Annotated in this window: 49 protein-coding genes (2 of these 49 only partly in view); 25 read left to right on the top strand and 24 right to left on the bottom strand. The window is 70.4% G+C overall.

The window, feature by feature from the left end; genetic code table 11:
• The 5 genes from A4V12_RS14490 to A4V12_RS14510 all read right to left on the bottom strand — a co-directional run.
• A protein-coding gene (locus A4V12_RS14490) for an anti-sigma factor family protein (protein WP_064069744.1) crosses the window boundary here: on the bottom strand, positions 1-19 show its 5' portion. The gene continues 872 nt to the left of window position 1, outside the view; 19 of the gene's 891 nt are visible here — the first part of the coding sequence; it begins with the start codon at positions 17-19; the stop codon falls past the left edge of the window.
• Entirely contained in the window at positions 16-720 is a 705-nt protein-coding gene (gene sigM, locus A4V12_RS14495; protein ID WP_064069745.1) for an RNA polymerase sigma factor SigM, read from the bottom strand. The genes A4V12_RS14490 and sigM overlap by 4 nt, the downstream gene beginning before the upstream one ends.
• A gap of 56 nt (positions 721-776) precedes the next feature.
• The gene (locus tag A4V12_RS14500) at positions 777-2498 is read right to left on the bottom strand and encodes a protein kinase family protein (RefSeq protein ID WP_064069746.1); all 1722 of its coding nucleotides are present in this window, start codon (positions 2496-2498) and stop codon (positions 777-779) included.
• Positions 2499-2615: 117 nt separating this feature from the next.
• The gene (murJ, locus tag A4V12_RS14505) at positions 2616-4790 is read right to left on the bottom strand and encodes a murein biosynthesis integral membrane protein MurJ (protein ID WP_064069747.1); all 2175 of its coding nucleotides are present in this window, start codon (positions 4788-4790) and stop codon (positions 2616-2618) included.
• Between the two features lie 46 nt (positions 4791-4836).
• Positions 4837-7227: a DUF6049 family protein gene (locus tag A4V12_RS14510; protein ID WP_064069748.1), complete on the bottom strand. Its 2391-nt coding sequence runs from the start codon at positions 7225-7227 to the stop codon at positions 4837-4839.
• A 206-nt stretch (positions 7228-7433) separates the two neighbouring features.
• On the opposite strand from A4V12_RS14510, the gene A4V12_RS14515 reads away from it, so the two are divergent.
• Positions 7434-8900 (top strand): CCA tRNA nucleotidyltransferase, encoded by a 1467-nt coding sequence (locus tag A4V12_RS14515; RefSeq protein WP_199831290.1) that lies wholly within the window; start codon positions 7434-7436, stop codon positions 8898-8900.
• A gap of 96 nt (positions 8901-8996) precedes the next feature.
• On the opposite strand, the gene A4V12_RS14520 is transcribed toward A4V12_RS14515, so the two are convergent.
• From A4V12_RS14520 to A4V12_RS14530, 3 genes are all read right to left on the bottom strand, one after another.
• Positions 8997-10265 (bottom strand): MFS transporter, encoded by a 1269-nt coding sequence (locus tag A4V12_RS14520; protein WP_064069750.1) that lies wholly within the window; start codon positions 10263-10265, stop codon positions 8997-8999.
• Positions 10266-10337: 72 nt separating this feature from the next.
• The gene (locus A4V12_RS14525) at positions 10338-11420 is read right to left on the bottom strand and encodes an inositol-3-phosphate synthase (protein WP_064069751.1); all 1083 of its coding nucleotides are present in this window, start codon (positions 11418-11420) and stop codon (positions 10338-10340) included.
• A 49-nt stretch (positions 11421-11469) separates the two neighbouring features.
• Positions 11470-12186 carry a PadR family transcriptional regulator gene (locus tag A4V12_RS14530; RefSeq protein WP_064069752.1) on the bottom strand — a complete coding sequence of 239 codons (717 nt, stop codon included), beginning with the start codon at positions 12184-12186 and terminating at the stop codon, positions 11470-11472.
• A gap of 370 nt (positions 12187-12556) precedes the next feature.
• Between A4V12_RS14530 and A4V12_RS14535 the strand changes: the two genes are divergently transcribed.
• Positions 12557-15283, top strand: a complete 2727-nt coding sequence (locus A4V12_RS14535; protein WP_064069753.1) for a transglycosylase domain-containing protein — start codon at positions 12557-12559, stop codon at positions 15281-15283.
• 179 nt (positions 15284-15462) lie between these two features.
• Complete coding sequence (locus A4V12_RS14540) at positions 15463-16950, top strand: glycosyltransferase family 87 protein (protein ID WP_064069754.1); 1488 nt, start codon at positions 15463-15465, stop codon at positions 16948-16950.
• A 240-nt stretch (positions 16951-17190) separates the two neighbouring features.
• On the opposite strand, the gene A4V12_RS14545 is transcribed toward A4V12_RS14540, so the two are convergent.
• The 3 genes from A4V12_RS14545 to A4V12_RS14555 all read right to left on the bottom strand — a co-directional run bounded on the left by A4V12_RS14545 (position 17191) and on the right by A4V12_RS14555 (position 19828).
• Complete coding sequence (locus A4V12_RS14545) at positions 17191-18222, bottom strand: alanine racemase (protein ID WP_064069755.1); 1032 nt, start codon at positions 18220-18222, stop codon at positions 17191-17193.
• A gap of 62 nt (positions 18223-18284) precedes the next feature.
• On the bottom strand, positions 18285-19403 hold the full coding sequence (locus tag A4V12_RS14550; RefSeq protein ID WP_064069756.1) for a lipid II:glycine glycyltransferase FemX: 1119 nt from the start codon (positions 19401-19403) through the stop codon (positions 18285-18287).
• Between the two features lie 110 nt (positions 19404-19513).
• Complete coding sequence (locus A4V12_RS14555; RefSeq protein ID WP_064069757.1) at positions 19514-19828, bottom strand: hypothetical protein; 315 nt, start codon at positions 19826-19828, stop codon at positions 19514-19516.
• A 271-nt stretch (positions 19829-20099) separates the two neighbouring features.
• On the opposite strand from A4V12_RS14555, the gene rpsF reads away from it, so the two are divergent.
• The 4 genes from rpsF to rplI all read left to right on the top strand — a co-directional run bounded on the left by rpsF (position 20100) and on the right by rplI (position 21808).
• Positions 20100-20390 (top strand): 30S ribosomal protein S6, encoded by a 291-nt coding sequence (rpsF, locus tag A4V12_RS14560; protein WP_004950685.1) that lies wholly within the window; start codon positions 20100-20102, stop codon positions 20388-20390.
• Positions 20391-20465: 75 nt separating this feature from the next.
• Positions 20466-21044 carry a single-stranded DNA-binding protein gene (locus A4V12_RS14565; RefSeq protein WP_064069758.1) on the top strand — a complete coding sequence of 193 codons (579 nt, stop codon included), beginning with the start codon at positions 20466-20468 and terminating at the stop codon, positions 21042-21044.
• Between the two features lie 63 nt (positions 21045-21107).
• Entirely contained in the window at positions 21108-21344 is a 237-nt protein-coding gene (rpsR, locus tag A4V12_RS14570; protein ID WP_005315025.1) for a 30S ribosomal protein S18, read from the top strand.
• Positions 21345-21361: 17 nt separating this feature from the next.
• Complete coding sequence (gene rplI, locus A4V12_RS14575; RefSeq protein WP_064069759.1) at positions 21362-21808, top strand: 50S ribosomal protein L9; 447 nt, start codon at positions 21362-21364, stop codon at positions 21806-21808.
• Positions 21809-21964: 156 nt separating this feature from the next.
• Here the strand turns inward: rplI and A4V12_RS14580 are convergent, their stop codons facing one another.
• Entirely contained in the window at positions 21965-23302 is a 1338-nt protein-coding gene (locus tag A4V12_RS14580) for an MATE family efflux transporter (RefSeq protein ID WP_064069760.1), read from the bottom strand.
• Positions 23303-23726: 424 nt separating this feature from the next.
• On the opposite strand from A4V12_RS14580, the gene dnaB reads away from it, so the two are divergent.
• From dnaB to A4V12_RS14595, 3 genes are all read left to right on the top strand, one after another.
• Positions 23727-25217 carry a replicative DNA helicase gene (gene dnaB, locus A4V12_RS14585; RefSeq protein ID WP_064069761.1) on the top strand — a complete coding sequence of 497 codons (1491 nt, stop codon included), beginning with the start codon at positions 23727-23729 and terminating at the stop codon, positions 25215-25217.
• Positions 25218-25392: 175 nt separating this feature from the next.
• Positions 25393-25983: a TetR/AcrR family transcriptional regulator gene (locus A4V12_RS14590; RefSeq protein ID WP_064069860.1), complete on the top strand. Its 591-nt coding sequence runs from the start codon at positions 25393-25395 to the stop codon at positions 25981-25983.
• Positions 25983-26858: an alpha/beta fold hydrolase gene (locus A4V12_RS14595; RefSeq protein WP_064069762.1), complete on the top strand. Its 876-nt coding sequence runs from the start codon at positions 25983-25985 to the stop codon at positions 26856-26858. The genes A4V12_RS14590 and A4V12_RS14595 overlap by 1 nt, the downstream gene beginning before the upstream one ends.
• Before the next feature lie 65 nt (positions 26859-26923).
• Here A4V12_RS14595 and A4V12_RS14600 read toward each other — a convergent pair whose 3' ends face one another.
• A complete protein-coding gene (locus A4V12_RS14600; protein ID WP_064069763.1) occupies positions 26924-27487 on the bottom strand; it encodes a dihydrofolate reductase family protein in 564 nt (187 codons plus the stop codon).
• Positions 27488-27681: 194 nt separating this feature from the next.
• Here A4V12_RS14600 and A4V12_RS14605 point away from each other — a divergent pair, with 194 nt between their 5' ends.
• Positions 27682-28773 carry a MerR family transcriptional regulator gene (locus A4V12_RS14605; RefSeq protein WP_064069764.1) on the top strand — a complete coding sequence of 364 codons (1092 nt, stop codon included), beginning with the start codon at positions 27682-27684 and terminating at the stop codon, positions 28771-28773.
• Between the two features lie 74 nt (positions 28774-28847).
• Positions 28848-30224, top strand: a complete 1377-nt coding sequence (locus tag A4V12_RS14610; protein WP_064069861.1) for a serine hydrolase domain-containing protein — start codon at positions 28848-28850, stop codon at positions 30222-30224.
• 55 nt (positions 30225-30279) lie between these two features.
• Here A4V12_RS14610 and A4V12_RS14615 read toward each other — a convergent pair whose 3' ends face one another.
• Both A4V12_RS14615 and A4V12_RS14620 read right to left on the bottom strand, forming a co-directional pair.
• Positions 30280-30735, bottom strand: coding sequence for a GNAT family N-acetyltransferase (locus A4V12_RS14615; protein ID WP_064069765.1), 456 nt, complete (start codon positions 30733-30735; stop codon positions 30280-30282).
• A 38-nt stretch (positions 30736-30773) separates the two neighbouring features.
• Positions 30774-31235, bottom strand: a complete 462-nt coding sequence (locus A4V12_RS14620; protein WP_064069766.1) for a MarR family winged helix-turn-helix transcriptional regulator — start codon at positions 31233-31235, stop codon at positions 30774-30776.
• 139 nt (positions 31236-31374) lie between these two features.
• Between A4V12_RS14620 and A4V12_RS14625 the strand changes: the two genes are divergently transcribed.
• The 4 genes from A4V12_RS14625 to A4V12_RS14635 all read left to right on the top strand — a co-directional run bounded on the left by A4V12_RS14625 (position 31375) and on the right by A4V12_RS14635 (position 35368).
• Positions 31375-32589 carry an MFS transporter gene (locus A4V12_RS14625; RefSeq protein WP_064069767.1) on the top strand — a complete coding sequence of 405 codons (1215 nt, stop codon included), beginning with the start codon at positions 31375-31377 and terminating at the stop codon, positions 32587-32589.
• A gap of 69 nt (positions 32590-32658) precedes the next feature.
• Positions 32659-33084, top strand: a complete 426-nt coding sequence (locus tag A4V12_RS14630) for a GlcG/HbpS family heme-binding protein (protein ID WP_064069768.1) — start codon at positions 32659-32661, stop codon at positions 33082-33084.
• A 271-nt stretch (positions 33085-33355) separates the two neighbouring features.
• Complete coding sequence (locus A4V12_RS39755; protein ID WP_344426647.1) at positions 33356-33484, top strand: hypothetical protein; 129 nt, start codon at positions 33356-33358, stop codon at positions 33482-33484.
• Positions 33485-33778: 294 nt separating this feature from the next.
• Entirely contained in the window at positions 33779-35368 is a 1590-nt protein-coding gene (locus tag A4V12_RS14635) for a globin domain-containing protein (protein WP_064069769.1), read from the top strand.
• A gap of 18 nt (positions 35369-35386) precedes the next feature.
• Here A4V12_RS14635 and A4V12_RS14640 read toward each other — a convergent pair whose 3' ends face one another.
• The 4 genes from A4V12_RS14640 to A4V12_RS14655 all read right to left on the bottom strand — a co-directional run bounded on the left by A4V12_RS14640 (position 35387) and on the right by A4V12_RS14655 (position 38754).
• Positions 35387-35866 carry an NUDIX domain-containing protein gene (locus A4V12_RS14640; RefSeq protein ID WP_064069770.1) on the bottom strand — a complete coding sequence of 160 codons (480 nt, stop codon included), beginning with the start codon at positions 35864-35866 and terminating at the stop codon, positions 35387-35389.
• Positions 35867-35927: 61 nt separating this feature from the next.
• Positions 35928-36824: a LysR family transcriptional regulator gene (locus A4V12_RS14645; protein WP_064069771.1), complete on the bottom strand. Its 897-nt coding sequence runs from the start codon at positions 36822-36824 to the stop codon at positions 35928-35930.
• Between the two features lie 217 nt (positions 36825-37041).
• A complete protein-coding gene (locus tag A4V12_RS14650) occupies positions 37042-38163 on the bottom strand; it encodes a cystathionine gamma-lyase (RefSeq protein ID WP_064069772.1) in 1122 nt (373 codons plus the stop codon).
• A 210-nt stretch (positions 38164-38373) separates the two neighbouring features.
• Entirely contained in the window at positions 38374-38754 is a 381-nt protein-coding gene (locus tag A4V12_RS14655; protein WP_064069773.1) for a phage holin family protein, read from the bottom strand.
• A 50-nt stretch (positions 38755-38804) separates the two neighbouring features.
• On the opposite strand from A4V12_RS14655, the gene A4V12_RS14660 reads away from it, so the two are divergent.
• From A4V12_RS14660 to A4V12_RS14675, 4 genes are all read left to right on the top strand, one after another.
• Positions 38805-39122 (top strand): cupin domain-containing protein, encoded by a 318-nt coding sequence (locus A4V12_RS14660; RefSeq protein ID WP_064069774.1) that lies wholly within the window; start codon positions 38805-38807, stop codon positions 39120-39122.
• Between the two features lie 144 nt (positions 39123-39266).
• The gene (locus A4V12_RS14665) at positions 39267-39488 is read left to right on the top strand and encodes a DUF5326 family protein (protein WP_064069775.1); all 222 of its coding nucleotides are present in this window, start codon (positions 39267-39269) and stop codon (positions 39486-39488) included.
• Positions 39489-39801: 313 nt separating this feature from the next.
• Entirely contained in the window at positions 39802-40512 is a 711-nt protein-coding gene (locus tag A4V12_RS14670) for an IclR family transcriptional regulator (protein WP_199831294.1), read from the top strand.
• 150 nt (positions 40513-40662) lie between these two features.
• Positions 40663-41097, top strand: coding sequence for an SsgA family sporulation/cell division regulator (locus A4V12_RS14675; protein ID WP_064069862.1), 435 nt, complete (start codon positions 40663-40665; stop codon positions 41095-41097).
• A gap of 94 nt (positions 41098-41191) precedes the next feature.
• Here A4V12_RS14675 and A4V12_RS14680 read toward each other — a convergent pair whose 3' ends face one another.
• The gene (locus A4V12_RS14680) at positions 41192-42526 is read right to left on the bottom strand and encodes a YibE/F family protein (RefSeq protein WP_064069777.1); all 1335 of its coding nucleotides are present in this window, start codon (positions 42524-42526) and stop codon (positions 41192-41194) included.
• A 199-nt stretch (positions 42527-42725) separates the two neighbouring features.
• On the opposite strand from A4V12_RS14680, the gene thiC reads away from it, so the two are divergent.
• On the top strand, positions 42726-44507 hold the full coding sequence (thiC, locus tag A4V12_RS14685) for a phosphomethylpyrimidine synthase ThiC (RefSeq protein ID WP_064069778.1): 1782 nt from the start codon (positions 42726-42728) through the stop codon (positions 44505-44507).
• A 180-nt stretch (positions 44508-44687) separates the two neighbouring features.
• Here thiC and A4V12_RS14690 read toward each other — a convergent pair whose 3' ends face one another.
• From A4V12_RS14690 to A4V12_RS14700, 3 genes are all read right to left on the bottom strand, one after another.
• Positions 44688-45512: a hypothetical protein gene (locus A4V12_RS14690; RefSeq protein ID WP_064069779.1), complete on the bottom strand. Its 825-nt coding sequence runs from the start codon at positions 45510-45512 to the stop codon at positions 44688-44690.
• 160 nt (positions 45513-45672) lie between these two features.
• Positions 45673-46773, bottom strand: coding sequence for a metallophosphoesterase (locus A4V12_RS14695; RefSeq protein ID WP_267893193.1), 1101 nt, complete (start codon positions 46771-46773; stop codon positions 45673-45675).
• Between the two features lie 217 nt (positions 46774-46990).
• Positions 46991-48097: a LacI family DNA-binding transcriptional regulator gene (locus A4V12_RS14700; RefSeq protein ID WP_064069781.1), complete on the bottom strand. Its 1107-nt coding sequence runs from the start codon at positions 48095-48097 to the stop codon at positions 46991-46993.
• 495 nt (positions 48098-48592) lie between these two features.
• Here A4V12_RS14700 and hisC point away from each other — a divergent pair, with 495 nt between their 5' ends.
• A complete protein-coding gene (gene hisC, locus A4V12_RS14705) occupies positions 48593-49675 on the top strand; it encodes a histidinol-phosphate transaminase (RefSeq protein ID WP_064069782.1) in 1083 nt (360 codons plus the stop codon).
• A 407-nt stretch (positions 49676-50082) separates the two neighbouring features.
• Here hisC and A4V12_RS14710 read toward each other — a convergent pair whose 3' ends face one another.
• Entirely contained in the window at positions 50083-50454 is a 372-nt protein-coding gene (locus A4V12_RS14710) for a cyclophilin-like fold protein (protein WP_064069783.1), read from the bottom strand.
• Between the two features lie 198 nt (positions 50455-50652).
• On the opposite strand from A4V12_RS14710, the gene A4V12_RS14715 reads away from it, so the two are divergent.
• The 3 genes in view from A4V12_RS14715 to cydD are tightly spaced (at most 22 nt apart) and all read left to right on the top strand, a layout consistent with a single transcriptional unit that may run on beyond the window.
• The gene (locus A4V12_RS14715) at positions 50653-52179 is read left to right on the top strand and encodes a cytochrome ubiquinol oxidase subunit I (RefSeq protein ID WP_064069784.1); all 1527 of its coding nucleotides are present in this window, start codon (positions 50653-50655) and stop codon (positions 52177-52179) included.
• A 16-nt stretch (positions 52180-52195) separates the two neighbouring features.
• Complete coding sequence (gene cydB / locus A4V12_RS14720) at positions 52196-53197, top strand: cytochrome d ubiquinol oxidase subunit II (RefSeq protein ID WP_064069785.1); 1002 nt, start codon at positions 52196-52198, stop codon at positions 53195-53197.
• Positions 53198-53219: 22 nt separating this feature from the next.
• A protein-coding gene (cydD, locus tag A4V12_RS14725; protein WP_064069786.1) for a thiol reductant ABC exporter subunit CydD crosses the window boundary here: on the top strand, positions 53220-56236 show its 5' portion. 610 nt of this gene lie beyond the right edge of the window; only the first 3017 of its 3627 coding nucleotides appear in the window; it begins with the start codon at positions 53220-53222; its stop codon lies off the right edge, out of view.

Consider the following 56236-nt stretch of genomic DNA (forward strand, 5'->3'; position numbering starts at 1 on the left):
TCGTGTCGGTCGTGGTCACGCGCGCCCACCTCCGCCCTTCACAGCAGCAGGATCACTCGGTCCTGCATCCCTTGGTCCCGACGCCGGTGGGACGGATGTCCCCGGCGTCCGGTTCCTTCCCCTGTCCAGGCCATCGTTATCCCCGGTGTCACCGCGCAGATGAGTGAGGAGCGGAAGGAGCCTGGCCCTCCCTCGCGCACAACGGCTCTTCACGGTCCCCGTCGGCACATCGAGGACCCGTGCGGCCTCGGCGACCGGGTAGCCCTGCATGTCCACGAGCACCAGGGCGGCGCGCTGGTCCGGGGGAAGTTTGGCGAGCGCGGCGAACAGCTCGCGGTGGAGGTCCTGGCGCTCGGCCGGGGCCTCGGCCGATTCGTGCGGCTCCAGGAGCTGTTCCAGGCGCTCCGTGTCGTCGACGGGCGACGTCCGGCGTGAGGCGGCCTTGCGGGCCCGGTCGAGACACGCGTTCACGGTGATCCGGTGCAGCCACGTCGTGACGGCCGACTGGCCGCGGAAGGTGTGGGCGGCCCGGAACGCGGACACCAGCGCGTCCTGGACGGCGTCGGCGGCCTCCTCGCGGTCCCCCAGCGTGCGCAGGGCGACGGCCCAGAGCCGGTCCCGGTGGCGGCGTACGAGTTCACCGAAGGCGTCCGGGTCACCGGCGACATGGCGCGCCAGGAGCTCCTGGTCGCCGATCTCCTCGGATGTCCCGCTCGTCATGCCGCCACCTCCCCTCCCCAGTCGCTGCTTCCCGGCGGGCGCCGGGCCGGCAGCCGTCAGCCGAGAACCTTGATCTCGGAGATACCACCGCGGAACGTGCGCGCGGACACATCGGTCGGAAGCTCGGTGATGTGCACGAGGACGTAACGCGTGCGTACGGGCTTCTGCATCGTCGCCTCCAGCTTGTCCCCCACTGTCTCCAGTTTCGTCAGGGACTGCGGGAAGTCGCCGGGCCCACTGGGGCCGGAGGACTCTTCCCCGGCCGCCAGCACCTCGACCTTCTGTCCCGCGCGGTACATGGTCACGTCGATGGCCCGGACGCTCTGGACGCTGCCGAGGTCGACGATGATGCCGCTGCCCTGCCGGCGCAGATTGCCGAACCGGGCGTAGTCGCGGTACTGCGGAGTGATCCAGGCCGTGTCGGCGCTTTCGTCGACCGCGTTCGGGACGTCCTGCTCCTTTATGGCGTCGCCGTGCGGCATGTACTCCTGGGCGCCGGCGATCCGCAGCGGCTGCGGAGGCCGCTGCGGCTTCTTCTGGTTCTGGCCACCTGGAGTGGTCTGCGTTCCGGTCTCGCCGGTCTTCTCGTTGCTCCCCTGGTCCAGCAGCTTGTCGGCCACCTGCCAGCTGCCGAGGCCCAGGGCGGCGATGAGGAGCGCCGACACGGCCCACTTGAGGGCCTTTCCGGTACGGCTCTGCAGCGGGGGAGGCGGCATCGGGACACTCATGGTGGCCGCCGCGCCGCTGCGCGCCTGGGGACGGCCGTAGTTGCCCTGCTGGTAGGTCGTGCGCTGGTACTCGAGCGGAGTAGGGAAGGTGGGCTCCGGCGGGCGGATGCGCGGCATGGAGGCGACGGCCTTGGCGAGCTCGTCGGGCGTGGTGCAGGGGGGTTCCTGCCGGGAGGCGGTCGCTCCGTCGTTGACCAGGGCGCGCATGGCGATCTCGGAGAGGCCGCGGTGCACACCGGCCCGCACCTGGTCCGGCGGGATCAGCCCGACGCCCTTGGGGAGTCCGGAGAGCCCGTAGGCGTCGTCCTCGTACGGCCAGCGCTTGGTCAGCGCGGCGTACAGCAGGGCGCCGATCGCCTCGGTGTCGGTGCGCTGGGGACGGTCGGAGCTGATGCCGCGCAGGGCGGCGTTCACCGCGAGTCCGCGGATCCGGTACTGGCCGGTGGAGCTGCGCAGTACGGCGCTCGGCGTGAGCCGCAGGTGGGCGAGACCTTCACGGTGGGCGGCGGCCATGGCCTGGGAGACCTGGCTGACGAGTTGGTAGGCGTCATGGGCCTCGAACGGACCGGCCGCGAGCAGGGCGGTGAGTTCGGTGGCGTCCGGCAGCCACTCGTGGACGACGTAGACGACGTCGTTCTCCTCGACCGCGTCCAGGACCTGGACGAAACGGGGGTCGCCGAGGAGCGCCGAGGAGCGCGCCGCTGCCAGCACCGAACGGGCCCTCGGGTGGTCGGCGGGGAGGATGTGGACCCCGACGGCCCGGCGCAGTTTCTCGTCGACGGCACGCCAACTGCTGAAGCCGTCCAGACGGGTGACGCACTCCTCGAGCCGGTAGCGTCTGGCGAGTTTGTGGCCGCTGTGGAGTTCGGGCGCCGTGATGCCTGACTGCTCGCTGTCCCGCCGTTCGTCGTCGCTGTCCCGGGCGGACCGCTCCGCCGTGTCCTGCGCTTCCGCCACCCCGTCGCTCGCGGCCTTGTCCGCCTTGGCGGTCAGCGGGTCGTTTCCGCTGTTGTCGGCCACGTCGACGGCAGCCGTGCTACGTTCCGCCACCGTCGTTCCTGCCTCCCCATCCGTTGCGCCACATCCAACAGCCATGCCAATTGTGCCCACAGTCCGGCGCTATGCACGACACGCGGTCGCCGACGATGGTTGTGCTGGTCCTCGTTTCTAGCGTCCGAGACGGCCGCGCACCATGCCGACCATCGCGTTGAGCTCCGCGATCCGCATCTTTCGGGCCCCGACGTAGAACACGCCCAACAGGACGATCCCACCGCCCACGAGGGCCGCGAGCGACCCCAGGGCACCGTCGCCCAGGGCCTTGAGGATGGCGAAGGCCGCCGCGCCACCGAGGACGGCGCCGGGGACGGACGCCATGCTCAGCCGGGCGTAGGTGCGCACGACGTGGGCGCCGTCCAGGTCGCCGCCCAGCCGGTTGCGCAGCCGGCGCCACGCCACACCGACGCCGACGGCGTACGCGAGGCCGTAGGAGGCGGCCATGCCGACGACCGCCCACTGGGCGGGCAGGAGGACGTAGCAGGCGGCCGACGCCGCCGCGTTCACGGCGGCCACGATCACGGTGTTGTAGAAGGGCGTCCGGGTGTCCTCGTAGGCGTAGAAGCCGCGCAGGACGACGTACTGGACGGAGTACGGGATGAGGCCGAGGCCGAAGGCCATCAGGATGAAGCCCATGCTCCGGGCGGCCTCGGTGCCGCTGGAGGCGTACAGCAGCGTGCACATCGGGACGCCGAGGGCCAGGAACGTGAAGGCGACGGGCACGATCGCGACGGCGGAGTTCCGCAGCCCCTGCGAGATGTCGTCACGGACGGCGCCCGGGTCGTTGTCGTGGGCGGCACGCGAGATGCGCGGCAGCAGCGCGGCCATGACCGAGACGGTGATGATGGCCTGCGGCATGCCCCAGATGAGCTGGGCGTTGGAGTAGGCGAGGAAGCCCGCGCCGTCCTTGCCGGAGGCCTTGCCGGCCGCCGTGGCCAGCTGGGTCACCACGACCACACCGGCCTGGTTGGCGAGGACGAACAGGACGGTCCACTTGGCGAGTTTGACCGTCTTGCCGAGTCCGTGGCCCTTCCAGTCGAAGCGGGGGCGGAAGCGGAAGCCGGCCTCGCGCAGGTACGGGATCATCGCCAGCGACTGGACGACCAGGCCGAGCAGCGTGCCGATGCCCAGCAGGCGGATGCCCTCGTCGGGGATGGTCGTGACGCCCATCTGGGTCTCGGCGGAGGAGCCGTAGACCCAGATGAACATGGAGAAGGTGAAGATGACGACGATGTTGTTGAGGACGGGGGTCCACATCATCGCGCCGAACCGGCCCCGGGCGTTGAGGATCTGACCCATCACCACGTGCACGCCCATGAAGAAGATGGTGGGCAAGCAGAAGCGGGCGAAGGTGACGGCCACACCGTTGGCGGCCGCGTCGCTCGCGATGGTGTCCGACATCGCCCGGATCAGCAGCGGAGCGCCGAACACCGCGAGGGTGACGATCACGCCCAGCGCCACCATCACCAGCGTCAGCAGCCGGTTGGCGTACGCCTCGCCGCCGTCCTCGTCGTCCTTCATCGAGCGGACGAGCTGGGGGACGAAGACCGAGTTGAGGCCGCCGCCGACGGTCAGGATGTAGATCATCGTGGGCAGGGTGGCGGCGATGGTGTACGCGTCACCGAGCAGCGCGGCGCCCAGGGCACCGGTGATCACCAGGCTGCGTACGAAGCCGGTCAGGCGGGAGACCAGCGTGCCGGCCGCCATCACGGCGCTCGACTTCAGCAGGCCGGACGCGCGGCCGCCCGACTTCTTCGGGGCGGGCGCGGCCGCCGGCGCCGGTTCGGGCTCCTGCGGGGCGGGCGGCTGCCCGTGGGCCTGCTGGTCGCGGTAGAGGTGCGCGAAGGCGTCCGGCTCGGGCTGCTCCTCGGCCGCGTGCGTGACGAGGTCGTCGACCCCGGTGAACTGAACGGTCCGGGCGTCGTCGCCGTAAGGAAGGAGGCGGGACGGTCCGTCGGGCTCGGGCGGCGGGGTCTGGGCCCAGACGCGGGGGTCGGGGGCGTACTGCGGCGCGGCGGGCTGCTGGTAGAGCGGCGCGGGTTCCTCGTAGGTGCCCGGGGGCGGCGGGGGGTGCGCCGCCCGGTCGTAGAGCGCCTCGCCGACCGGGTCCTGCGCGGCGAGGTCGTGGCTGCCGTACGGGTCCTGCTCGTAGGCGTGCTGGACGTACGGATCCGGGGCGGGCGGCTGTGCCGGGGGCGGGACGTGGCCCGCCGCGGGGAACGCCTCGCCGGAGGGCGCGCTGCCGCCGCCCGCGCCCTGACCGCGGTCACCGTCGTACGGCGCGTTCATGGTTTACCCCACCTCATCGTCCCCGGCCGACCGGCCACGACATCGCTCAACGGTCCACTTTCTCACCCTGGCCCGACGGGTCGGTGCTTTGCGCTCCGGTGTCCGGCGTCGGGTCACTCGGCTGCTCGGGTTCGTCACTCCGCGCAGCCGGACCGTCGGCGTCCGGGTCCGTCTCCGCGTCGTCCTCCGGGTCCGCTTCCGCGTCCGCTTCCGCGCCGTCCCCGGCTTGCGGTTCCGCCTCCGGTGCGTCGCCCGCGTCCGCGTCGCGCGCGGCGGCGCGCTTGCGGTGGGTGTACATCCGGATGCCCGCGAGAGCGAGCAGCAGGAAGCCGCCGGCGATCACCAGCATCACCGTCGGCGTGATCTCGGAGACCTTCACGGTGAAGGTCATCGGCTTGCCGTACGGCTTGCCGTCCTCCGTGTACAGCTGGGCCGTCATCGGGACCGGACCGTTGGCGTTGGCGGACGCCGTGAACTTCACCGACTGGCTGTGCCCGCCGGCGATCGTCACCGGCAGCTCGGCCACGGCATCGCCGCCGTTCAGCTTCAGCCGGGTCGGCTTGGTCGACGTCAGGCGCAGCACGAGGTGCTCGACGTCCTGGAGCAGCTGGTTCTGGACCGTGACCGGGATGGTGGCGCTGCGCCCCGAGAGGGTGAGGTCGGACTTCTCGATCAGCTGGACCTCGGAGGTCAGGTCCAGCAGGTGGACCTGGACGCTCTGCCGGTACGCCGCCGCCGGCTCGGCGCGGCCGCGCCAGGACGTCGACATCTCCCGGTTGATCGCGTTGCCGAAGGGCGTCACGACCCGGGACGCCATGGTCAGGATGACCTTGAAGTTGTCCAGGGTGTCCTGGGTGACCTTCATGGCCTGGAAGGCCTGCACGGGCAGCTCCCGCTTGCGGAGCTTGGCCGGGTACTTCCGGGCGCCCGGGACCTTCGTCGTGGCCCGGTCGTCGGGCTTGGCCGCGGCCGCCGTGAGCAGGTCGCTGGGCTGGGACCAGCGCTGGGCGGACAGGGCGCGCAGTGCGGTGGCCATCGACTGGGCCTGCGCGGCGGTCGGCATCCGCTGCGGGGCGACCACGATGCTGCGCAGCTTGCCCGGCTGCTGCTGGGTCACCGCGAGGGTGTGGGCGAGGAACTGCTGGACGGCCAGCGTCGAGTCGCCCGCCCGCGTCATGTCGCCCTCGAAGGCCGTGGACAGTGACGCGTCGGCCACGACGGCGGTGGTGCCGCCGCCGATGGGACGAGCGGCGTTGGGCGTGTACGGCAGCTCGTCGCGGATGCTGTCGTTACGGGCGATCACCTTGTCGGCACCCGCGGAGGTGGCGATATCGATGATCGACGGGTCGACCGCCCCGTCGACCGGCCAGGCGAAGTCGACCGACGGCTTCACATGGAGGATCGTCTCCACCGTGCTCTCGGCCACCTCGGTGGCCGGCTGGAGGTGGCTCAGCGAGCCGGAGACGTCCTTGCCCCGGTGGGCCAGGGACGCCAGGTCGGGGTCGGCGTAGGGCAGCGCCACCACCTTGTCGTCCTGCACGGCCTTGTCCAGGCTGTTCAGCCACTGCTTGGCGATGGCCTGGTTCCTGCCGGGGACCCGTTCGTCGCCCTCCTTGACCTGGTAGTTCCGGGTCATCGCGTCGACGGTGGCGAGCAGGTCGGGGTCGACGACCCAGGTGACGGGAAGCTCGGCGCCGAGCGCGACCAGCCGCTCCAGCCGTCCGCCCGGCGCGAGCTCCGCGGCCAGTTCGTCGTCCTCGAACACCGGCGTCTGCTGGTCGTCCGAGCCGGTCTCCGCCGACAGGTGCGTCGAGGAGATCAACGGCCAGAGGTACGTGACCTGCGTCTTCTTCTCGGTTGCTTCGGGCTGCCAGGGCAGCAGCGTCCGCTCGATGCCCAGCACCCGGTCGTAGCGGGCGCTCGCCGTCCGGCCCGTGAGGGAGACCCCGAGCTGGTAGACCCCTTCGTCGTCGAGGCCCAGCTTCTCGACCGGCACCGCGAGGGTGAAGTCCTTGCTGATGCCGGCCGCGAGCTTGGGGATCTTGACGCTGTAGGGCCCACCGAGTGCCGCCCCGTCGTCACCCGGCGTGAAACCGGTGCGCTTGGCCACCGCGTCGATCTCGCCCCGGTTGCCCATCCGGGAGCCGAGGCGAAGGTCGATCTGTGCCGCGCTGACCGTCTCCTTGCCCCGGTTGGTCACGGTGCCGCTGATCGTGAGGGTGTCCCCCTCGACCGGCGTGGTGGGGGCCAACGTGTCCAGGGACACATCGACGGTCCGGGACGGGGAGGCCTTCTCGGCGGCCGACGCGGGGGGCGCGGCGGGGACGTACAACAGGCCTGCCAGAAGCGGCGCACCCATCAGGGCGGAGGCCGCACGCCGTAGCCACCGCCGGGCAGGAGAGCGACTCGTGCTCTGGAAGTCTGCCGCCTCGGCCACGCGCTCGCCCGTCCTCGTCGTCTGTTGCCGGTGGTGGTTCGTCGGATCCTGCGTCCACGCATGGTAACGAGGAGCGCCGGGGCTAAGTGCCGCGGACTGCTCCACATGATCGGGCACGGAGCGGGCCGGCGGAGCCCGGAGGCGGACGCCGGGGCCGCTGGAAACCGGGACGCCGCCGCGGGTCGCGGCACGTACCCTTTTCTGTTGTGCCGAACGCCAACGAAGACAACCCGACTGCACTGAGCCAGGTGCAACGCCGCGCGGTCAGTGAACTACTGCGCGTGTCCCCTGTAGCCGATGATCTCGCCCGCCGCTTCCAGGAGGCCGGGTTCGCGCTCGCCCTGGTCGGCGGATCGGTACGGGACGCCCTGCTCGGCCGGCTCGGCAACGACCTGGACTTCACCACCGACGCCCGGCCCGAGGACGTTCTGAAGATCGTCCGGCCATGGGCCGACGCGGTGTGGGAGGTCGGGATCGCCTTCGGCACGGTGGGCGCACAGAAGGCCGCCCGCGGCGGGGACGGCGAGCAGGTCTTCCAGATCGAGATCACGACGTACCGCTCCGAGGCGTACGACCGGACCTCCCGCAAGCCAGAGGTCTCCTACGGTGACTCCATCGAGGAGGACCTGGTCCGTCGGGACTTCACCGTGAACGCGATGGCCGTCGCTCTGCCGGAGAAGGAGTTCATCGACCCGCACGGTGGCCTGGAGGACCTGGCGGAGCGTGTCCTGAGGACTCCGGGAACGCCCGAGGAGTCCTTCTCCGACGATCCGCTGCGGATGATGCGGGCCGCTCGCTTCGCCGCGCAGCTGGACTTCGAGGTCGCCCCCGACGTCGTGGACGCGATGAAGCGGATGGCCGAGCGCATCGAGATCGTCTCCGCCGAACGGGTCCGGGAGGAGTTCAACAAGCTGCTCCTCTCCGCGAACCCGCGCAAGGGCCTGGGTCTGCTGGTCGACAGTGGACTCGCCCAGCGGGTCCTGCCGGAGCTGCCCGCGCTGCGGCTCGAGAGCGACGAGCATCACCGGCACAAGGACGTCTACGAGCACTCGCTCACCGTGCTGGAGCAGGCGATCGACCTGGAGGAGGACGGTCCCGACCTGGTACTCCGGCTGGCAGCCCTCCTGCACGACATCGGCAAGCCGCGGACACGCCGCTTCGAGTCCGACGGGCGGGTCTCCTTCCACCACCACGAGGTGGTGGGCGCGAAGATGACCAAGAAGCGCATGGTGGCGCTGAAGTACTCCAACGACATGGTCAAGGACGTCTCGCGCCTGGTGGAGCTGCACCTGCGGTTCCACGGCTACGGCACCGGCGAGTGGACCGACTCCGCCGTGCGTCGCTATGTGCGCGACGCCGGGCCGCTGCTGAGCCGTCTGCACAAGCTGACCCGTTCGGACTGCACCACCCGCAACAAGCGCAAGGCGGCTGCTCTCTCCCGCGCCTACGACGGCTTGGAGGAGCGCATCGCCAAGCTGCAGGAGCAGGAGGAGCTGGACGCCATCCGCCCCGACCTCGACGGCAACCAGATCCAGGAGATCCTCGGCATCCGTCCGGGACCGGCGGTGGGCCAGGCGTACAAGTTCCTTCTGGAGCTGCGCCTGGAGAACGGCCCGATGGAGCACGGTGACGCGGTCGCCGCGCTGAAGGAGTGGTGGGCCGCTCAGAACTGAGACAGCCCGGGGCCGGTCATGTTTCACGTGAAACATGACCTCCGCCGATGTACGGCATCGAGGGCGATGTTTCACGTGAAACATCGCCCTCCGTCATCAGCGCAGGGCGTTCCCCCGCCTCCAGCGCTCCAGAGTGAGCGCGACTCCGGCGTACAGAGCGGCGACCAGGACGATCAACGGCACCGATCGGCCGTCCGGGGGCAGCATCAGGGCGGAAATCCCGGCCGCGCCGACGAAGGCCGCGTTGTAGAGGACGTCGTACAGCGAGAAGACACGCCCCCGGTAGGCGTCGTCCACCGCGAGCTGGACCACCGTGTCCGTGGCGATCTTGGATCCCTGGGTGACCAGTCCGAGCACGAAAGCGGCGACCAGTATGGGCAGCGGGGCGAAGAGCAGCCCCAGCGTCGGCGCCAGGACCGCGGCGGAGGCGGCGCAGAGCACCATCCAGCCGCCCTGCCCCAGCCGCTCGACCGCCCAGGGGGACAGAACGGCGGCGGCGAAGAAGCCGGCGCCCGAGGCGCCGACGGCCAGCCCCAGCAGCGCGAGCCCTTCCGACTCGGTCGACGACCAGGCGTACCGGCAGAGCATCAGCACCATCACGGTCAGCGCGCCGTAGCAGAAGCGCATCACCGTCATCGCGGCGAGCACCCGGGCCGCCGCCCGCCGCCGGCCGAGGTGACGTAGGCCGCCGATCAGTCCCTTGGCCGTGGAGGCGAGCGCGGCCACCAGGCGCGGCTGAACCACCTCGGGGTCCGGCCCCAGCAGCTCGCGGCCGATGCGCAGGGAGGCGAGGGCCGAACAGAGGTAGAGACAGGCGCCGAGGAGCACCACCGCCGCATCGGAGTCCGTACCCGTCAGTCGCATGAGGAAGGCCAGCCCGCCGCCCGCTGTCGCGGCGAGCGTGCCAGCGGTGGGCGAGAGCGAGTTGGCCATGACGAGCCGGTCGTCGTCCACGACGCGGGGCAGGGCAGCCGAGAGCCCGGCGAGGACGAACCGGTTGACGGCCGTGACGGAGAGCGCGGACGCGTAGAAGAGCCAGTCGGGCACGGAGGCCAGGATCAGGAAGGCCGTGCCGGCCGCGAGCACGGCCCGCAGCAGATTGCCGTAGAGGAAGACCTGCCGGCGCTGCCAGCGGTCGAGCAGGACGCCCGCGAACGGGCCGACCAACGAGTACGGCAGCAGCAGGACCGCCATGGCGGAGGCGATCGCGGCGGGCGAGGTCTGCTTCTCGGGGGAGAACACGACGTACGTCGCGAGCGCGACCTGGTAGACGCCGTCGGCGCACTGGGAGAGCAGTCGTACGGCCAGGAGGCGGCGGAAGTCGGTCACGCGCACGAGTACGCGCAGATCACGTACGACAGGCATGGCAGCAAGGGTCACACACGCCGAAGGCCCCCGGGCAGATGCCACGGGGACCTTCGGCGAGTGGGGTGAGCCTTAGCGCTCGACCTCGCCCTGGATGAACTTCTCGACGTTCTCACGGGCCACGTCGTCGAAGTACTGGACCGGCGGGGACTTCATGAAGTACGAGGACGCGGAGAGGATCGGGCCGCCGATGCCCCGGTCCTTGGCGATCTTCGCGGCGCGCAGGGCGTCGATGATGACACCGGCCGAGTTCGGGGAGTCCCAGACCTCGAGCTTGTACTCGAGGTTCAGCGGGACGTCACCGAAGGCGCGGCCCTCGAGGCGGACGTAGGCCCACTTGCGGTCGTCCAGCCAGGCCACGTAGTCGGACGGGCCGATGTGGACGTTGTTCTCGCCGAGGTCCCGGTCGGGGATCTGGGAGGTGACGGCCTGCGTCTTGGAGATCTTCTTGGACTCCAGGCGCTCGCGCTCGAGCATGTTCTTGAAGTCCATGTTGCCGCCGACGTTCAGCTGCATCGTGCGGTCCAGGATGACGCCCCGGTCCTCGAACAGCTTCGCCATGACGCGGTGCGTGATGGTGGCGCCGACCTGCGACTTGATGTCGTCACCGACGATCGGCACACCGGCCTCGGTGAACTTGTCCGCCCACTCCTTGGTGCCGGCGATGAAGACCGGGAGGGCGTTGACGAAGGCGACCTTGGCGTCGATGGCGCACTGGGCGTAGAACTTCGCCGCGTCCTCGGAACCGACCGGCAGGTAGCAGACGAGGACGTCGACCTGCTTGTCCTTGAGGACCTGGACGACGTCGACCGGCGCCTCGGCGGACTCCTCGATGGTCTGGCGGTAGTACTTGCCCAGGCCGTCCAGGGTGTGGCCGCGCTGGACGGTCACGCCCGACGCCGGCACGTCGCAGATCTTGATGGTGTTGTTCTCGCTGGCGCCGATGGCGTCCGCGAGGTCAAGACCCACCTTCTTCGCGTCCACGTCGAAGGCGGCCACGAACTCGACGTCCCGGACGTGGTACTCGCCGAACTGCACGTGCATCAGACCCGGCACCTTGGCCGCCGGGTCGGCGTCCTTGTAGTACTCGACGCCCTGCACGAGCGAGGCGGCGCAGTTGCCCACGCCGACGATGGCTACGCGAACCGAACCCATTCCGGTTGCTCCCTGTGTTGATCTTCGAAGCCCTGCAGGTCGCAGGGCCTCACTTGGCGGTGTCGTCGGACGGATCCGGCCGGGTACTGCCCCCGTGCCGGGGCAGGCCGCCCGTCTCTCCAGATGTGTCGTCCTGCTGAGCATCGGCGGAGCCCTCGGGGGCCCGGTCGGCCTTCGGGGCGCCGGGACCGGTCCTGCGCTGGTCCCGCCCCGCCCGCTCGCTCTCGATGAGCTCGTTCAGCCAGCGCACTTCGCGCTCCACGGACTCCATGCCGTGCCGCTGCAGCTCGAGCGTGTAGTCGTCCAGGCGCTCCCGCGTACGGGCGAGGGAGGCGCGCATCTTCTCCAGACGCTCTTCCAGACGGCTGCGCCGGCCTTCCAGCACCCGCATCCGCACCTCGCGCTCCGTCTGGCCGAAGAAGGCGAAACGGGCGGCGAAGTGCTCGTCCTCCCAGGAATCCGGTCCGGTGTGGGACAGGAGCTCCTCGAAGTGCTCCTTACCTTCGGCCGTCAGCCGGTAGACGATCTTGGCGCGGCGGCCCGCGAGCGAGGCGGCGAGAGCGTCCTCCGGGGCGCTGCCCGGTTCCTCGATCAACCAGCCGTTTGCGACCAGCGTCTTGAGGCAGGGGTAAAGGGTCCCGTAACTGAAGGCCCGGAAGATCCCCAGCGACGTGTTGAGCCGCTTGCGCAGCTCGTACCCGTGCATCGGGGCTTCGCGGAGCAGGCCGAGGACGGCGAACTCGAGGATGCCGGAGCGTCTGCTCATCCCTCGCCCTCCTCCGCCTTCGCGTGCCACCCGGCTCTTATGCCGTGCTGATGTATCGACTCGATACATCCTGACGATAGAACGGCCCGGCACCCCCGACAAGGGCGGCTAGGGTGAGCGGCGTCACATCGTCAATTCGCAGTAAACGACTTGCCTGATTTGGGATGAACTTCGGTCCTCAGGGGTTTTTGACCGTGCGTAGTCTGTGCGGCATGCACACCAGTGGGAACCATGCGACGCCAGTAGGCGTCCTCGTTCTGAGTGCATCGCGGATGAGCCCCAGCCAGGGCTGGTCCGTAACCATTTCGGGGGGACCGGAACTCAGCTGCCGCTTCCAGGCGTACTCGCCTGCCCGAGGAGTAGTCGTTCGATGAGCGAGCACCGTCGCAAACCGCCGCAGCCGCAAGGTGGCGGACGTGCCGCGGCCAGGCGAGCCGCCCAGCAGCCCTCAGGCCGCAGGGCGGCTCAGGCGCGGGGAGCCAGTACAGGATCTCCTGCCGACCCGTACGGGGGCGGTGGTGAGGAGCGCGCGTACGGCAGTCGTGCGGAGGCCCGCCGGGCCGCCCAGCGCGGCGGACGCCGGCGCGGCGCCGAGGGTGCCGCCGCGGCCGCCGGGGGGCGGGCCGCGCGCGGAGGGCAGCCGGGCAAGAAGCGGCTGATCGACTACCCGCGTCACAACAAGTACGGGTGGCGTCGCTGGGTGCCGTCCTGGAAGCTCGTGACCGGGACGGCCCTGGGCTTCGCGGCCACCGTCCTGGGCGCCTCCACGGTCGTGTACTCCATGGTGGAGGTGCCGGAGGCGGTCAAGATCGCCACGGCGCAGAACAACGTCTACCTCTACGCCGACGGTACGCAGATGGCCGCGACCGGTGGCGAGATCAACCGGCAGATCCTCGACTTCGACAAGATCCCCGAGGCCATGCAGGACGCGGTCGTCTCGGCCGAGAACAAGACGTTCTGGAAGGACAAGGGCGTCGACCCCAAGGGCATCGGCCGGGCCTTCTACAACATGGCCATGGGCGAGCAGACCCAGGGCGGCTCCACCATCACCCAGCAGTACGTGAAGAACGCGATGCTGGACGACCAGAGCCAGACCATCAGCCGCAAGGCCAAGGAACTCTTCATCTCCCTCAAGGCGGGCTTCGAGGAGGACAAGAAAGAGGTCATGGCCGGCTACCTGAACACCTCGTACTACGGGCGGGGTGCGTACGGTCTCCAGGCGGCGGCCCGCACGTACTACGAGAAGGACGCCGGCAAGCTCAACGCCAGCGAGTGCGCCTTCCTGGCCGCGCTGCTGAAGGGCGCGACCTACTACGACCCGGCCGGGTCGGTGGACATCGACCCCCGGGCCACTCCCGAGGCCAACACGGAAGCCGTCACCAAGCGGTGGAAGTGGATCCTCGACGAGATGGTCAAGGACGGCCACCTGGACGCTGCAAAGCGGGCCAAGTTCGATGAGTTCCCGATGCCCAAGGCGCCGAAGAAGCAGGCCCGGCTCGGCGGCCAGGTGGGGTACATGGTGGACCTCGCCAAGGCGTTCGTCATCAACAACAACGACGTGGGCATCACGGCGAAGAAGCTCTCCCAGGGCGGTTACGAGATCCGCACGACGTTCGAGAAGCCGAAGGTCGACGCCCTGGTCGCGGCCGTCGAGAAGGTCGAGAAGGCCAACATCGACCCCAAGGCGCGGCCCGACACGGACACCCATGTCCAGTTCGGCGGTGCCTCGGTCAACCCGAAGACGGGGGCGATCGTCGCCATCTACGGCGGCTCCGACGCGACCAAGCACTTCACCAACAACGCCGACCAGACCGGTGCCCAGGTCGGTTCGACGTTCAAGCCCTTCGTGCTGGCCGCGGCCATGGAGTACGGCGTCCGTGATCCCGCGGGCGAGGCGGTGCAGGGCCCGGACCAGCGACGGACGGTCGACCCGGACAAGACGTACTACAACGGCCAGAACAAGCTCACGATCAAGAAGTACGACGGCAGCGTCTGGCACAACGAGGACGGCGAGGAGTGGAAGCAGGTCAACGACGGTGACCAGGACTACGGGGACATCAACCTGCGCGAGGCGATGATCCACTCCGCCAACTCGCCCTTCGTGCAACTGGGCATGGACGTCGGCATCGAAGAGGTCAGGCAGACGGCGGTCCGGGCCGGTCTGCGCAAGGAGAGCCTGGTCGCGGCGAACGTGCCGTCCTTCTCCATCGGCATCTCCGACCCCAGCGCCATCCGCATGGCGGGCGCCTACGCCACCTTCGCGGCCAACGGCAAGCAGCGCGACCCGTTCTCCGTCACGGAGGTGAAGAAGCGCGGCGAGACCATCTTCAAGCACGAGGCGAAGACCGAGCAGGCGTTCTCATCCGCCATCGCCAGCAACGTCACCGACGTCCTGAGGGACGTCGTCGAGGACCCCGAGGGCACGGGCAACAACGCGGCCATCCCGGGGCGCCAGGTCGCCGGCAAGACCGGTACCACCGACGGCAACAAGTCGGCCTGGTTCGTCGGCTACACACCGCAGCTGGCCACCGCCATCGACATGTACCGGATGGACGACAACGCGGCGAACAAGAACCGCAAGTTCCTGGAGATGTTCGGCACGGGCGGGCAGAAGAAGATCCACGGCTCGTCCTTCCCGTCCGAGATCTGGCAGAAGTACATGTCGACGGCGCTCAAGGGCGCAGAGGTCATGCGCTTCCCCGCGCCGGAGCCGCTGGAGGCCGACACCGTGTACGGCGGCGGCGCCAAGAGCCCCGAGCCCACGCCTTCGGACTCCCCGTCGCCGACGCCGTCCGAGAAGCCGTCGCAGAGCCCGTCGCCCACTCCGTCGAAGTCGGAGAGCTCCAAGCCGGCGGAGCCCTCGTGCGGTCCGTTCGACTGGGACTGCAACAACGAGAACGGCGGCCAGGACGGTGGCCAGGACGGCGGTCAGGACGGTGGCCAGGACGGCGGTGGGGGCACCGACACGGGTGGCACGGACGAAGGCGGCACCACAACGGGTGGTGAGACCAGTCCGAGTCCCTCGTTGACGACCGGCGGCACCACCAACGGCAACGGCAACGGCAACGGCGGATGGTTCGGGGGAACGGAGGGCTAGCGCCCGGAGCCCCCGGCCCCGCTCGAGCCGCGACACGAGGGCCGCCGCATCCGGTACGCACATCGCGTACGTCCACCGGATGCGGCGGCCCTCGCCGTTGGCGCCCCGGGGTGCCGCCGTCCACAGGCCGTTGTCCACAGGCCGCGCCCACCCACGGCCCGGTACGGCAGGATGTCCCCATGCCGAGCCCACACAAGACGACGCGCGTCCAGCAGGACCGGCCCGTCGTGCCCCCGACCCGGAGGGACGAGGTCGCAGCCGCCGGCAGCGAGCTGATCGGCGGCCCCGTCGGCCGCTGGGCGCGGTTCGGCGGCAGCGCCCTCACGCCCGTCCGGGTGATCGCCCTCGCCGCGATCGGGATGTTCGCGCTCGGCATGGTGCAGAAGCTGCCCTGCTACAACTGGGCATGGTTCCGCGGCACCAGCTCGCAGTACACCCACGCCTGCTACTCCGACATCCCGCACCTGTTCATCGGCCGGGGCTTCGCGGACGGGCTGATCCCGTACTTCGACCGCCTCGGCGGCGACATGGAGTACCTCGAGTACCCCGTCCTGACCGGTCTGTTCATGCAGGTCGCGTCCTGGCTGACGCTGCCCTTCGACGGCGACCTGCAGTACCGCGAGCAGATGTACTGGATGGTCAACGCGGGCATGCTGATGGCCTGCACCGCCGTGCTCGCCGTCTGCGTCGCGCGCACCCACCGCAACCGCCCCTGGGACGCGCTGCTTGTCGCCCTGGCGCCCGCCTTCGCCCTCACCGCCACCATCAACTGGGACCTGCTCGCGCTGGCCCTCACGGCCGTCGCCATGCTGATGTGGTCCCGGGGGCGGGCGCTGGCCTTCGGCGTGTTCCTCGGCCTCGCCACGGCCGCCAAGTTCTACCCGTTCCTGCTGCTCGGACCGTTGCTGCTGCTCTGCTGGCGAGCGTGGCGGTGGCGGGAGTTCGGCCTCGCCGTGGTGGGGACGGCGGCCTCGTGGCTCGCGGTGAACGTGCCGGTGATGCTGCTGGCGCCCGAGGGCTGGAAGAAGTTCTACTCCTTCAGCGAGGAGCGGGGCATCGACTTCGGCTCGTTCTGGCTGATCATCACGCAGCGCACCGGCGCGAACATCACGCCGGACGCCGTCAACACGTACGCGAGCGTGCTGATGGCGCTGGCCTGCCTGGGGATCGCCGCGCTGACGCTTACGGCGCCCCGCCGGCCGCGGTTCGCGCAGCTGGCCTTCCTGGTGATCGCCGCGTTCATCCTCACCAACAAGGTCTACTCGCCGCAGTACGTGCTGTGGCTGATCCCCCTCGCCGCCCTGGCCCGCCCCCGCTGGCGGGACTTCCTCATCTGGCAGGCCTGCGAGGTCATGTACTTCGTCGGCATCTGGATGTACCTGGCGTACACGACGAGCGGCAACAAGCAGGGGCTGCCGACGGAGGGCTACCAGTTCGCGATCCTGCTGCACCTGGCCGGGACGCTGTTCCTGTGCGCCATGGTGGTGCGGGACATCCTGATGCCCGAGCGGGACGGGGTCCGGCAGGACGGGACGGACGACCCGTCCGGCGGCGTCCTGGACCGCGCCGAGGACGTGTTCGTCCTGGGCAGGGCCGCGCAGCCGCCCCAGCACACCGCACACGCCGTGCAGGGGCCCCGGGTGGAGTGGGGCGCCGTACGGGAGTGACAGGCGCCGAGCGGGGCCGTGGAAGGCCGCCGAGAGCCGCAAACGGCCGCCCGCGGTGTCCGCGGGCGGCCGGGGGACAGCCGAGGGCCGGGCCCGGGCGCGCTCCTGTGACGGGCGCGGGCCCGGACGGGCCCGCGGCGGGTCTCCCGGATCGTGCCGGGCTCGCGCCCTAGCGGGTGTCTCGTCGGTCAGGCCGGACGCCGGGAGCCCGGCATGATCGGCCGCCCGGCGAGACGCGCCCTAGCGCTCGACCAGGCGGTCGAACTGCGTCGTGGTGTGCCGCAGGTGCGCGACCAGCTCGTCGCCGACCTTCGGTTCCTGGGCGTCCGACGGGACGAAGAGGATGGACACCTGCATGTGCGGCGGCTCGGCGAACCAGCGCTGCTTGCCCGCCCACACGAACGGCGACAGGTTGCGGTTCACCGTCGCCAGACCGGCCCGTGCCACGCCCTTGGCGCGCGGCATCACCCCGTGCATCGCCTTCGGGGCCTCCAGGCCCACGCCGTGCGACGTACCGCCCGCGACGACGACCAGCCAGCCGTCGGAGGCCGCCTTCTGCTGGCGGTAGCCGAAACGGTCGCCCTTGGCGACGCGCGTGACGTCCAGGACCGCGCCCCGGTACTCGGTCGCCTCGTGGTCGCCCAGCCACAGGCGCGTACCGATGCGCGCCCGGAACCGGGTCTGCGGGAACTGCTGCTGGAGCCGTGCCTGCTCCTCCGCCTTGAGGTGGCTGACGAACATGGTGTGCAGCGGCAGGCGGGCCGCGCGCAGCCGGTCCATCCAGCCGATGACCTCCTCGACGGCGTCGGTGCCGTCCGTGCGGTCCAGCGGCAGGTGCAGCGCGAAGCCCTCCAGGCGCACGTCCTCGATGGCCGCGTGCAGCAGGCCCAGCTCGTGCTCGGCGATCCCGTGCCGCTTCATCGAGCTCATGCACTCGATGACGACCCGGGCGCCGACGAGGGCGTGCACGCCGTCCACGGACGACACCGAGCGGATCACCCGGTCCGGCAGCGGAACCGGTTCCTCACCGCGCCGGAAGGGGGTGAGGACCAGCAGGTCCCCGCCGAACCAGTCCTTGATGCGGGCCGCCTCGTAGGTCGTGCCGACCGCCAGCATGTCGGCTCCGAAGCGGGACGCCTCCTCGGACAGCCGCTCGTGACCGAAGCCGTAACCGTTGCCCTTGCACACCGGGACCAGCCCGGGGAACTGGTCGATCACGGACTTCTGGTGCGCCCGCCAGCGAGCGGTGTCGACGTACAGGGAGAGCGCCATGGCCGGCCCGGAACCTTTCTGTGGCTGCGGTGAATCGGAGGTGTGGACGAGACTACGGAAGGTCAGCGGCGCGACATGTACATATCGAGCGCCTTGTGCAGCAGCTTGTTCAGCGGGAAGTCCCACTCGCCGATGTACTCGACGGCCTCGCCACCGGTGCCGACCTTGAACTGGATCAGGCCGAAGAGGTGGTCCGTCTCGTCCAGCGAGTCGCTGATGCCCCGGAGGTCGTAGACCGTCGCGCCCATCGCGTAGGCGTCGCGGAGCATCCGCCACTGCATGGCGTTCGAGGGGCGGACCTCACGGCCGATGTTGTCGGAGGCGCCGTAGGAGTACCAGACGTGCCCGCCGACGACGAGCATGGTGGCCGCCGACAGGTTCACGCCGTTGTGGCGGGCGAAGTACAGCCGCATGCGGTTGGGGTCCTCGTTGTTGAGGACGGTCCACATGCGCTGGAAGTACGACAGCGGGCGCGGCCGGAACCGGTCGCGCACGGCGGTGATCTCGTACAGCCGCTGCCACTCGGCCAGGTCCTCGTAACCGCCCTGGACGACCTCGACGCCGGCCTTCTCGGCCTTCTTGATGTTGCGCCGCCACAGCTGGTTGAAGCCCTTGAGGACGTCGTCGAGCGAACGGTTCGCCAGCGGCACCTGGAAGACGTAGCGGGGCTGCACGTCGCCGAAGCCGGCGCCGCCGTCCTCGCCCTGCTGCCAGCCCATCTTGCGCAGCCGGTCGGACACCTCGAAGGCGCGCGGCTCGATGTACGACGCCTCGACGTCGCGCAGGCGCTTCACGTCCGGGTCCTGGATGCCGGACTTGATCGCGGCCGCGTCCCAGCGGCGGATGACGACCGGCGGGCCCATCTTGACCGAGAAGGCGCCCTGGTTCTTCAGGTGCGCCAGCATCGGCTGGAGCCAGTCGTCCAGGTTGGGCGCGTACCAGTTGATCACCGGCCCCTCGGGCAGGTACGCGAGGTAGCGCTTGATCTTCGGGAGCTGGCGGTAGAGCACCAGGCCGGCGCCGACCAGCTGGCCGTCCTTGTCGAACCAGCCCAGGTTCTCCGAGCGCCACTCGGTCTTCACATCAGCCCATGCGGGGACCTGGCAGTGACTCGCCGCAGGCAGGGTCTGGATGTACGCCAGATGCTGCTCTCGGCTGATGGTCCTCAGGGTCAGGCTCATGCGGGGCGCTCCTCGGCAGGTGTGTCCCCATGGGTACAGGGGCTCCGGCTCTCGCGCCGAAGCCTACTGGCACCGGGGAGCGCCCCGACTGGCCGTACGCCCAGGAGGGCCTAACCGAGCACACCGCCGAACAGGCCGCCGTGGGCCATTCCGAGTCCCAGACCGATCGCCGAGGCGCCCATGCCGATGATCAGCAGGGTGCGTTCGCGTGTCGTCTCGGAGATGAACTGGCCGTAGGCGCCGGTGACGATGCCGATCAGGCCCGTCCACGAACTGATCAGGTGGAGGCTGTGGAACTGGGCCGTGATGAAGGCGACGGCGCCCAGCACCAGGGTCACCGCCATCAGCGTGTCCTGGAGCGGATGGGGCTTGCCGTCCGTCGCGAAGAGGGACGAGGTGGGGTGACGGTGGAATGCCTGGGCCATGAGGTACCTCCTGGCTGTGCCGGAAGGCGGCGCATCGTAGCGCCGCACGCACCCGATGTGTACAGATTGCGGCCCCTGGCCACCGGATTTCAACCGGAAGCCGGTGTGCGGGTACTCTGTACGGTCTGCACCGGTGTCTGCCCATGCCCTGATCAGGTCCCTCACTCGTTGGGGGCGATTGTCAGTGGGGGCGGATACCGTTGTTCACGCATCACGACCCTCCTGCCACGGAACGACCGTGGCCGCTGAGTCCAAAGGAGGTGGGTTCCACATGCGTCACTACGAGGTGATGGTCATCCTCGACCCCGATCTCGAGGAGCGCGCTGTCTCCCCGCTGATCGAGAACTTCCTCTCCGTCGTCCGTGAGGGCAACGGAAAGGTCGAGAAGGTCGACACCTGGGGCCGTCGTCGTCTCGCTTACGAGATCAAGAAGAAGCCCGAGGGCATCTACTCGGTCATCGACCTGCAGGCCGAGCCTGCGGTCGTCAAGGAGCTCGACCGCCAGATGAACCTGAACGAGTCGGTCCTCCGGACCAAGGTCCTCCGTCCCGAGACCCACTGAGCCCTCTCGCTCAGAGGCATCGGGTTCGAGTAGCAGCAGCAAGCAGCCAGAAGCTATCCCGCCGAGAGGTTCCCCATGGCAGGCGAGACCGTCATCACGGTCGTCGGCAATCTTGTCGACGACCCCGAGCTGCGCTTCACCCCGTCCGGTGCGGCGGTCGCGAAGTTCCGCGTCGCGTCCACTCCCCGCACCTTCGACCGTCAGACCAATGAGTGGAAGGACGGCGAAAGCCTGTTCCTGACCTGCTCGGTCTGGCGCCAGGCGGCGGAGAACGTCGCCGAGTCGCTCCAGCGAGGCATGCGCGTCGTCGTGCAGGGCCGGCTGAAGCAGCGGTCGTACGAGGACCGCGAGGGCGTCAAGCGCACGGTCTTCGAGCTGGACGTCGAGGAAGTCGGCCCCAGCCTCAAGAACGCCACGGCCAAGGTCACCAAGACCACCGGTCGCGGCGGCCAGGGCGGCTATGGCGGCGGTCAGCAGGGCGGTGGCAACTGGGGCGGTGCCCCGGGTGGTGGCCAGCAGGGTGGCGGCGCTCCCGCCGACGACCCGTGGGCGACCAGTGCGCCGGCCGGTGGCCAGCAGCAGGGCGGCGGAGGCAACTGGGGCGGAAGCTCCGGCGGCTCCGGCGGCGGCTACTCGGACGAGCCCCCCTTCTAGACCCCTCCAGGGTCTCAGGGCTCAGGCTCGTACCCCACTTCTTGATCACACAGGAGATACACCATGGCGAAGCCGCCTGTGCGCAAGCCGAAGAAGAAGGTCTGCGCATTCTGCAAGGACAAGACCGCGTACGTGGACTACAAGGACACGAACATGCTGCGGAAGTTCATTTCCGACCGCGGCAAGATCCGTGCCCGCCGCGTCACCGGCAACTGCACGCAGCACCAGCGTGACGTCGCCACGGCCGTGAAGAACAGCCGTGAGATGGCGCTGCTGCCCTACACGTCCACCGCGCGATAAGAGAGGGTGACCGAAACATGAAGATCATCCTCAAGCACGAGGTCTCCGGCCTCGGCACCGCCGGCGACGTCGTCGACGTCAAGGACGGTTACGCTCGCAACTACCTGGTCCCGCGCGGTTTCGCGATCCGCTGGACCAAGGGTGGCGAGAAGGACGTGGCGCAGATCCGCCGCGCCCGTAAGATCCACGAGATCGCGACCATCGAGCAGGCCAACGAGATCAAGGCTCAGCTCGAGGGCACGAAGGTGCGCCTGGCCGTTCGCTCCGGCGACGCCGGCCGTCTCTTCGGCTCCGTGACCCCGGCCGACATCGCTGCGGCGATCAAGTCCGCTGGTGGCCCCGAGGTCGACAAGCGCCGTGTCGAGCTCGGCTCGTCGATCAAGACCCTCGGTTCGCACCAGGTCTCCGTGCGTCTGCACGCCGAGGTCGTCGCGAAGCTGGGCGTCGAGATCGTCGCCGCCTGAGCATCCGGCTCAGCGTTTCGCTAGCGGTCGCCCGGCGGCCGCCAAGCAGGAAGGGCCGCACCTCCGGGTGCGGCCCTTCTGCTTTTCCCGTTCCCGGGTCCTGAGCCTTTGCTGTGCCTTTCATGGTGTTTCACGTGAAACACGACGTGTCGGGCGTCAGCGGGTGGCTCCGGTGACCACCCACCGGCCGGAGCGCATCCGCAGCCACAACGTCACCATCCGGACCAGCATCATCAGCCCCATCGCCCACCAGAGCGCGGTCAGGCCACCGCCGAACGCCGGTACCAGAAGGGCGACCGGTGCGAAGACGACGAGCGTCACCACCATGGCAGCGGCCAGGTAGGGGCCGTCTCCCGCGCCCATGAGTACACCGTCGAGGACGAAGACCACGCCGGCGATCGGCTGCGACAGGGCGACGACCAGCAGGGCGGGCAGCAGCGTGTCCCGTACGGTCTGGTCGTCGGTGAACAGCGGGATGAAGAGGGGGCGGGCCAGAACGATCAGCCCGCCCAGCAGCAGTCCGGAGGCGATGCCCCACTCGACCATGCGCCGGCAGACCCTTCGGGCCCCCTCGGCGTCTCCGGCGCCCAGGTAGCGGCCGATGATCGCCTGGCCCGCGATGGCGATCGCGTCCAGCGCGAAGGCCATCAGACTCCACAGGGACAGGATGATCTGGTGGGCGGCGACCTCCGCGTCGCCGAGCCTGGCGGCCACACCCGTGGCGATCATGAGGACGGCACGCAGCGAGAGTGTGCGGACCAGCAGCGGCGCACCTGCCTGGGCGCTCGCCCGGATGCCGGCGGCATCGGGGCGGAGGGAGGCCCCGTGGCGCCTGGCCCCCCGGACGACCACGAAGAGGTACGCCACTGCCATGCCGACCTGAGCGATCACCGTGCCCCAGGCGGAGCCGGCGATGCCGAGACCGGCGCCGTACACCAGGACGACATTCAGCACCGCGTTGGCCGTGAAGCCGGCGATGGCGACGTACAGGGGGGTGCGGGTGTCCTGGAGGCCCCGCAGGACTCCGGTGGCGGCGAGGACGATCAGCATCGCGGGTATGCCGAGGCTGGAGACGCGCAGGTAGGTGGTCGCATAGGGGGCGGCGGTGTCGGAGGCGCCGAAGACCTCGACCAGCCACGGTGCCGTGGGAAGGGTGACCGCGATGACGGCCATGCCCAGGAGGAGGGCCAGCCAGATGCCGTCCATGCCCTGGCGGATGGCCGACGGCAGGTCTCCGGCGCCCACCCGGCGGGCGACGGCCGCCGTGGTGGCGTAGGCGAGGAAGACGAAGACGCTCACACCCGTCGCCAGGAGGGCTGCGGCGATGCCGAGACCGGCGAGCTGAGGGGTGCCGAGGTGGCCGACGATGGCGCTGTCGACCATCACGAAAAGGGGCTCGGCGACGAGCGCGCCGAAGGCCGGGACGGCGAGCGCGAAGATCTCGCGGTCGTGCCGGCGTCGTTCGCTCTTGGGTCGCGCGGGAGCCTGGGTCATGCACGCAATCTAATCTTCCACAGGTAAGAGATGCAAGGGGCTTTGGATCCTTACCGATCAGTGAGTTGACGCTTCGGGTGTGCGCCGTTTGTTCTGATCTTGGTCCGGTGGGGAAAGTTTTTCTCCCCCACAGCCGGTGGACGGAAAAAGGCCAGGTCAGCGGCGCTGTCGCGGCACGGCTATGAGTTTGTCCACACGGCTGTCCCCCGGTCCGTGCACAGGTTCTGCGGAGTTCTCCACAGCATCTGGGTCTTCACCCACAGGCCCTGTGGATAACCAGATTGGCTGACGGTGCCCGCGGGCCTACCGTGGTCCGGCGCTCGACGCGCCAGAAGCGGAGTTGAGCCTCTCGCTTTGTCAGTGTCGTGCCGTACAAAGAGTGGCACGGCGAGGGTCCGCGGAGCGGACGGGAGGAGGTGGGCCGGTGAGCATCCCCGAGCCCTTGGACGACCCCTGGGCCGACACCGGTCCCAGTGACCGTCTGCCCGTCACCCGCCAGCGGAGCGGTGACGGTCGCGGCCGGGGCATGGGCCGTGACGACCAGCACGAGCGGGGAAGCGACAGCGGCCCGTGGGACAGCGGTGCGGGTGGCTTCGAGCGGGTGCCCCCGCAGGACCTCGACGCCGAGCAGTCCGTGCTGGGCGGCATGCTGCTCTCCAAGGACGCCATCGCGGACGTCGTGGAGATCATCAAGGGCCACGACTTCTACAAGCCGGCCCACGAGACGATCTACACCGCGATCCTCGACCTCTACGCCAAGGGCGAGCCGGCCGACCCCATCACGGTGGGCGCCGAGCTGACCAAGCGCGGAGAGATCAACCGGGTCGGCGGCGCCTCCTACCTGCACACCCTCGTCCAGTCGGTGCCGACCGCGGCGAACGCCTCGTACTACGCGGAGATCGTCCACGAGCGAGCGGTCCTCCGGCGGCTCGTCCAGGCCGGCACCAAGATCACGCAGATGGGATACGCGGCCGACGGCGACGTCGACGAGATCGTCAACTCCGCCCAGGCGGAGATCTACGCGGTCACCGAGCAGCGCACGAGCGAGGACTACCTGCCGCTCGGCGACATCATGGAGGGCGCCCTCGACGAGATCGAGGCCATCGGCTCGCGCAGCGGCGAGATGACCGGCGTACCGACCGGCTTCACCGACTTCGACTCGCTCACCAACGGCCTGCACCCCGGCCAGATGATCGTCATCGCGGCCCGCCCCGCCATGGGTAAGTCGACGCTCGCCCTGGACTTCGCCCGGGCGGCATCGATCAAGAACAACCTGCCGAGCGTCATTTTCTCCCTGGAGATGGGCCGCAACGAGATCGCGATGCGTCTGCTGTCGGCGGAGGCACGCGTGGCGCTGCACCACATGCGGTCCGGCACGATGACGGACGAGGACTGGACGCGGCTGGCCCGCCGCATGCCGGACGTGTCGCAGGCGCCGCTCTACATCGACGACTCCCCGAACCTGTCGATGATGGAGATCCGGGCGAAGTGCCGTCGGCTCAAGCAGCGGAACAACCTGAAGCTGGTCGTCATCGACTACCTCCAGCTGATGCAGTCCGGCGGCTCCAAGCGGGCGGAGAGCCGGCAGCAGGAGGTCTCGGACATGTCCCGGAACCTGAAGCTGCTCGCCAAGGAGCTGGAGATCCCCGTGATCGCCCTGTCGCAGCTGAACCGTGGCCCCGAGCAGCGGACGGACAAGAAGCCGATGGTCTCCGACCTCCGTGAGTCCGGCTCCATCGAGCAGGACGCGGACATGGTCATCCTGCTGCACCGCGAGGACGCGTACGAGAAGGAGTCCCCCCGCGCGGGCGAGGCGGACCTGATCGTGGCCAAGCACCGTAACGGCCCCACCGCCACCATCACCGTGGCCTTCCAGGGCCACTACTCGCGCTTCGTCGACATGGCGCAGACCTGACCGTCGCCCGGTCGGGTTCCTGCTTGCCCGCGGAATCGCACGTGAGGGCGCCACTCGGTTGAGTGGCGCCCTTTTCCGTACCCCTCCAACGGCCATGCGCCTGGTGCCTGCCCTCGTTTGCCTTCCTAGGAGGCCTAGGTTAAAACTAGGGTATCTAGGATCTTGGAGGTGCATGGTGGTGCGGGCCGGGCTGACCGCGGAACGGGTGACGATGGCGGGCGCAGAGCTGGCGGACGACATCGGGCTCGACCGGGTGACCATGTCGCAGGTGGCGCGGCGGCTGGGCGTGAAGGACGCGAGCCTCTACACGCACGTCCGCAGCCTGGAGGATCTGCGCGGTCGGATCGCGCTGCTGGCGGCGGACGAGAAGACCATCCGCATCGCGGAGGCGACCGCCGGACGAGCGGGCAAGGACGCGCTCATCGCCTTCGCGAATGCCTGGCGGGAGTACGCCCACAGGCATCCGGGCCGCTACATGGCCACGCAGACCCCGATCCGGATCGACCCTGAGCTCGCCGCGGAAGCGCCCGGACCTCGGCGCGCGGTCGAGCTGACCTACGGCATGCTCCGCGGCTACGGACTGACCGAGCCGGACCTGACCGACGCGGTCCGCCTGCTGCGCAGCACGTTCCACGGATTCGTCGCCCTGGAAGCGGCCGGCGGCTTCGCGCACGAGCGCTCTCCGCAGCAGTCCTGGAGCCGCTCGCTCGACGCCCTGCACACCCTCCTGGAGCACTGGCCCGCGTCCCGAGAAGGAGACTCCTGATGACCGTCCCGACCATCGGCAGCCTGCGTGTGAACGGCGCGACCCTGCACTACGAAGTGCGAGGCCGGGGTCCGCTCCTGCTGCTGATCCCCGGAGGAACGGGCGGCGCGGCATCCTTCGACGGCATCGCCGACGACCTGGCCGCCGCATACACGGTCGCGACCTATGACCCGCGCGGTATGGCCCGCAGCACGCTGGACGACCCCGAGGCCGAACAGCACGTGGCCGAGCACGCCGACGACGCGTACCGGATGCTGGAACTGCTGTCGCCCGGTGAGCCCGCCCTCGTTCTCGGCGCCAGTTCGGGTGCGATCGCCGCTCTGCACCTTCTCACCGCCCACCCCGAACGCGTCGCACGCGTCGTGGCGCACGAGCCGCCAGTCGTGGAGGTCCTGCCGGACGCGGCTGAACACCGCGCACTCATCGCACATGTGCAGGAGACGCTCCGCACCCAAGGGCTCATGCCGGCGATGGCCGTGTTCGCGGCGGGTCTGCAGAAGGACGGCGTCGCCACCGAGCCGAAGGACGGGCTCGAGCTAACGCCCCGAGCGGCGGCGCGGGCCGATCAGGCGATGGCCGACCTGCCGTACTTCGTCGGGCGGATCGTGCCCGGCTTCATGTCCTACGTGCCGGACGTCCGCCGGCTGGAGGGGCTGTCGGACCGGCTCGTGCTCGCCGGCGGCCAGGACTCACCTGGTGAGCTGCCCTACCGCGCGGCGGCTTACCTGGCCGAGCGTCTCGGCACGGAGCTCCAGCACTTTCCCGGCGGGCACGTCGGACTGACCACGCACCCCGAGGAGTTCGGCGAGCACCTGCGGAAGATCCTCCGAGACTCCGTTGCGGAGGGGCAGGCCCGTGAACGCACTGCCTGCTGACCGCCCCGGCGGTGGCGGACGCGTACACGTGGACCCGGCAGGCGGCCGGGACGCGCAACGGACGTTCAGCGCCTCGTCTCGTACCTGGTCAGGACCACGCCGCAGGGAAGTGTCCGCGTCTCCACCAGGTTCAGGTTCACCCAGCTGTCCAGCGCGGTGAAGAACGGCGTGCCGCCGCCCACCAGGACCGGCGCGGTGGCCAGCACGTACTCGTCGATCAGCCCGGCCCGCATGGCCGCCCCGGCGAGCGTCGCGCCGCCGATGTCCATCGGGCCGCCGTCATCCGCCTTGAGCCGGACGATCTCGGCGACCGCGTCACCGGTGACCAGGCGGGTGTTCCAGTCGACCTCGTCGATGGTCGAGGAGAACACCACCTTCGGCATGTCCCGCCAGCGGCGCGCGAACTCGATCTCCGCCGCGGTGGCATCGGGCTGCTGGTCGCCGGTCGGCCAGTAGGAGCTCATCGTCTGCCACAGCTTGCGCCCGTACAGCGTCAGCTCGGTCGCCTGCAAGTGGTCGGACCAGAACTGGAACAGCTCGTCGCTCGGCACGCTCCAGCCGATGTCGTCGCCGGGCGCGGCGATGTAGCCGTCCAGACTCAGGTTCATGCCGTAGATCAGTTTCCGCATGGCGCCAGCCTCCCGCGAGTCGGTCCCCCGCATACGGACCGGCGCGGCGCGGGAAACTCATCGGTGCGCGATCCGACCTCGCATGGGGTCCTCGCACCCGGCGGGTGCCGTCGCGGTGGGACACCGCCCTACCGAACGGACGCCGGCCGTGCGGCTTTGACCCTCGTGTTGCTTGAAGGCCCACAATCGCGGCCATGGACGAGACGACCGAAGCACTGCTGAGCATCGGTGCCTTTGCGCGCCGGGTGGGGCTGGCGCCCAGTGCCCTGCGGTTCTACGACGACTGCGGGGTGCTGCGGCCCGCCCATGTCGACGAGGTGACCGGCTACCGCTTCTACGAGCCGGGGCAGGAAGCACGGGCCGGTCTGGTGAGGCGCCTGCGGGAGGCCGGCCTGCCGCTGGTCGACGCCCTGGTGGTGCTCGACGGCGACGAGGAGGAGGCCCGGGTGGTGCTGGAGGAGCATGTGCGCAGGAGCCGCGACGTGGCGGTGGCCGCCCGGGAGGCGGCCGAGGGTATCCTGGGGGGCTTGCGCCCGGCGTCCCCGGAGGCGGGATGCGGGCCCGGGTCGCGGGCCCGGGTCGGTGGGGCCGAGTTCGCCGGCGCGGTACGTCAGGTGGCCCCGGCCGTGGCGGCTGGTGCGGAGGCACAGGCGGAGTTCCCCGTACTCGCCCGTGTGCTGCTGGAACTCGACGGTCCGGAGGTGCGGTTGGTGGCGACGGACCGCTTCCGGCTGGCGGTGCGGACGCTGCGCGCCGAGGCCGCCGAGGGCGGGCCGCAGCAGGTGCTCGTGGACGTCGGGGCGATGAGGGGGCTCGCCGCCCGGGCGCTGAGGGAGGCGGAGGTCACCATCGAGGTCGACCAGCACGGCGTCCGTGTCCGTGCCGGTGACGAGCGGCTCCCGGTGCCGGTCGAGGGCGGGACCTTCCCGGACTACCGGACGGTCCTGGACGGTCTCCCTCCGGCGGCTCACCGGATCATCACCGGACGGGACGGCCTGCGCGCGGCGGTGACGGGCCGCTGCGGAGGGCCTGCCGTCGCCCTGCGTTCCGGAGGAGAGCGGCTGGTGGTCTCCGGACCCGGCGCCGTGGACAGCACGCTGCGTGCCATCTGTACGGGGCCGCCGCTGGACCTCGCTTTCGACCCGGCCGTGCTCCTGGGAGCGCTGGACGCGGCGGTCGGTCCGGACGTCCTGCTGGAGTGTTCCGCGCCGACGGAGCCGGTCGTGGTCCGGTCCGCGGACCAGGGCAGCTTCACGAGCCTGGTCATGCCGGTCCGCCGGGCCTGAGGGGCCGGGACACGGGCGCCCGCAGCGGATCAATGCGGTCGACGATGACGCTCCCCGGCGGATACACCTGGAGCATGACGTCATCCTTCGAAGCACTTCTTCCCACCACCGAGCGCGCCCTGCTGCACCGGGTGGCCACCGCGCAGACGGAAGGCCGGACGCCCTCACTCGTCGGCGCGGTGGCCAGAGACGGCCGATTGCTCTGGGAGGGCGGGCGCAGTTGTGTCGACGGGCATGTACCGGACGCCGACACGCAGTACCGGATCGGTTCCATCACCAAGCCGTTCACGGCCGTCCTGGTGATGCGGCTGCGGGACGAAGGCCTGCTCGACCTGAACGACCCGCTGGAGAAGCACCTCCCCGGGACGGGCGTCGGTGAGGTGACGGTCGCGCAGCTCCTCGGGCACAGCGCCGGACTGGCCGCCGAGTCCCCGGCGCCGTGGTGGGAGCGGACACCGGGCTCGCTGCGCCCGGAGCTCGCCGATGTGCTGGGCGAGCGGCCACTGCTGCACCCGGCGGGCCGCCGCCACCACTACTCCAACACCGGTTACACGCTGCTGGGTTCGCTGGTCGAGGCGGTACGCGGGGTGTCCTGGGAGGAGGCGCTGAAGGCGGAGATCCTGCAACCGCTGGGCCTGACGCGTACGACGGTCCAGCCCGTAGCCCCGCACGCCGGGGGCTGGGCGGTGCACCCCTGGGCCGATGTGATGCTGCCGGAACCGACCGAGGACCTGGGGCTCATGGCGCCGGCGGGCCAGCTCTGGTCGACCGCGGCGGACCTGTGCCGGTTCGCGCTCTTCCTCGCCGAGGGGGACGAGCGGGTGCTGGGCCCCGAGACGCTGCGGGAGATGCGCACACCTGCCGTGGCCCCGGAGGCGGGTGACTGGGACAGCGGTTATGGGCTCGGGCTGCAGTTGGTGCGCCGGGGTGGACGGACGTTCGTCGGGCACTCCGGTTCTCTGCCGGGGTTCCTCGCCGGACTGTGGGTGGGGGTGGAGGACGGCGTCGCCGCGGTCGTCCTGGCCAACGCCACGTCCGGGCCCGTGCCCGGCGCGGTCGCCACCGACCTCGTACGGATCGTGGCCGAGGCGGAGCCGCGCATCCCACAGCCCTGGCGGCCGCTGCCGGAGATCGATCCGGCGCTGCTCGAGCTGACCGGACCGTGGTACTGGGGCACGTACGCCTATGGCCTGCGCATCACGGGCGGGGGAGGTGTCGAGCTGGTTCCCTTGCGCGGACCGGGCCGCGCCTCGCGCTTCCGGGCCCAGGGGGACGGCACCTGGATCGGCCTGGACGGCTACTACGCAGGAGAGACCCTGCGCATGGTGCGGCGCGATGACGACTCGGTGAGCCACCTCGACCTCGGCTCATTCGTCTTCACGCGCGAGCCGTACGAGGCCGGGGATGCCGTGCCGGGTGGAGTGGACGCGGACGGCTGGCGCGGCCTCTGACCCGCGATGTTTCACGTGAAACGGCGAGGCGGCGGCTCGGCCCGCCGGGCCGGGGTCACCCCAGGGGCATTTTGAAGCCCACATGGGAGGCCTCGAACCCCAGCCGCTCATAGAAGCGGCGGGCGTCGGTGCGCGTGGCGTCGGAGGTGAGCTGGACCAGCCGGCACTGCCGGCGCCGGGACTCCGCGATGGCCCACTCGATGAGCTGCGTACCGAGGCCCCCGCCCCGCTCGTCGGCGTGGATGCGGACTCCTTCGATGATCGACCGGGTCGCTCCGCGCCGTGACAGCCCGGGAATGATCGTGAGCTGAAGCGTCCCGACGACCTGCTCCGCCCGCACGGCGACCACCAGGTGCTGGTTGGGGTCACCGGCCAACCGCTCGAAGGCGGCGGTGTACGGGGTGAGGTCGTCGGGCGACTCGCGCTGGGCCCCCAGGGGGTCGTCGGCGAGCATGGCCACGATCGCGGGGATGTCGGCGGGGGTGGCGGGCCTTATGTCGCAGTCGGTCATGCACCGCAGGCTACGGCCCTCCGATCATGCGCCGGGAGTCAGCCCACCGGGACGTGCAGTTCCTCCACGGCCCTTACCAGCGGGGCGAGTTCCGGGTTCTTGGCCGCCTCGTCGAGGGCTTCCCGGAGGGCGGCGTCATTGGTCGGCCGGGCCTCGGTGAGCAGGGCCAGCCCGGCCTCCGTGACGTCGGTGTAGATGCCGCGTCGATCGGTGTCGCAGAGGTACCGCGTGAGCAGACCGCGGTCCTCGAGGCGGGTGACCAGGCGGGTGGTGGCGCTCTGGCTGAGGACCACGGCGTCGGCGACCTGCTTCATCTGGAGATGTCCGCCCGGTCCGTTGTGCTGCCTGCTGAGTACGTCCAGCAGGGAGAACTCGCGCACGCTCAGACCGTGCCCGGCCTCCAGTGCGCGTTCGATGTGGGCCTCGATCCTGCCGTGCAGCAGAGAGAGCGCGCACCAGCCCTGCGAGAGGGCGGTCAGTGCCGGATCTGTGGCGGTCATGGGATCTCTCCTCGTCCCGGAGCGGCTTGCCACCAGGGTAGACGACGTCTGCAATAGCCCGCGCTTGCAATTAACCCGCGTCTGCAATTATTGTCGACGCTTGTAAGGTGCAGGCGCAAACTTCTGGAAGGTGCCCTTCATGCCCCTCGCGCTCCTGGCCCTCGCCATCGGGGCCTTCGGTATCGGTACGACCGAGTTCGTGATCATGGGGCTGCTGCCCGAGGTGGCGGCCGACTTCCAGGTCTCGATCCCCACCGCCGGCCTGCTGGTCACCGGCTACGGCCTCGGCGTCGTTCTCGGTGCCCCCCTGATGACCGCACTCGGCACGCGGGTGTCCCGCAAGCGGATGCTGATGCTGCTGATGGTCCTCTTCATCGCGGGCAACGTCCTCTCCGCCGCCGCCCCCGCCTTCGAGGTCATGCTCGCGGGCCGTGTCGTCGCCTCCTTCGCGCACGGCGCCTTCTTCGGCATCGGGTCGGTGGTCGCCGCCGACCTGGTGGCCCCGGAGAAGAAGGCGGGAGCGATCGCCATGATGTTCACCGGGCTGACCGTCGCCAATGTCGTGGGCGTGCCGCTCGGCACCTTCATCGGTCAGAGCGCCGGCTGGCGCACCACGTTCTTCCTGGTCGCGGGCCTCGGAGTGCTGGGCCTGCTCGGTGTCGCCAAGCTGGTGCCGGAGCAGCCCAAGCCCGAGGGCGTACGACTGCGGCACGAGTTCGCGGCCTTCCGCAATGTGCAGGTCCTGCTCGCCATGGCGATGACGATCCTCGGCTTCGGCGGTGTCTTCGCCGCGATCACCTACATCACCCCGATGATGACCGACGTCGCCGGCTACTCCGCGGGCTCCGTCACCTGGCTGCTGGTGCTCTTCGGCCTCGGCATGGTCGGCGGCAACCTGATCGGCGGCAAGCTCGCCGACCGGGCGCTGATGCCCCTGCTGTACGTCTCGCTGGCGGCGCTCGCCCTGGTTCTCGCCCTGTTCACGTTCACCGCCCATGACAAGGTCGCCGCGGCCGTCACCCTCACCCTGATCGGCGCCCTGGGCTTCGCGACCGTACCGCCCCTGCAGAAGCGCATCCTGGACCAGGCATCCGGAGCTCCGACGCTGGCCTCCGCCGTGAACATCGGCGCCTTCAACCTGGGCAACTCCCTGGCGTCCTGGCTCGGCGGCATCGTCATCGCCGCCGGACTGGGCTTCACGGCCCCCAACTGGGTCGGTGCCGCGCTCGCCGCCTCGGCACTGGTGCTGGCAGTCCTCTCCAGCGCACTGGAGCGCCGGGACACCGGCCGCAGGAGCCGTGTCGTGGCGGGCGCCACCTCCGAAGCAACCGCCATCCCGGTCCGCCAGGCCTGACACGCGGTCGCACCGCCTGACGCCACCCCACCGCATCTCTCTCACACCGCACCAAGGAGCACACCGCACATGAGCACCACCGCCACCGCCGTCGCCCCGCTGACCACTCAGGACGCAGAGGCACTCGTGGACACGGCCCGCCGCGCCGCAGAGGCGGCCGGGGTCACCGTGGCCGTCACCGTCCTGGACGCCGGCGGCCACCTGCTCGCCTTCCGCCGTGACGATCGCGCCGTACTGATCGCCGGCGAGACGAGCACCCGCAAGGCGTTCACCGCCCTGCAGCTGAACACTCCGACCGCGGATCTGGTGGACGCGGTCCAGCCCGGCGGTCCGTTCCACACGCTCCCTACAGCGCTGGACCGCCCCCTCCTGTTCATCGCCGGTGGCGTGCCCGTCCACCGCGACGGCCGGCTGATCGGTGCGATCGGCGTGGGCGGTGGCGCCCCGGAGCAGGACCACGGCTTCGCCACTGCCGCCGTGGAGGCCCTGGCATAGGGGCGTCGCGTCACCCGATCCCCGCCCCTCCGGACCGGCTCTCAGCCGACCGAGGGGCGGGGATGTTTCACGTGAAACACACCGAGCAGCACGGCACACCCAATCGAGGGGCGCGGCGCGACGTTGGGGGCTATTGCGCCGTCATATCCCCGTCACCCGATTTCCCCGCCGGGAGGGCATTCCTCATGCGGTGGCGGAAGTGAAGATCGAGAACTGACTCTGTGCAGAGTTGGGGGTGGAACTGGACGAGTGTGTTGCATACGGTGATTCCATGTCCGACGCGGAGATCTTCGCAGCGGTCCCGGTAGCGGTGGCGATCAATGTGGTCCATCATCTGTCCGGGCTTGCCGCACACGCGTATACGGGAGGCGGTCTCCGCGAAGCGAACGAACCGGCATGACAGGGCCGTTGGTCGAAGGACACGGCGGTGCCGTCGCAACCCAACGAAAAGCAGGGGCGAAATCCGGGCTTTCCGCTCTCCTCCTGGCGAGCCGGTGTCTCCTGCCCTCCTGTGTCCGGAACCGCCCCGGGCGATGAGGCGGCGGACGGCACCCACGCTGATTCGTGGTGCGGCCGAGGGTTACGGTGAGCAGCGGCGGGCACCGAATACGAGCCGAAAGCGGCGAATTGAGGCACCTTCCGGGCCGTCGGAAGTGCACAGACCGACCGAGAGATGTTCGAGGCGAGGCACTCTATGGACGCTCCGACCACCATGTCGGCCGAGAACGGCACTTCCGGCGACAGCGGCGGAGGAGGTGGCTGGTTCACCCCGCGCAAACCGGTCGCCGCTCGACCCGGCGGCTCCGATGCCGCCGCCGGAGAACGGGCGGAGCCCGAGGCGGAAGGCCGGGAGGCGCCCGACGTAACCCAGGACCACATAACGGGCCGACGCCCGCCGTTCACCTCCATACGCAGGGTCGGCGCCGGTGGGGCGGCGACCACGGCCACGGCGGAACCGCAGGGCCGTCCGGCATCCCCGGCTCCCGCACAGCCGACCGTGCCGTGGCCCGACGGCTCCGAGCGCCCGGCGCACGAGCATCCCACCGACCCGCGGGCGGCTTCCGGACCCCAGGCCCCGGCGGCCGGCCCGCTCGACACCGGCCATGAGCCATCCGCCCGCCCCGCGCCCGGAGCGCCCCCGGCACCGCCCACCGGTACCGCGGCCGCCGAGGCCGGCTCGCCCGACGCGATACGGGTCCGGCGGACGCTCGGCGAGATCGCGCCCGTGGCGGACAAGGTCACCTCGTACTTCTACGCCCTGCTCTTCACCCGGAACCCCGAGCTGCGCGCGCTGTTCCCCGCGGCGATGGACAGCCAGCGCGACCGGCTCCTGAGGGCCCTGCTGACGGCGGCCGAGCACATGGACGACCCGGGGGTGCTCACCGAGTACCTGCAGCACCTCGGGCGCGGTCACCGCAAGTACGGAACCGACGCCTCGCACTACCCGGCCGTCGGCGAGGCCCTCATCGGGGCGCTGAGCCGGTACGCGACGACGACCTGGGACGAGGAGACCGAGGCCGCCTGGGTCCGCACGTACACCACGATCTCCCAGATCATGATCGACGCGGCGGCGGAGAACGAGCGGCACGCCCCCGCCTGGTGGCACGCCGAAGTGGTGTCGCACGACCTGAGAACGCCCGACATCGCGGTCGTCACGGTCCGCCCCGACCAGCCCTACCCCTTCCTCGCCGGGCAGTACACGAGCCTGGAGACGCCCTGGTGGCCGAGGATCTGGCGGCACTACTCCTTCGCCTCCGCGCCCCGGTCCGACGGGCTGCTGTCCTTCCACGTCAAGGCCGTGCCGGCCGGCTGGGTGTCCAACGCCCTGGTCCACCGCGCCCGCCCCGGGGACGTACTACGCCTGGGGCCGCCCGCCGGATCGATGACCGTCGACCACACCACCGACAACGGGCTGCTCTGCGTCGGCGGCGGTACCGGCATCGCACCCATCAAGGCGCTGGTCGAGGACGTCGCCGAGCACGGTGCCCGGCGCCCGGTCGAGGTCTTCTACGGTGCCCGGACCGATCACGACCTCTACGACATCGACACCATGCTCCGGCTCAGCCAGGCCCATCCATGGCTGGAGGTGCGGGCGATCGTCGACGGCAGGACGCAGCTGCCGGACGCGGTGCGCGAATTCGGCCCCTGGAACGAGTACGACGCCTACCTCTCGGGCCCGGCCGGCATGATCCGCAGCGGGGTCGACGCGCTGCGCGGGGTCGGGGTGCCGTACGAACGGATCCGCCACGACTCGCTGGACGAACTCGTGGCGGCGGCCGACTAGCCGGAGGCCCGCAGTGATCTAGCCCAGGTCGGGGGCGTGCATGGCCCGCACGCCCTCGATGTTGCCGTCCAGGTAGTGCCGCAGCGACAGCGGCACGAGGTGGACCGCGGCGATGCCCACCCGGCTGAAGGGGACCCGTACGACCTCGTACTCACCGAGCGGCTCGTCCACCTCCGGCCCGTGCCGCTGCGCGAGGTCCATGGACTCCAGCCGGCACACGAAGAAGTGCTGGACCTTCACGCCCGAGACGCCACCGTCGACGATGTGCTCGACCGTGTCGACGAAGCACGGCACCACGTCCACGATCTTGGCGCCCAGCTCCTCGTGCACCTCCCGGTGGAGCGCGTCGACCACCGTGGCGTCGTCCGGCTCGACCCCGCCGCCCGGTGTGACCCAGTACGGGTCCATGCCTGGCTTCGTACGCTTGATCAGGACGAGGTCGTCGCCGTCGAGCAGGATGGCGCGTGCGGTGCGCTTGACCACTGGACGTTCGGTCATGGCTTGAAAATGGCCCGCGGTGGCCCTTCTGAAACCCCGGGACGCGGCCCCCCACGGGTTGTCACCAGTCGGTCGCGGCACGCAGCAGCGAGTCGTGCGCCCGCGCGATGTGCGGCAGGGAGAGCGTGCCGGTGCGCACCACCACGAAATACGTGCGCAGGGGCGGCACCGGCGGGTCCAGCAGGGCTACCAGCCGGCCGTCGGCCAGGGCGTCCTCGCACAGGTAGCGGGGCAGCACGGCGAGCCCGGCGCCCGAGGCGGCCGACTCCAGGACGGCGCGCAGGTCCGGCACGATCACGGTGGCAGCGGCGGCCGGTTTCGACTCGAAGACGGCCGCCCAGTAGCGCGCGACGAACGGCAGCGACTCGTGCACCTCGACCACCGGCAGCTGCTCCAGCACGACGGCGCCCTTGCGCAGCAGGACACCCGGGGCCAGGCGGGCGGCCCAGCGCGGGGAGGCGACCAGGACGTGCTCCTCGTCGCAGAGCGGGGTCGCGGTGAGGAGCCCGCCGCGGGGGCGGGCGGTGGCGACGGCCACGTCGTGGTGGCCGGCCGCCAGCCCGTCGAGGACCTCCTCGGCGGCGGAGACCAGCGACGTGCGGACGGCGAGCCCCTGGGAGACCAGCTTCGTGAGGGCGGGCAGGACGCGGACGGAGGTGAACTCGGGAGGACCGGCGAGGTGGAGGGTGCGTACCCCGGCCTCGTCGTCGAGTCCCGCCTCGACGATCTCGACGAGCGCGTCCAGGTGCGGTGCCGCGCGGTGGGCGAGCTCGTCGCCGATGGTGGTGGGGGTGACGCCACGGGCCTGGCGCAGGAAGAGCGGGCGGCCCAACTGCCGCTCCAGGGAACGGATCTGGCTGGTGACGGCCGGCTGCGAGAGCCCCAGGAGGGCCGCGGCGCGGGTGAAGGAACCGGCCCGGTGCACCGTGACGAACGTACGCAGCAACGCCAGATCCATGCGCCTCCCCCCTCCCACCCCAGGCCACGTCCGGCTGACGGTGCCTCAGGGCCGACCGTCCAACTATAAATAAGTCGATAGGTCTCTGTCGCTACAGTGATTGGACACTGACACAGAGTCAACTAGCCTTGTACACGCGGTCATCCGCTGAAAAGCGCGGACGGTCCGAGCCATGAGGGGGGAGGCTCGGACCGTCCGTCCGCCGTACGCGACGTGGTCAGCGCACCTCGTCCAGTGCGCGCAGCACGTCCGCCACCAGGTCCTCGGCGTCCTCCGCGCCGACCGAGAAGCGGACGAAGCCCTCGGGCACCGCGTCCCCGCCCCACCGGCCGCGCCGCTCCGCCGTGGAGCGCACACCCCCGAAGCTCGTCGCGTCGTCGACCAGCCGCAGCGCCTCCAGGAAGCGCTCCGCCCGCGCCCGGTCGGACAGGACGAACGAGACGACCGACCCGAAACGCCGCATCTGCCCGGCCGCCACCTTGTGCGACGGGTCGCCGGGCAGCCCCGGATACCGCAGCCCGGACACGTCGTCGCGCGCCGACAGCGCCTCGGCGAGGGCCAGCGCGGTCGCGCACTGCCGGTCGACCCGCAGCTGGAGCGTGGCCAGCGAGCGGTGGGCGAGCCAGGCCTCCATCGGCCCGGGAATGGCCCCGGCGATCTTGCGCCAGCGCCGTACGGCTCCGGCGAGCGAGGCCTCGCGGCAGGTCACGTGCCCGAGCAGGATGTCGCCGTGGCCGGTCAGCCCCTTGGTGTCGCTGGCGACGGAGAAGTCGGCGCCCAGCTCCAGGGGACGCTGCCCCAGCGGTGTGGCGAGCGTGTTGTCGACCGCGACCAGCGCGCCGGCCTCCCGGGCGGCGGCCACCAGGCGCCGGACGTCGCACACGTCCAGGCCCGGGTTCGACGGCGTCTCGATCCACAGCAGCCGCGCCCCGTCCAGCACCGACAGCTGCGCGTCCCCCCCGGTCGGCGCGGTGCGCACCTCGATGCCGTACGCCTCCAGCTGCTCACGCACCAGCGCCAGCGCCTGGTAGCCGTCGGCCGGCAGGACGACCGCGTCACCGGCTCTGAGCTGCGAGAACAGCACGGAGGAGATGGCGGCCATGCCGGACGCGAAGACGACCGTCCCGACATCCGGCTCGCCCGGAGCCTCCAGCTCACCGATGGCCCGCTCCAGATGCGTCCAGGTCGGGTTCTCGTCGCGTCCGTAGGTGTACGGGCCGGTCGGCTCGCCGGGCAGGTGGTAGTGGGCGGCGAACACCGGCCCCGGCAGGGTCGGTTCGTACGCCTTCGGCTCGGGCAGCCCGGCCCGTACCGCCCTGGTCCCGTCGCCCCATGTCATGCGGCACGCTCCTTCACTCTCGGCCGTTCGTCGCCGGGCGGTCCTCCGCCCGCCGCCCGCACCGGCCCCGGGTGCGCTCCTCGGATCCGTCCCGGGAGCCGTACAAAGGATCCGGTACGCCGTGCCCGGCCGGCGTCGCCGGGGTGCGGGCCGGGGCCTGCCGCCGTACCGGTCCCGGCGGTTGCTCCGGCCCCCGGGGTGCCGGCGGCCTCAGTCCTTGTCCTCGGGGAGGACCACGTCCATGGCCCACGACACGACGGAGATGATCAGGCCACCGAGCACGGCGGTCCAGAAGCCCTCGACGTGGAAGTTCAGGTCGAGGACGTCGGCCAGCCACGAGGTGAGCAGGAGCATCAGGGCGTTGACGACCAGCGTGAACAGGCCGAGCGTGAGGATGAACAGGGGCAGCGTGAGCAGCTTCACGACCGGCTTGACCAGGGCGTTCACGATGCCGAAGACCAGGGCCACCAGGACCAGGGTCAGTGCCTTCCTGCCGGTACTGTCACCGGTCAGGGTGATGTCGGCGAGCAGCCAGATCGCCACGGCCAGGGCGGCCGCGTTGGCGATCGTCTTGACGAGGAAATTCATCATGTGTCTGATCGTGGCAGAGGGATCGGACCGAGAGCAGGGGCGGACGGGCGATGAAGGCATTCCGACTGGACGAGCTGGAGGCGGAACGCGCCGCCAACGACGGCGCCTACCTGCAGTTCCTTCGTGAGCGGAACATGTCGGTCGGCCTGTACGCGCTCGACGCGGGGCAGCTCGACCCGCAGCAGCCGCACAAGGAGGACGAGGTGTACTTCGTCGTCAGCGGGCGGGCGTCGATCACGGTGGGGACGGAGACGACCCAGGTCGGGCGGGGAAGCGTGGTCTACGTACCGGCCGGCGTGCCCCACAAGTTCCACCACATCACCGAGGACCTGCGGGTGATGGTGGTCTTCTCTCCTCCGGAGAGCTGACGGCCGGCGTCCGGCGGAGCCCGGGTTCCCTAGGGGGAGGATCAGGGGAGAGCGGGGGCCGGGGAGCGTCCGTGCCGGTCCGCCGGCACCTAGCATCGAGGGTGACCAACGGTATGACGTGGCACCGGAGATGAGGTAGGGACGATGGCGGCGGTTCGGAACGTTCTCGCGGGAATGCCCTGGTGGGTGAAGTGGATCGCCATACCCGTGATCGCGCTGGTGGTGTTCGGCGGGCTGATCGGGACGGTGCTCAGCGTGCTGATCGGGCTGTTGTTCAAGGTGCTCGTGTTCGCGGTGCTGGTCGGCGGGCTGATCTACGTGGTGCGCAAGTTCATGTCCTCGTCGTCGTCCCGCGAGGACTGGTGACCCGGCCGCCGGCGCCGCGCTGACACAGGCGTACGAACACGTCGTCCGCCTGCCCGGCCGGGTGGGCGGACGTTAGCCCGCGCGGGGGAACGGCCCCGGCGAAACCTCACCCCGAACGGAGGCTGCCATTAGAGTGGCGAGTCTCCGCTGCCCTTGGAATCAAGGGGTTTCCTCACGCCCTGCCAGCGGTTCGTACGACTGAACGGGGCGAAACGCCTGGGGGTGACCTTTGGCCACGGCACCGCATTTCCGTCCCCCTGTCCCCACCCCTGCTCCGCCCCCGACCCTGATCACCTCCGTGCAGCGGGCGCTGATGCTGCTGGAAGCCGTGGGAGCCCATGCCGACGGGGCGCCCGCCAAGCAGCTGGCGCGTGAGACCGGCCTGCCGCTGCCCACCGCGTACCACCTGCTGCGCACGCTCACCTACGAGGGATATCTGCGCCGGGAGCAGGGCGTGTTCGTGCTCGGCGAGGCGGTGGGGCGGCTGGCGCGTGGTGAAGCTCTGCAGAATCGTCGCAGCAAGATCGTGACGTCGCTCGCGCACTGGCGCGACACCATCGGCGTCCCCGTGTACTTCGCGGTGTACCGGGACGGTGAGATCGAGCTCGTCTCGGTCTCCGACACGCCCACGGCCCCCGCCGTCGACGAGTGGGCCGACTTCCGCGAGACGGGCCACGCCCACGCGATCGGCCAGTGCCTGCTGAGCCAGCTCGACGAGCGGGACCGCCGGGACCACCTGGACCGCCATCCCGTCCAGCCGATCACTCCGTACACCGTGCGTGACGGCCGGACGCTGCTGTCCCGCCTGAGGAGCGCCGAGCGGACCCAGCCGGTCGTCGAACGTCAGGAGTACGCGCTCGGTACGGTCTGCGCGGCCATCCCCATCACGGCGGGCTCCGCCGCCGCCACCATGGCCATTTCCGTACCCTCCCACCAGGAGCAACGGCTGATGCCCGCGGTCGACCGGCTGCGCCAGGAGGTGGGACGGCTCTTCAACTCGCTTGCCTTCTCTATCAGTATCTGAAAACTCACTCCTTGTGATCCTGTAGTGCTTACAGGACGATTACGTCAAGAGGTCAGCACAGATCATTACTGGCCGATTTTTCCAGCCGCTTTCCTCACCGATCTTCATCAGCCGTTGTTCACCACTGCTTCATCCATTGCGGGGTACATGATGCGCGAGTCGGTTCAGGCCGAGGTCCTGATGAGCTTCGTCGTCTCCGAGGAGCTGTCCTTCAGGATTCCGGTCGAGCTGGGGTACGAGACGAGAGACCCCTTCGCAGTCCGGATGACGTTCCATCTCCCCGGCGATGCGCCTGTCACCTGGGCGTTCGGCAGAGAGCTGCTGCTGGACGGCATCAACGGACCGAGCGGTGACGGCGATGTGCACATCACTCCGACCGGTCCCGAGGACCTGTCGGACGTCAGCATCCGGTTGCAGGTCGGCGCGGACCGGGCGCTGTTCCGGTCGAGCGCACCGCCCCTGGTGGCCTTCCTCGACCGCACCGACAAGCTGGTGCCGCTGGGCCAGGAGCGTACGCTCGGCGACTTCGAGGAGCACCTGGAGGAGGCGCTCGGCCGGATCCTCGCGGAGGAGAACGCCGGCTGACGTGCCGGCCGGCCCGGGCCGTCGTACGGCAGCCCCGGGCCGGCACCCCGCCGGCACCCCGGGCCGGCACCCTGGGTCGGCGGCCCGGACGGGGTCACTTCTTGCGCCGCCGGCCCCGGCCGCTCCCACGGCCCGTGGGTGCCGCCGCGTCCTCCGGACGGTCGGCGGAGACGACCAGGGCCGCCAGGACGGTGGTCACCGGTACCGAGGCGACCAGACCGATCGAACCCACCAGAGTCCGCACGATTTCCTGGGCGACCAGTTCGCTGTTGGCGACCGTCCCCACGCTGCTCTGCGCGATCGAGAACAGCAGCAGCAGGGGGAGCGCCGCACCGGCGTACGCGAGCACCAGGGTGTTCACCACCGAGGCGATGTGGTCCCGGCCGATGCGGATGGCCGCGCGGTACAGGGCGCGCGGGCCCATCTTCGGGTCCGCCTGGTGCAGTTCCCACACCGCCGACGTCTGGGTCACGGTCACGTCGTCCAGCACACCGAGAGATCCGATGATGATGCCGGCGAGCAGCAGGCCGGACATGTCGATCTCCGGATAGAGCCCATGGATGAGGCCCGTGTAGTCATCGGTGTTGCCGGTGAGGGACGCCCAGTCGATGAACACCGAGCCGAGCAGACCGATCAGCAGCAGCGAGATCAGGGTGCCGATCACGGCCACCGAGGTCCGCGCGGTGAGCCCGTGACAGCTGTAGAGCGCGATCAGCATGATGGCGCTCGCCCCGACCACCGCGACGACCAGGGGATTCGAGCCCTGCAGGATGGCGGGCAGGATGAAGACGGTCAGGATCCCGAAGCTCGCGGCCAGCGCGATCAGCGCCATCACCCCGCGCATCCTGCCGACCGCCACCACCGCCAGCGCGAAGATGCCGGCGAGGACCAGGATCGGCACCTTGCGGTTCACATCGGTGACCGAGTACTGCAGGTCGGGCGGGGCGTCGGGGGCATAGGCGACCACCACCCCCTGGCCCTCCTCCAGTTGGCGAGGGGCGTCCGGCTGCACGATCTCGACGAACTTCCGGCCCTTGTCCTTGCCCGTGGTGACCTCGACGGTCGCCTTCGCGCACTGTCCTTGCTGGGCGTTGACCGCCTCACGTCCTTCCGGCGTGCTCGTGTCACCGGTCGGCGGGACCTGCGCGGCGTTCACGTCCTTGCAGTCCACCGGGTCGACCTGGACCACCGTGCCCTGCTCGGTCTGCCGGTCGAACCCGACGCCGGTGCGTTCGTGCTCCGGCACGCCTCCGGGCCACAGGACGGCGAGGCCGACGAGTACCGCGGTGGCGAAGGGAATCAGTACCGCGGCGATGACCTTGCGCAGGTGCTTGGAGACGGGCGCCGCGGGACCGTGGCTGTGGCCGTGGCTGTGGATATGACCATGTGCCTGTCCGGTCGGTTCGGGGGACTGCTGCGAGGAAGTCACCGACCGATCATCGCAAGAACGACCGGGGCCCTCTGTTCAGCGTGGCCGGGAGGGCGCTAGCGTGGTGCCACCTTTGCACACGCGGGAGCTCGGAGCACCGGGCTGAGAGGGCGCTGACATCCGTACGAAGGGTACGGAAACGGCTGCGTCGACCGCCGAACCTGTTACCGGGTAATGCCGGCGTAGGGAGTAGGTCACGATGACCGTTCAGGACGCACGCACGCCTGCCTCGAACCAGAACGACGAGGCCGGGAAGTCCATCGGCTGGCACAAGGGATACGTCGAGGGGTCGCGCCCCGACCTCCGTGTGCCGGTCCGCAAGGTGCACCTCACCAACGGCAAGGACGTGACGCTGTACGACACGTCGGGGCCGTACACCGACCCGAACGTCGAGACCGACGTGCGCCGCGGCCTGGAGCCGCTGCGCGAGAACTGGATCATCGCCCGGGGCGACACCGAGGAGTACGCGGGCCGTCCGGTCCGCCCGGAGGACGACGGGATCAAGCACACCTCGCCGCGCGGCGGGCTGCGCAACCTCGACGCCGTGTTCCCCGGCCGTCCGCGCCAGCCCCGCCGCGGCCGCGACGGCCAGGCGGTGACGCAGCTGGCGTACGCCCGGCGTGGCGAGATCACACCGGAGATGGAGTACGTCGCGATCCGCGAGAACGTCTCCCCCGAGGTCGTGCGCGAGGAGATCGCGGCCGGCCGGGCCGTGCTGCCGGCCAACGTCAACCACCCGGAGATCGAGCCGATGATCATCGGCAAGCGGTTCCTGGTGAAGGTCAACGCCAACATCGGCAACTCGGCGGTCACCTCCTCCATCGAGGAGGAGGTGGAGAAGATGACCTGGGCCACCCGCTGGGGCGCCGACACGGTCATGGACCTCTCCACCGGCCGCAACATCCACACCACCCGCGAGTGGGTGCTGCGCAACTCGCCCGTCCCGATCGGCACCGTGCCGCTGTACCAGGCACTGGAGAAGGTCGACGGCAAGGCCGAGGAGCTGACCTGGGAGATCTACAAGGACACGGTCATCGAGCAGGCCGAGCAGGGCGTCGACTACATGACGGTCCACGCCGGCGTGCTGCTGCGCTACGTCCCGCTGACCGCGCGCCGCAAGACCGGCATCGTCTCCCGCGGCGGCTCCATCATGGCGGCGTGGTGCCTCGCGCACCACAAGGAGTCGTTCCTCTACGAGAACTTCGAGGAACTGTGCGAGATCCTCGCCGCATACGACGTGACGTACTCGCTGGGCGACGGTCTGCGGCCCGGCTCGATCGCGGACGCCAATGACGAGGCCCAGTTCGCGGAGCTCAGGACGCTGGGTGAGCTGAACACGATCGCCAAGCGCCACAACGTGCAGACCATGATCGAGGGCCCGGGGCACGTCCCGATGCACAAGATCAAGGAGAACATCGACCTCCAGCAGGAGATATGCGAGGAGGCGCCGTTCTACACGCTCGGCCCGCTGACCACCGATGTGGCCCCGGCCTACGACCACATCACCTCGGGTATCGGCGCCGCGATGATCGCCTGGTGGGGCACCGCGATGCTCTGCTACGTCACGCCCAAGGAGCACCTGGGCCTGCCGAACCGGGACGACGTGAAGACCGGCGTCATCACTTACAAGATCGCCGCTCATGCGGCGGACCTCGCCAAGGGTCACCCGGGCGCCCAGGAGTGGGACGACGCGCTGTCGGACGCCCGGTTCGAGTTCCGGTGGGAGGACCAGTTCAATCTGGCTCTCGACCCGGACACGGCACGCGAGTTCCACGACGAGACGCTGCCCGCGGAGCCGGCCAAGACGGCGCACTTCTGCTCCATGTGCGGGCCGAAGTTCTGCTCGATGAAGATCTCGCAGGACATCCGGCGCGAGCACGGCGGTGACCTGAAGGAGCAGGAGATCGAGGCCGGAATGGCGGAGAAGTCCGCGGAGTTCGCTGCGGCGGGCAACCGGGTCTACCTCCCGCTGGCCGACTGACGGCCGCCCGATGGGCGTCTGCCTGTTTCACGTGAAACGTCTGTTCGTTTCACGTGAAACAGGCGCTCAGCCGGGGTTCGGCGCTCCTCCGGCGCCGGTGCTCGTCTTGCGTTCCGGCGTTCGTCCTGCGTCCAGCGTTCGCCTTGCGCTCGGCGTTCGTCCTGCGCTCGGTTCACGCGCTCAGTCGGGCTGGTGCTCCGGGCCTCCGAAGTCCGGACTGGTGAAGTCGGGACTGGTGAACGTCGGACGGGAGCCGGTGGCGCCCTCGCTGGGGCTGGAGAACTCCGGTCCGCTGTAACCGACCTTCGGGATCCGGCCGACATGGCGCGGCGGCACCCCCGAGAGGGGGTCCGCGCTGGGATCCGCCAGCGCGTCCCGGAGAAACGGCAGGATGCCCCGTTCCAGCAGGGCGTGACGCCACGCCTCCTTGGCCCGGGCCACCTCGTCGGGAAGCTCGTCGCCGGCTTCCTCCGCGGGCACCTGGGTGGAGCTGTTGCGCAGCGCCGTGACCAGGATGCCGATCGCGGCGGCCAGGATGCCGGCCGCGGTGACGGCCCCGAAGAACCAGCCGGCGGTCAGCAGGGAGTCCGCGAAGGCGGGTGCGGGGTCGAACATCTTCAGGACATAGCCGACCAGCAGGAAAATGACCGCCGCCGTGCCGGCCAGAACCGGTGCCAGGACGGTGACGACGACCCCGACTCCGGCGCCCGGTCCCGAGTCGCTCTCGTCCCCGGACGGTGCCAGGACGGCGTCGATGGCGGACACCCCGCCCGTGGTGCGCGACTCCTCGCGCACCTTGACGTAGTGGTCGTACTCAGCGGCGGCGGCCGCGGAGATCAGCGCGGTTGCGTTCAGCGCCATGGTGCGCAGCTGCTCGTTGTTGAGCCGCTGCCCGATCCCGGCGAGATCCGGACGGTCGTGCGCGGTGCGCAGTGCGTCGTCGAGGATGCGCTCGTACTCGGCGCGGTCCTCGGTCAGCAGGTGCGGAGCGCTTTTCATGTGCATCCCCCGATGCTCCGTAGGACCCGGTTTGCCCGCGTAGATCGGGCAGCCGGGCAGAAACGGAGGAGAGCCTGCCAAGGAAATACCGATGGTAGAGCGGTTATGGCGAGGGGTGACAGAGGAATTCCGGAAATCGCCTGGCCCGACTGCGCTGCGTTATGCCTCAGTTGGGCAGGGGAAGCTGTACGACCAGCAGCTTTCCGGCCATGGTCACACCGCCGTCCATGGCGATCGCCAGGCCGTCCGCGTACACGTGGGGGCCTTCGACCGTCGGGCCGCCGCCGTCCTCGCCGTCCTCCGAACCCACCTCGCCGAGGAGATACGGAATCGGGCTGTGGCCGTGGACGATGCGCTCGCCGCCGTAGGCCGTCAGGAGTTCCTGCACGGCCGTGGACCCCGCCTCGTCCCGGAAGGCGAAGCGCTTGGTGAGCTTGCGGAACAGGTCCCAGCACTCGTCGGCGTCGTTGCGGGTGAGGATCTCGTGGACGGTGTCGTTGACGTCCTCGATGGTCGATCCGTACTCCAGGTAGGCGGTGGTGTCGGAGTGGACCAGCAGGTGCCCGTCCTCCTCCACCACGGCGTCCAGCCGGGACATCCACTGGAGGTGGACGTCCTGGAGGCGGTCCATGTCGCTCTTCTGGCCGCCGTTGAGCAGCCAGGCCGCCTGGAAAGTGGCCGTGCCGGCACCGGAGTTGACGGGAGTGTCCGCGAACCGCTTGGCGCCCAGCAGCAGCAGTTCGTGATTGCCCATCAGGGCCTTGCAGTAGCCGCCGGCGGCGGCGGCCTCGGCGGAGAGCCGCATGACGAGGTCGATCACGCCGATGCCGTCGGGACCGCGGTCGGTGAAGTCGCCGAGGAACCACAGCCGGGCGTTCCCCGCCGACCAGTGTCCTTCGGTGTCGATGAGGCCCTGCCGGTGCAGGGCGGCCAGCAGCTCGTCGAGGTACCCGTGCACGTCCCCCACCACGTACAGGGGACCCGGGCCGCCGTCCGGAGCCGGTGCCGCGGCCTGGGCCGGGGCCTCCTCGGGGGCGACGGACACCTGGACGGTGTCACCCCGGTTGATCACCGGGAGGTCGCGCTCGGTCGGCGTGTACCCCTCGGGCGGCTCGCCCTCGGGGAACGCGTTGCCCGGGTGCGCGGCCTGCGCTGCATGAGCCTGAACGGGCACCTGCGCGTACGGCGGCACGCGGAAGTCGCGCAACGTCGCCGTCCGCACCACGGGTCCTTGACCGGCCCCCTGAGTCATCGACCCCTCCACCACCGTCGCGACGCCCTACACCTGGCGGACCGGCCTGGTCGGGGCGGTCCGCGGTGTCGTCCGCCCATCATAGGAATGAGGCTTGTGCTGTGTGACGCACCAGGGGTGGTGAATCCGGGTGCACCCCCGGTTCGCCGGTCGATTTCTCCCCTATTGGGGAGGAATGTTCCTGCTGTTGACCAAGGGGTGGACCCGGCCGTTCCCGGGTGTCACGTGTCGGTCACTCCTGGGACGGGGATCGGGGAGGGCTGACCGTGGTCCGCGGGGGCCGTCGCTGGGAGGACGTCCGGACGATCAGCTCGGTCGGTATCACCTGCTCCACGGGCCGGTCGGTGTCGATGCCCTCGATCGCGTCGATGAGGAGCTGGACGACCGCGGTGCCGATCCGCCGGGGCTTGAGGGAGAGGGTGGTGATGGGCGGTTCAGTGGCGGCGTAGACGGTCGACTCGCTGCAGCAGACCAGCAGGAGGTCGTCCGGCACGCGCAGCCCGTAGCGCCGTGCCGCCGCCAGCAGGTCGGTGCCGTTGGGGTCGAAGAGCCCGTACACCGCGTCGGGGCGGTCCGGGCGGGCGAGCAACCGGTCGGCGGCGACCGCGCCGGCGCAGGGGTCGTGGGCCGGGTAGGCCTCGTAGACCGGGTCCTGCCCGACGCGCTCGCACCAGTGCAGGTACGCGGTGGTGGACAGGCGCGTGTAGGTGTCGGTGGTGGTGCCGGTGAGGAGCCCGATGCGGCGGGCGCCGGCGGCGGCGAGGTGGTCCAGGAGGTCGAGGACCGCTGCCTCGTGGTCGTTGTCGACCCAGGCGGTGACCGGGAGCGTGCCGGCCGGGCGGCCGTCGGAGACGACGGGGAGGCCCTGGCGGACCAGCTCGGTGACGACCGGGTCGTGGTCGGAGGGGTCGATGACGACGGTGCCGTCGAGGGCGACGTTCGACCAGACGTCATGGCGGGAGGTGGCGGGCAGGATGACCAGGGCGTAGCCGCGGGCGAGCGCGGCGGAGGTGGCGGCCCTGGCCATCTCGGCGAAATACGCGAACTCGGTGAAGGTGAAAGGTTCATCCCCGTAGGTCGTCACGGTCAGGCCGATGAGGCCGGACTTGCCGGTACGGAGCGTGCGGGCCGCGGCGGACGGGCGATAGCCCAGCCGGTCGGCGACCTCGCGGACATGGCGGCGGGTGGCGTCCGGGAGCCGGCCCTTGCCGTTGAGCGCGTCGGAGACAGTCGTGATGGAGACCCCGGCTGCGGCGGCCACGTCCCGGATGCCCGCTCGCCCTTGCCGGCTTCCCCGGGTCTGTGCCCGGCTCACCTGGTGCTTCCCTGCTGCTGTCATGGCGAGCCGATAGTAGGGCGATGTCGGGTGGTTGAGCCGTCCGCATATTCACTCGTTGACAGGCACGTTTCTGCACGGTCGCCACCCCAAAACACCTCCGATTCCCAGGTGTTGTACGCCTCCCGCTTGCTGTCGCGAGTTGTCGGCATGCATGGGCCTGTCGCATGGGCGATGTTTCGATGAGGTCTCAACTCACCTCTACGGGGGACGCGCGCCACGGCGCGAGCCATGGGCGTGCGCCACCCCGGGGAGCGCTCCCCCGAGGTGGCGCGCCGGTGCCGTGCGGGGTGCGCGGGAGCCGCGCGCGGTCTGCGCCGGTGCTGGCGCGGTGTCGCCGGGACGGCACGGAGCCCTTGCGAGGGGCGGGTGGGAAGCCCCGGACGGGGTGGGCGGCGCGCCTCGGAGGAGCCCCGTGGGAAATCGGCCATTCGCAGCGGGCCGGAATCCTCATATGGTGAGCAGTATTGGTGGTACGTACGGTCGAGGAGGACCACAGTGAGCGAGACGAGCCCGAAGCTGCGCGCCGTGCTGGGCGGCATTCCCACCTACAAGCCGGGCAAGCCCGCCGCGGCCGAGGGACCGGTCGCGTACAAGCTGTCCTCCAACGAGAACCCGTACCCGCCGCTGCCGGGGGTGATGGAGAGCGCGCTGGCCGCGGCGGCGGCGTTCAACCGGTACCCGGACATGGCGTGCACGGGGCTGATGAACGAGCTGGCCGAGCGCTTCGGCGTGCCCGTGTCGCACCTGGCCACCGGCACCGGTTCGGTGGGCGTGGCCCAGCAGCTGGTGCAGGCCACCTCCGGTCCCGGTGACGAGGTGATCTACGCCTGGCGCTCCTTCGAGGCGTACCCGATCATCACGCAGGTCAGCGGGGCGACGCCGGTGCAGGTGCCGCTCACCCCGGGTGATGTGCACGACCTGGACGCGATGGCCGACGCGATCACCGACCGCACCCGGCTTGTTTTCGTGTGCAACCCGAACAACCCGACCGGCACCGTGGTGCGGCGGGCCGAGCTCGAGCGGTTCCTGGACCGGGTCCCGTCCGACGTGCTGGTGGTGCTCGACGAGGCGTACCGCGAGTTCATCAGGGACGTCGAGGTGCCGGACGGCGTGGAGATCTATCGTGAGCGGCCCAATGTGGCCGTGCTGCGCACCTTCTCCAAGGCGTACGGGCTGGCCGGGCTGCGCGTCGGTTTCGCGGTCGCGCACGACCCGGTGGCCGCGGCGCTGCGCAAGACCGCGGTCCCGTTCGGGGTCAGCCAGCTCGCGCAGGACGCGGCCGTGGCCTCGCTGCGCGCGGAGGACGAGCTGCTGGGCCGGGTGGGCTCCCTGGTGTGCGAGCGGCAGCGGGTGTCGGAGGGGCTCGCCGGCCAGGGCTGGACGGTCCCGGAGACGCAGGCCAACTTCGTCTGGCTGCGGCTGGGCGAGCTGACCGTGGACTTCGCGGCCGCCTGTGAGCAGGCGGGCGTGGTGGTGCGGGCGTTCCCGGGGGAGGGCGTGCGGGTCACCATCGGTGAGAGCGAGGCCAACGACATCTTCCTGCGCGCGGCGGAGGCCTTCCGCAAGGAGCGCTACTAGGGGGTGTCTTGTCGATCAGGCCGGATCGGCGAGCGGCGTCCGACGCCGTGCATCGCAAGGCGGAGGAGGGAGTCATGGCGGTGGGGGCACCTCCCGTGCCCGCAGGGCCACGGGGGACCATGACGACCGACGACAACGCCGCGAGGTGCGGCGCCGGACACCGGGAGCCCGGCATGATCGGCGAGACACCCCCTAGGGACTGTCCGCAAAGCATCGGCGTCCGCCCGGAGGGCGGGCCGGGCGAGACTTTGCGAACACGACCCGGATCACCGGGCGTCGCGCCCCCGGTCGTCCCGGGGGCGTGGCGCGGTGGTGCGGGCGGGCGCGCGCGGGACGGGGCGCGCCTGCGCGGCTGAGGGGCGGCGCCGGGGCGCGCCGTCGTCGGGTGCCCCCCGGCCGGGTGGCGGTCAGGGCGTCGTCTCGACGCGGATGGGGTCACCGGGGCGGACCGTGGCGAGGACGCGCGGGTCGCCGTCGACGCGCCCGAGGATGTTGCAGGGGCTCGCGAGGCGGCATTCGTCCCCGCGCGAGATGGGGGTAGGGCCGTAGGGGAGGGCCAGGGCGTCGCCCTCGGTCCAGAAGGCGACGGTGCCCGGCTCGACCACCTGGCGGGCGTCGGCCTCCAGGGCCGGGGAGACCGGTGTCTCGAAGTAGACCTCCTCGCCCCAGGTGTGGGCCGTGCAGGTGATCGGGAGAACCGCTGCGAGCGCCTTGCTGGTGGGCGTGTCGTCCAGGGTCGCGGTGGCCTGGCCGGCGGGCCAGGAGAGTCGGATCTGCATGCGCAAAATTCAACAAGATGTTGAACTTTCGCGGAAGAGGCCCCCCGGTTTCCGGTACGGATTTCGTTTGAGTCATAATAGCTTGTGATTGTGAACGCATTCACAAGCGCGCCTGGTTCCTCCCAAGATCCACCGGAATCGGCGAGGCGACGCAAGGACGTCCGGACCGTAGGACGTAGGCCGTAAGGAGAAGCTGACGTGGACCTGGCTCTGGCGCCAGAGACGCTGGCGAGGTGGCAGTTCGGTATCACCACCGTCTACCACTTCCTCTTCGTTCCTTTGACGATCTCCCTCGCCGCACTCACCGCCGGTCTCCAGACGGCATGGGTGCGCACCGAGAAGGAGAAGTACCTCAGGGCGACGAAGTTCTGGGGGAAGCTGTTCCTCATCAACATCGCGATGGGCGTGGTCACGGGCATCGTGCAGGAGTTCCAGTTCGGCATGAACTGGTCCGACTACTCGCGCTTCGTCGGAGACGTCTTCGGAGCGCCGCTGGCCTTCGAGGCGCTGATCGCGTTCTTCTTCGAATCGACCTTCATCGGTCTGTGGATCTTCGGCTGGGACAAGCTGCCGAAGAGGATCCACCTCGCCTGCATATGGATGGTGTCGATCGGCACCATCCTCTCGGCGTACTTCATCCTGGCGGCGAACTCCTGGATGCAGCACCCGGTCGGTTACAAGATCAACGAGAAGACCGGCCGCGCCGAGCTCACCGACTTCTGGCTGGTGCTCACCCAGAACACGACCCTGACGCAGGTGTTCCACACCATGTCGGCGGCCTTCCTGACGGGTGGCGCGTTCATGGTCGGCATCGCCGCCTTCCACCTGGCGCGCAAGAAGCACATCCCGGTGATGAAGACCTCGCTCCGCATGGGACTGGTCACCGTAGTCGTCGGCGGCATGTTCACCGCGATCAGCGGTGACTTCCTCGGCAAGGTCATGTACGAACAGCAGCCGATGAAGATGGCCGCGGCCGAGGCGCTGTGGGAGGGCGAGAAGCCGGCGCCGTTCTCGGTCTTCGCCGTCGGCGACGTGGACAAGGGCCACAACAAGGTGGCGGTGGAGATCCCCGGACTGCTCTCCTTCCTCGCCCACAGCGACTTCGAGTCGTACGTCCCCGGCATCAACGACACCAACAAGGCCCTCCAGGAGAAGTACGGCCCCGGCGACTACCGGCCCAACATCCCCGTCGCGTACTGGGGGTTCCGGTGGATGATCGGCTTCGGCATGGCGTCCTTCTCGCTCGGCCTGCTCGGCCTCTGGCTGACCCGGAAGCGGTTCCTGCTGCCGCCACGGCTGCGGGTGGCGGCGGACGAGGTGCCCCACCTGGTGCTGTTCCGCAAGCCCCTGAGCCCCAAGCTGACCAAGCTGTACTGGCTCGTCGCGCTGTGGACCCTGGCCTTCCCGCTCATCGCCAACTCATGGGGATGGATCTTCACCGAGATGGGCCGCCAGCCCTGGGTGGTGTACGGGGTGCTGCGCACCCGTGACGCGGTCTCGCCCGGAGTCTCCCAGGCCGAGGTGATCACCTCGATGGTCGTCTTCACCGCCCTCTACGCGGTGCTCGCCGTGATCGAGGTCCGGCTGCTCGTGAAGTACGTGAAGGCCGGTCCTCCGGAGCTGACCGAGTCCGACCTCAACCCGCCCACCAGGATCGGCGGCCACGACCGGGACCCGGAGAACCCCGAGCGTGAAGTCGACCGGCCCATGGCCTTTTCGTACTGAGGACTGGAGCTGCGTCATGGAACTTCACGACATCTGGTTCGTCGTCATCGCGGTCCTGTGGACCGGGTACTTCTTCCTGGAGGGCTTCGACTTCGGCGTCGGCGTCCTGACCAAGCTGCTCGCCCGCAACCGGGTCGAGAAGCGGGTACTGATCAACACCATCGGACCCGTCTGGGACGGCAACGAGGTGTGGCTGCTCACGGCCGGCGGGGCGACGTTCGCCGCCTTCCCCGACTGGTACGCCACCCTCTTCTCCGGCTTCTACCTGCCGCTGCTGGTCATCCTGGTCTGCCTCATCGTCCGGGGTGTCGCCTTCGAGTACCGGGCCAAGCGCCCGGAGGAGAAGTGGCAGCACAACTGGGAGCAGGCCATCTTCTGGACGTCGCTGATCCCCGCGTTCCTCTGGGGTGTCGCCTTCGCCAACATCGTCCGGGGCGTGCGGATCGACGCCACCAAGGAGTACGTCGGCACGATGGTCGACCTGCTCAACCCGTTCGCCCTGCTGGGCGGAGCGGTGACACTGACGCTCTTCACCTTCCACGGCACCGTCTTCACGGCCCTGAAGACGGTCGGGGACATCCGGGTGCGGGCGCGCCGGCTGGCGCTGGTGCTGGGAGCGGTCACCGTGGTGCTGTCCCTCGGCTTCCTGGGGTGGCTCCAGGTGTCCCGCGGCGACGGCACGAGCCTCGTCGCCATGGCGGTCGCCGCCGTGGCCCTGCTCGGAGCGGTCGGCGCGATCAAGGCCGGGCGCGAAGGCTGGTCGTTCGCGCTCTCGGGCATCACGATCGCGGCCGCGGTGGCCATGCTCTTCCTGACGCTCTTCCCGAACGTCATGCCGTCCTCGCTCAGTCCGGAGTGGAGCCTGACCGTCGCCAACTCCGCGTCCAGCCCGTACACCCTGAGGATCATGACCTGGTGTGCGGCGATCGCCGCGCCGCTGGTGATGCTGTACCAGGGGTGGACGTACTGGGTCTTCCGCAAGCGCATCGGCACCCAGCACATCGCCGACGCCCACTAGCGCACTGGTAGGGATGTTTCACGTGAAACCGATCGACCCGCGTCTGCTCCGCTACGCCCGGGCCACCCGTCTGTTCCTCGCGGCCGTGGTGGTCCTGGGTGTCGTCGGGGCGGTGCTGGTCGTCGCCCAGGCCATGCTCATCGCCGAAGTGGTGGTGGGGGCGTTCCAGCGGGGGCTGGACGCCGGAGACCTGGGGACGCCACTGGCGCTGCTGGCCGCGGTCGCGGTCGGGCGGGGTGTCGTCACGTGGCTGACCGAGCTGGCGGCCCATCGGGCCAGCGCCGCGGTCAAGTCCGAGCTGCGCGGCCGGCTGCTGGAGCGGGCTGCCGCGCTCGGGCCGGGATGGCTGAGCGGGCAGCGGGCCGGGTCGCTGGTGGCGCTGGCCACCCGGGGGGTGGACGCGCTCGACGACTACTTCGCGCGCTACCTGCCGCAGCTCGGGCTCGCGGTGGTGGTGCCGGTGGCGGTGCTGGCGCGGATCGTCACCGAGGACTGGGTGTCGGCGGCGATCATCGTCGGCACCCTGCCGCTGATCCCGATCTTCATGGTCCTGATCGGGTGGGCCACCCAGGCCCGGATGGACCGGCAGTGGAAGCTGCTGTCCCGGTTGTCCGGACACTTCCTCGACGTGGTGGCCGGGCTGCCGACGCTGAAGGTGTTCGGCCGGGCCAAGGCGCAGGCGCAGTCGATCCGGGCCATCACCTCCGAGTACCGGCAGGCGACGCTGCGCACCCTGCGGATCGCCTTCCTGTCGTCCTTCGCCCTGGAGCTGCTCTCCACGCTGTCCGTCGCCCTGGTGGCCGTCGGGGTCGGCATGCGGCTGGTGCACGGCGACCTGGATCTGTACACGGGGCTGGTGATCCTGATCCTGGCACCGGAGGCGTACCTGCCGCTGCGGCAGGTCGGCGCCCAGTACCACGCGGCCGCGGAGGGGCTGTCGGCCGCCGAGGAGATCTTCGCCGTACTGGAGACCCCGGTGCGCACGGCCGGTGGCGGGGCGGTGCCCGGCGCGGTGCGGGGCGAGCCGGTCGGTGGCGGGGCCGTGCCCGGCGCGGTGCGGCTGGAGCTGGAGAACGTGACCGTGCGGCACGCGGGTCGCGCCGAGCCCTCGCTGGACAGCGCGTCACTCGTCGTCGAACCGGGTGAGACAGTCGCCCTGGTCGGGCCGAGCGGGGTCGGCAAGTCGACGCTGCTGGACGTCGTGCTGGGGTTCGTGGAGCCGTCGGAGGACGGTGGCGCGGTACGCGTCGGGGGAGCCGACCTGCGGTCGGTGGACCCGGAGCGCTGGCGGGAGCGGATCGCCTGGGTGCCCCAGCGGCCGTACCTCTTCGCCGGGACCATCGCGGAGAACGTGCGCCTCGCCCGGCCGGACGCCGACGACGACGCCGTGGCGCGGGCGCTGCGCGACGCGGGGGCGGCCGAGTTCGTGGACGCGCTGCCGGCGGGTGCCGGGACGGTGCTGGGCGAGGACGGCGCGGGACTGTCGGCGGGCCAGCGCCAACGGCTCGCCCTGGCCCGGGCGTTCCTGGCCGACCGGCCGCTGCTCCTGCTGGACGAGCCGACGGCGGCGCTGGACGGCGCGACGGAGGGCGCCGTGGTGGAGGCGGTGCGCCGTCTCGCCGAGGGGCGGACGGTCCTCCTGGTGGTGCACCGCCCGGCGCTCCTGGCGGTGGCCGACCGGGTCGTCACGCTGGGGGAGCCGGCCGCCGGCGTCACGGGGACCGCCGAGAGGGGCGCGCCGCGCGGACTGGACGCGCTGGACGCGGCCTTCGGGCTCGTGGGCGGGCACCAGGCCCCCGTCGAGACCGGTGCCGGCGTCGGTGCCGGTGCCGGTGCCGCGGACGCTGGCGGGGCCGCGGCCGCGGACGGCGACTCCGGGCACGGCGGCGGGGTGCTGGCACGGGTGCGCAGGACGGCCGGCGACCTCCGTGGCCGGCTCGGTCTGGCGCTGCTGCTGGGCAGCCTGGCGCTGGGGTCGGCCGTGGGGCTGATGGCCGTGTCCGGGTGGCTGATCTCCCGGGCCTCCGAGCAGCCCCCCGTGCTCCACCTGATGGTGGCCGTGACGGCGACCCGGGCGTTCGGCATCGGGCGGGCCGTGTTCCGGTACGCCGAGCGGCTGGTGTCGCACGACGCCGTGCTGCGGATGCTGGCCGATCTGCGGGTGGCCGTCTACTGCGGGCTGGAGCGGATCGCCCCGGCGGGGCTGCGCACGGTCCGCCGCGGCGACCTCCTGTCCCGGCTCGTCTCCGACGTGGACGCCCTCCAGGACTACTGGCTGCGGTGGCTGCTGCCCGCCGGTACCGCCGCCGTGGTCGGCGCGGGGGCCGTCGGGTTCACCGCGTGGCTGCTGCCCGAGGCCGGGGCGGTCCTCGCGGCCGGGCTCCTCGTCGCGGGCGTGGCCGTGCCGGTGGTGAGCGGCGCGGTGGCCCGCCGCGCCGAGCAGCGGCTCGCCCCGGCCCGCGGCGCGCTCGCGACCCGGATCGTGGACCTGCTGCGCGGCTGCGCCGAGCTGACGGTGGCGGGGGCCCTGGCCGGGCGGCTCACCCGCATGCGGGAGGCGGACGGCGCACTCACCCGCATCGCCACCCGGCAGGCCACCGCCACCGCCCTGGGCGGCGGACTGTCCGCGCTGGTCACCGGGGTCACCGTGGCGGCGGCCGCGTTCGTCGGCGCGGGTGCGGTGCACGACGGGCGGCTCGACGGGGTGGCGCTGGCCGTGGTCGTCCTCACCCCGCTCGCCGCGTTCGAGGCGGTCACCGGCCTCCCGTCGGCCGTCCAGTACCGCCAGCGCGTCAAGCGGAGCGCGGAGCGGGTGTACGAGGTCCTCGACGCGCCCGTGCCCGTGCACGAACCGAGCGAGCCCCGGACCGCGCCGGACAGCCCGTTCCCGCTGGAGCTGCGCGGCCTCACCGCCCGCTACCCGGGCCAGGAGCGGGACGCCCTCGCGGGGTTCGACCTGCGCCTGGAGCCCGGCCGGCGGGTCGCCGTCGTCGGGGCGTCCGGGTCCGGCAAGACGACACTCGCCCAGGTGCTGCTGCG

This window comes from Streptomyces noursei (genome assembly GCF_001646665.1).
In the GTDB taxonomy this organism is placed as follows: domain Bacteria; phylum Actinomycetota; class Actinomycetes; order Streptomycetales; family Streptomycetaceae; genus Streptomyces; species Streptomyces lavendulocolor.

What these genes read in the sequence shown, in the direction of transcription:
- sigM (WP_064069745.1), bottom strand. Translation starts at nt 720, where the DNA reads ATGACGAGCGGGACATCCGAGGAGATCGGCGACCAGGAGCTCCTGGCG.
- murJ (WP_064069747.1), bottom strand. Translation starts at nt 4,790, where the DNA reads ATGAACGCGCCGTACGACGGTGACCGCGGTCAGGGCGCGGGCGGCGGC.
- A4V12_RS14520 (WP_064069750.1), bottom strand. Translation starts at nt 10,265, where the DNA reads ATGCCTGTCGTACGTGATCTGCGCGTACTCGTGCGCGTGACCGACTTC.
- A4V12_RS14525 (WP_064069751.1), bottom strand. Translation starts at nt 11,420, where the DNA reads ATGGGTTCGGTTCGCGTAGCCATCGTCGGCGTGGGCAACTGCGCCGCC.
- A4V12_RS14530 (WP_064069752.1), bottom strand. Translation starts at nt 12,186, where the DNA reads ATGAGCAGACGCTCCGGCATCCTCGAGTTCGCCGTCCTCGGCCTGCTC.
- A4V12_RS14535 (WP_064069753.1), top strand. Translation starts at nt 12,557, where the DNA reads ATGAGCGAGCACCGTCGCAAACCGCCGCAGCCGCAAGGTGGCGGACGT.
- A4V12_RS14540 (WP_064069754.1), top strand. Translation starts at nt 15,463, where the DNA reads ATGCCGAGCCCACACAAGACGACGCGCGTCCAGCAGGACCGGCCCGTC.
- A4V12_RS14545 (WP_064069755.1), bottom strand. Translation starts at nt 18,222, where the DNA reads ATGGCGCTCTCCCTGTACGTCGACACCGCTCGCTGGCGGGCGCACCAG.
- A4V12_RS14550 (WP_064069756.1), bottom strand. Translation starts at nt 19,403, where the DNA reads ATGAGCCTGACCCTGAGGACCATCAGCCGAGAGCAGCATCTGGCGTAC.
- A4V12_RS14555 (WP_064069757.1), bottom strand. Translation starts at nt 19,828, where the DNA reads ATGGCCCAGGCATTCCACCGTCACCCCACCTCGTCCCTCTTCGCGACG.
- rpsF (WP_004950685.1), top strand. Translation starts at nt 20,100, where the DNA reads ATGCGTCACTACGAGGTGATGGTCATCCTCGACCCCGATCTCGAGGAG.
- A4V12_RS14565 (WP_064069758.1), top strand. Translation starts at nt 20,466, where the DNA reads ATGGCAGGCGAGACCGTCATCACGGTCGTCGGCAATCTTGTCGACGAC.
- rpsR (WP_005315025.1), top strand. Translation starts at nt 21,108, where the DNA reads ATGGCGAAGCCGCCTGTGCGCAAGCCGAAGAAGAAGGTCTGCGCATTC.
- rplI (WP_064069759.1), top strand. Translation starts at nt 21,362, where the DNA reads ATGAAGATCATCCTCAAGCACGAGGTCTCCGGCCTCGGCACCGCCGGC.
- A4V12_RS14580 (WP_064069760.1), bottom strand. Translation starts at nt 23,302, where the DNA reads ATGACCCAGGCTCCCGCGCGACCCAAGAGCGAACGACGCCGGCACGAC.
- A4V12_RS14595 (WP_064069762.1), top strand. Translation starts at nt 25,983, where the DNA reads ATGACCGTCCCGACCATCGGCAGCCTGCGTGTGAACGGCGCGACCCTG.
- A4V12_RS14600 (WP_064069763.1), bottom strand. Translation starts at nt 27,487, where the DNA reads ATGCGGAAACTGATCTACGGCATGAACCTGAGTCTGGACGGCTACATC.
- A4V12_RS14605 (WP_064069764.1), top strand. Translation starts at nt 27,682, where the DNA reads ATGGACGAGACGACCGAAGCACTGCTGAGCATCGGTGCCTTTGCGCGC.
- A4V12_RS14610 (WP_064069861.1), top strand. Translation starts at nt 28,848, where the DNA reads ATGACGTCATCCTTCGAAGCACTTCTTCCCACCACCGAGCGCGCCCTG.
- A4V12_RS14615 (WP_064069765.1), bottom strand. Translation starts at nt 30,735, where the DNA reads ATGACCGACTGCGACATAAGGCCCGCCACCCCCGCCGACATCCCCGCG.
- A4V12_RS14620 (WP_064069766.1), bottom strand. Translation starts at nt 31,235, where the DNA reads ATGACCGCCACAGATCCGGCACTGACCGCCCTCTCGCAGGGCTGGTGC.
- A4V12_RS14625 (WP_064069767.1), top strand. Translation starts at nt 31,375, where the DNA reads ATGCCCCTCGCGCTCCTGGCCCTCGCCATCGGGGCCTTCGGTATCGGT.
- A4V12_RS14630 (WP_064069768.1), top strand. Translation starts at nt 32,659, where the DNA reads ATGAGCACCACCGCCACCGCCGTCGCCCCGCTGACCACTCAGGACGCA.
- A4V12_RS39755 (WP_344426647.1), top strand. Translation starts at nt 33,356, where the DNA reads ATGTCCGACGCGGAGATCTTCGCAGCGGTCCCGGTAGCGGTGGCGATC.
- A4V12_RS14635 (WP_064069769.1), top strand. Translation starts at nt 33,779, where the DNA reads ATGGACGCTCCGACCACCATGTCGGCCGAGAACGGCACTTCCGGCGAC.
- A4V12_RS14640 (WP_064069770.1), bottom strand. Translation starts at nt 35,866, where the DNA reads ATGACCGAACGTCCAGTGGTCAAGCGCACCGCACGCGCCATCCTGCTC.
- A4V12_RS14645 (WP_064069771.1), bottom strand. Translation starts at nt 36,824, where the DNA reads ATGGATCTGGCGTTGCTGCGTACGTTCGTCACGGTGCACCGGGCCGGT.
- A4V12_RS14650 (WP_064069772.1), bottom strand. Translation starts at nt 38,163, where the DNA reads ATGACATGGGGCGACGGGACCAGGGCGGTACGGGCCGGGCTGCCCGAG.
- A4V12_RS14655 (WP_064069773.1), bottom strand. Translation starts at nt 38,754, where the DNA reads ATGATGAATTTCCTCGTCAAGACGATCGCCAACGCGGCCGCCCTGGCC.
- A4V12_RS14660 (WP_064069774.1), top strand. Translation starts at nt 38,805, where the DNA reads ATGAAGGCATTCCGACTGGACGAGCTGGAGGCGGAACGCGCCGCCAAC.
- A4V12_RS14665 (WP_064069775.1), top strand. Translation starts at nt 39,267, where the DNA reads ATGGCGGCGGTTCGGAACGTTCTCGCGGGAATGCCCTGGTGGGTGAAG.
- A4V12_RS14670 (WP_199831294.1), top strand. Translation starts at nt 39,802, where the DNA reads ATGCTGCTGGAAGCCGTGGGAGCCCATGCCGACGGGGCGCCCGCCAAG.
- A4V12_RS14675 (WP_064069862.1), top strand. Translation starts at nt 40,663, where the DNA reads ATGCGCGAGTCGGTTCAGGCCGAGGTCCTGATGAGCTTCGTCGTCTCC.
- thiC (WP_064069778.1), top strand. Translation starts at nt 42,726, where the DNA reads ATGACCGTTCAGGACGCACGCACGCCTGCCTCGAACCAGAACGACGAG.
- A4V12_RS14690 (WP_064069779.1), bottom strand. Translation starts at nt 45,512, where the DNA reads ATGCACATGAAAAGCGCTCCGCACCTGCTGACCGAGGACCGCGCCGAG.
- A4V12_RS14700 (WP_064069781.1), bottom strand. Translation starts at nt 48,097, where the DNA reads ATGACAGCAGCAGGGAAGCACCAGGTGAGCCGGGCACAGACCCGGGGA.
- A4V12_RS14710 (WP_064069783.1), bottom strand. Translation starts at nt 50,454, where the DNA reads ATGCAGATCCGACTCTCCTGGCCCGCCGGCCAGGCCACCGCGACCCTG.
- cydB (WP_064069785.1), top strand. Translation starts at nt 52,196, where the DNA reads ATGGAACTTCACGACATCTGGTTCGTCGTCATCGCGGTCCTGTGGACC.